Origin of the sequence: Brenneria izadpanahii (assembly GCF_017569925.1) — a bacterium.
In the GTDB taxonomy this organism is placed as follows: Bacteria; Pseudomonadota; Gammaproteobacteria; order Enterobacterales; family Enterobacteriaceae; genus Brenneria; species Brenneria izadpanahii.
On sequence record NZ_CP050854.1, the window covers coordinates 3858554 to 3916224 of the forward strand.

A 57671-nucleotide genomic window follows, 5' to 3' on the forward strand; every position below is an offset into this window, starting at 1 on the left:
CTCTTTGGCCACTCCAAGCGCACCGCATTAACCATTTCGGCCAGTCTGGCGCAAATTGGGGAATTCGCCTTTATTCTCGCCGGGCTGGGCATCGCGCTGGGGTTACTGTCCGAAGAAGGGCGCAGCTTGGTATTAGCCGGCGCGATCCTTTCCATCATGATCAATCCGGTTCTCTTTACCCTGCTTGAACGCTATCTGGCTAAAAATGAAACCATCGAAGAACAGATCGTGGAAGAAGCGATAGAAGAAGAGAAACAGATCCCCGTGGATTTGTGTAATCACGCGCTGTTAGTCGGCTACGGGCGGGTCGGCAGCCTGATCGGCGCCAAACTTCACCAGGCGGGTATTCCGGTGGTGGTAATAGAAAACTCTCGCGCGCGCGTCGACGCACTGCGTGAGCAAGGCATCAAGGCGGTGTTGGGTAATGCCGCCAAGCCGGAAATTATGGAAATCGCCCGGCTGGATTGCGCACGCTGGCTATTGCTGACGATTCCAAACGGCTATGAAGCAGGAGAAATCGTCGCGGCGGCGCGTGAAAAGCGAAGTGATTTGGAAATCATTGCTCGCGCTCATTATGATGATGAAGTCAGCTACATTACCGAGCACGGCGCCGATCAGGTGGTAATGGGAGAGCGGGAAATCGCCAACAGCATGATTACGCTACTCAAACTCGATGAAGCGGCGCCGGCGCCGCAGGAATGCCCCATCTGATGTCGGACGGGCGGGAAGGATCCCCGCCCGCCTATATATCCAATAGATTTCGAGCCGCAGGATAAACCTTGCCGTTCTGAACGCCGCTTGCGGCGGGCCCAAGGAAAGCCGAGTAATTTGGCCGCCAACGCACCTGCGATGTGAAAGATGCAGGCTACACTAGCGGATTGCCCACCACGCCAGCAGATGCAGGCTGGCGGAATAGTAATCCTCTTCCAACAGCAGCCGATCGCCGACCAGGTTATCCTGCCCCAGAGTAATATCGCGAATCGCCATCATCCCGCCGGTAAGCGGATATTCCGCCTGTTCGCCGGTGGCGACGTTAATCCACGCCGGCGTCTTTTCGCGCGTGAAGCGCTGCCAGTAAAGGCGAAACGGCGTCAGCGCGCGCTCGTCGGCCCGCGCCCAACGCAGATAGAGCGGAATGCGCACCGCATCAAAGCTAAAACGGGGCGGCCAGTCGGCGGCCGGCATCATCTTTCCATCGGCGCTCAGCGTCACCCAGTCGGTGGGCAGGCGCGGCTGACCGAAAGTCATCCGGCCCAGCAGGCGCAACGCATCCCGCTGTAGGTCAGACCACACTTTCAGATGGCTGTCTCGATAGAAGGCCTGCCAGGCCGGAAACAGAAAATAGGACGGATTGAGAACGACTGAGCCGTCATGATTAAAGCCGTTCATGCCGGGCAGCATGATCTGATAGCCGGCGAAAGGGAGCACTGTGTGCTTGACCAGCGCCGCCTGAATCTGCCGCGATTCGGCGCGATACTCCGGCTCCTGCCATTTATCCGCGGCCAGCAGCAGCGCCCATGCAATAAGCGTATCGCCGTCGGAGGCGTTATTCTTATCGGTGACTTTCTCCTGCGCGGCCGGATCGTAGCGCCAACTGAACAGACCGGTTTCCGGCTGGTAAAGCGTGCTTTTGGTCCAGCGCCATAGACCGTCAAAGGTGGTCCGGTCATCATTGAATACCGCCAGCAACAGGGTAAACCCCTGCCCTTCAGTATGGCTGATGTTATGGTTGCCGGTATCCGCTACCCGGCCTTCCGGCAAAATGTAGCGCTGCTTGAATTGGCTCCAGCCGCTATCCTGCGCCAGCGCGACGCCGCACAGCAAACTCCATAGCAATAATATCGAAATGCCTTTTATCCGCTGTGACGACATTGCAGTTGCTCCTGGCGTTACAAACCGCCTTTATAAAGAAAAACTAAAGTATGTCCTGAAACGTTATCCGATTGCCAGCGCACCGCGACATGAGGATGACCGCCCTGGGACAGCAGCCATTCGCTGTAGACGCCTTCCAGCACGCAGGTGAAGGCCCGACGCCAGCTCTGCTCCTCATTTTGCTGTTGTTCGGACGGCAACAGCGCCGGCCACGCCTGATGCAGCAACGTTAATGCCTGCTCCGCCGGCTCCAGTCTGACAAACCCCCAGTCAAATTCGGCCAGCCGCTGATTGATGCGATCTTCCAGCTCGCCCAGCGTCAGGCTGGCGGCCAGGGGATAACGGCGGGCAAAATGCTTGCCGGTCAGCCGCAGAAAGGCGCAGGCGTCGGCTTCATCCGCATCGGCAAAAATGCCGGAAAAAACGACCTGTAACAGATCCTGCCAGCCAGGCTTTTGCTGCCTGTACTGATAATACTCAAGCTGCTGCGCCACCGGGTCATACGCTTGCATAGTTATTTTCCATCCAGTAAGTACCTGAAATAGACTAAAGCCGTACTTTCGGAGTAATCCCCGAAGGTATCGTAGCCGGCCTGCCCGCCTATTATCATGTTTTTATTGAGTTTATAGTTTCCCTCGGCTTTCAAGTTATAGCCGATTCCGCTCTGGCTTTGACCGGGATACCAGGCTTCCGAGCCATAGCCTGCGGCCACCAGTCCTTCCAGTTCGGACTGCAGCGCCGGATTATTGGGGAAATACGCGCTCTCTTTCTGAGAGTATGATTGATAACCGACAGCTCCGCTGAGTTTATAACTCCAGTTATCATACTGCTGGCTGTATTCCACCGGGAACGACACGCTGACGTAATCCTGCGGGCTGAAGTAACCGCCCTGACCGTAGCTGAAGTAGCTCAGGTTTTTGGAGAAGTCCATATAGCTGACGTTGACGCCCAGCTTGAGTTCGCGATCGTCGTAGCGGTAAGGGCGGATATACACTCCTGATGAGGTGGTCAGCCCTTTGTTGCTGGCGACGTTATCGCCGAGGTAGCTGTAATAGCCCAATCCGGTGTAGAACCCGGCGTCGCCGTTGTCATAGCCGAGGTTGACGCTGCCGCCGTTGCGCGTGACGGCGCCCCATTTTTTCCCGCTGAACCTGTCACGCGCGCCGACATACGACAGCAGGCTATCGGTCACCGGACGCCGCTCGGCGTTCAGGGTGAGCGTGGTATAGTCGCTCAGCTTCGGCGACCACTGCGCGCCGCCCACCAGCGAGCTCATATCCTGGCCCAGCGGCGTGGTGCCGATATCCGCTTTATAGCTGTCGCCGGCCAACGCCAGATTCAACTCAACGCCGTTAGCCCTTTGCGCGCCGGGCGATGCGGCGTTGAAATCGTTGGGTCCGAACGTTTGCGCCGTGGTGACGTTACTGTCAGCCAGCTGTTTAGCTATATAGGCCTCGCTCGCCGCGCTTGTCGCCGCCAGACACTCAGAGGAGGTGGAACTGACCGCGCAAACCGTATCCTGGTTGCTCTTTAGCGTCTGGTAGTTGGTATCCGCGGTTACGGCGGCCTGAGCGGATTCCGTCGCCGCCTGCGCAGAAGCCGCGGTTGCCGCCTCCGCCAACTGCGCTTGCTGCAACGCGCCGGTTCCGAAGCGGTTGCTGGTGGTGCCGGTCGGCGTACCGGCATTCAACGTCAGCGGCGTAACGGTAAAACTCAGGCGCGAGGTATCGAAGGGCACGCCGGACAGACTAAGCGGCGCTTTGGCCTCGGTCAGTTTGCTCAGGCCGCTCTCCCCGTCGCGTCCGCGCACGCTGACGTTGCCCTGCGCCCAGCTGGCCTCGCGTCCCTGCACTTCGTCCAACAGGCGATCGACTTCGCGCAGCGTTGAACTCTCCGTGCCGGCCGCCGCGGTCTGCGCCGCGCCGGTCGTCAGATCGTAGCGGTTTTCCGCCTGACGCGGCGACAGCTGCCAGGGAAGAACCTGACCGTAAGCCGATGGACTGCGGCTGGTACGAGTCTGCTGGTTGATAAACGGGTTGTCGGTGATGGGCAAACCGGCGATGGTCGCGTTGCTGTCGGCGCCCTCCAGGCCGATCATCTTCCCTTTGGCCGAACGCAGCAGCGCCAACGCCTGCTGACGATCGCCTTCCGCCTGCGCCACCCTCGCCGCCAGCAACAGACGTTCCGGCGTGCGCGGTCCGCTCATGCCGGCCATCAGCGTTTTCGCCCGCGCCACATCGCCAGTGGCCAGCGCGACATTCACCGCGCCTTCGCGCGCCTGCTGATTCTGCCCGTCGCGCCGCAGCAGGTAGTCGTATACCTGACCGGCCTCCCGATTCATTTTGCCGGACTGATACAGGCGGCCCATTGCCAGCATCAGATCATCGTTCTGGGGATCCTGCTGCAGGGCCACAATCAGTTTATCGTACGCAACGGCGTATTGCCCTTGCTCGCGCAGCCTGTCCGCTTCGTTAATGACGGAGCCGGTGCGCAGCCGGCTGATATCCACCGGCGAGCTGCGGCTCTGGATGGCGGGATCGTTCAGCCAGGCGTCGGCTTCCGCCGTCAGGCCCGCCTGATTCAGCACGTTAAGCTGGGCGGCATAATCGCCGGCGTTGCCCTGCACGCCGCGCTGCATATTTTGCCGCACCAGCCGCACCGCGCCGGCGCTGTCGCCGGCCTGCTGCAACGCCAGCGCCAGATTGCCGAGATCCGCCGGCGCGGCGGGCGGCGTTTCGGCCAATTGATGCAACAGCGCGGCGGCGGCCGGCCGGTTGCCCTGCTGCAAGTAACGGCGGGCCTGCTCCATCTGCTGGTTGAATTCCACCCGCCGGGCCAACGACGCCATTTCTCTGGAGCGCCGGGCCGGCGCGATACGCGCCATCAGCGCGCCGGCTTCCGCCCAGCGTTCATTATCGGCGGCGAACAAGGCGGCCACATACAGATTTTCGCTGGAGGCGCCCGGCTGCGCGAGCGGCGCCACGGTCGACTGAGCCTGCGCATCGTTGCCCTTCTGCTGCAGAATACGGGCGATATCCAGCCGCACCCAGGGATTGGCGGGCTGCCTTTGCTGCGCCTGTTGCAGCAGCGTCAGCGCGCGTTCGGCGTTGCCGGCCTGAAGCGCCAGCGCGGCGTCGCGGCGCAGAGGCTCGACGCTGGCGACGCCCGAAGAGCTTTGCGGCCGCAAACCGGCAGGCAGGCTTTGCAGCACCTGCTGCGCTTCCGCCGTTTTCTTCTGCTCCTGCAGGCTATAGTACAAACCGAGGCGCGCATCGTTGTTATCCGACGCGCCGGCGAGGATATTGCGGTATGCCTGCTCCGCCGCGGCCGCATCCCCTTTGCGCCGCAGCAGATCGGCTCGAAACAGCTGGGCGGCGAGGCCTCGTTCGCCGCTTTGCTGGCTGAGCGGCGCGCTAAGAGCCAGCGCTTCATCCAACGCGCCGCCGGCCGCGGTCTGTTTCGCCCGGTTGAGATCGGCATAAAAGCGCGCGTCCTGCGCCAGCGCCACCCAACGTTCACGATTCGCTCCGCCGATGTTTATCGCCTGGTTAAGATAGTTCTCCGCCCCGATGAAATCTTCGTTGCGCAGCGCGATAAAGCCCAGCCCGGCCAGCGCGTCGGCATCCTGCGGCTTCTGCGCCAGCAGCGCTTCGAACTGGCTTTTCGCCGCGCTCAGATCGCCGCGCTGCAGCGCATCGTATCCTTGACCGAGGCCGGCCCCCGCTAAATTACTTTCATAATGGGCCAGAACTTCCGTATCGCCGGGATTACGCTGCTGATAGCCGCGATAGAGCGATTCGTCGCCGGCCTGCGGCGTCATCCACAGCAGAGCCTGCTTCAAGGCGGGATCGGCCCCGCTGACGTTCTGCGCCGCCAGCGCGGCTAAACGGTTGACCCCGTCGCGCCGGGTCGTTTCGTCATAGGTCAGAATACGCGCCAACGCGAGCTGGGCCGATCTGTCGTCGGGATGCGCGGCCAGCCGGCGCTGCAAACCGCTGATGGCCTCAGGGCGCGAAGCGGGAAGACCGGCCATCGTCTGATAATATTCGACCGCCAGACTATCAAGCGGCTGATCCCCTTTAAACAGAGCGCGATAGCTATCGAGAGCGCTGGCGAGATTGCCCTGGACCGCCAGTTGTCGGGCTCTGGCCAGTTGCGCGGGGGTATCGACGTCAGGGCGCGCGCTTTATCCAAATCGTCCAACCGGCTGTCGCCCGGCGACAAGGCGGCTAGTTTCTGACGCCAGGACTGCGCGGCGGCGCTATCGTTGTTTTGCTGGGCATACAGCGCCAGCAGGTACAGCGCATCAACGTTGTTCGGCTCGACTTCCAGAACCTTATGTAAAGCCTCATTGGCCAGATCGCTATGGGTCTTTTCATGCCAATATGCGGCCTGATCCAGCAGCGCTTTGATCGCCGGACTGTTCTGCGCGGCCACGGTCATGACCGGCAGCATGATCATGCCTGCCATCATCAGATAACGCGTTTTCCACCTCATTTTCTGCTTCGCTTTCATCATTGCTGGTACCTGCGCGTAGGCTGATTAAACAGGCCGATCGGGCGTATTGTTTTGATTTGATCGGGACAGGCGCTGTTGCGCATGGCGGCTCAGCAGCCGGTACAGCGGAAGACCTATCAATACGGAGATCAGTACGGCAAGCAGCGACAGGAGCACCACGTGCTGGTTGGCATACCAGATAACCATCAGATACCAGGGCATTTGTCCGCTGGGGTACTGCGGGCTGACGCTGAAACTCTTCACGTTGCCATCAGACGTGATCACCGCCATATCTCCGCGGATAGCGGCGTTGATTCTCTTCGAATTCAGATCGCTATCTATCTGTCCGAGTTGCTCATCGTTGCTGCCGGTGGCCACCACCACCAGGCGATTCCGTCCCCATGGCGACGGAAAGCTGAGAAAACCGCGCCAAGCGCCGATCGAGGAGAGATAACGGTCGGCGGCCAGATATTGCTGGGTCCACTGGCCGGATAGATAGCGCAAGAGCTTGTCCTGGATAGACGGCGTTTTCAGAGAAAGGCGCGCGTCGTCAAAATCATAAGGAGAGCGGCTCAGTAGCTGACGCATCAGCGCGCGCTGGGTTAATGGCGCGACGACCAGCACATCGCTGTCGGCCAGCGCGGAGATATGCTCCGGCAGCCCCAGGTTCACCTGCACATGGCCGATCGCCACGCCGGTTGCGCTGCCGGCGCGCGCGACAAGATTGAGCAGCGCCCCGATCTCCGTCGCGCCCGGCTCTCCGGCCAACACGATCCGCGTTTGAGAAAAGTCGGCCATTTTACTAAACGGGAAAGCCGCCCCGACGTAGTACGACAGGTTGGGCAGCATGGAAAAGTGGTGGGAACCGCTCAGGTCTATCGAAGAGTTGCCGTCTATCGAGCTTTTAATGTTGTCGCTGCTCAGCATCTCGCACGGCGTGCCGGGCTTTGGCTTGATGTTGTGGTATAGAGCCATCTGGTTGTCGCCGTAAATCAGGTACGGCGCCAATTCCAGCTTATAGCTTTCCTGACGGGTATCGCCGCCCAGCCGGCGCCAGGCCGACTCCAGCAGACCGATTTTATTGACCGACAGGTTGCGTAAAAAGGTGCCGTTCAGCGAAACGTTCAGCAGTGACGCATCTTCATCGATCCAGCTTCCGGTCGGGAAACGGTAATTGATGCGCGCCGGAATATTTTGCCCGTCCCACATGAACAGATCGGGCGCGGCGCGAAAATTGATGTGGATACTGTCGTGGTATATCCCCTCGGCGATCAGATCGCTCGGCTGGCTGACCAACTCGCGAAAGGTAACCGGCCGTTCGGTATTGATCCAGCGCGGCGCGTCGTAAGGCTGGCGCGACGGGATGCTCTGATTCTGCACCAGCAGACGATCCTGACCGGAAGGCAACTGCGCGCTAGTCAGCCGGTAAGCCGCCTGCCGCAACTCTTCCCCGTCGCGGCCGGTAACCAACAGCAGTTTATAAATCGGATTAATCGGGTTATCGATAACCTGGAGCGACGGCCCTTCGCTGGCCGGGATGTTCAGACCGGCGACGTTTTCCCCCGGCATGGCGAAGATAATGGCGTTATTTTCCGGCAGCGTGTCCTGATAAACCGGGAAGTAAATATCGCGATAGTTGGCGCGGATGCCGAAGAAAGAAGCGACGATCGTCGCGGCGGTAATGGTCTGCGAGGAGGGACGGCTGCCGAACACCACCGGAATAGCGCTTTTGCCCATGACCATCGGATCGAAGAACGGGCGCGGGAAATAGCCCAGATCTTTACCGGCATTCAGCAACTGGTTGGTCATCTCAATGCGGGTTTCCGGCAGGATACTGACCTGACGGCGGCTTACGTCGCCGGTTTCGCACAGCAAATCGGCATGATTATGAATGCTGAAATTGAGATTGTTATTGCTGACCACCAGCGCCGCCGGAATATCCAGTTCGTAGGCGTTCGGCGCGGATGAGGATTTGGCCAGCGGGACGCTGCCCAACGGCTGGCCGTTGAGCATCAGGGACAGTTGATTCCCCTCATCCGCTAATGAAGAGTCGGCTTTGAACACCAGATAGAGTTTGGCCTGCGTCACCACCTGGCCGTGGGGCAAGGTGAAGCGGATGCCGGACTGCATCTGCCCGCCGCTTAAGGTGAGCCCGTCTCTTTGGCCCATATCGGCAATGCTAATCGTATAGCTATCGATCTGGCTTAGCCGTTCCGCGCTTGCGCCGTCGTTGCTCGTCGAGGCCGGGGCAGGCAGGATCGTCGGCACGGCTGGATCGGCGTTCTGCGGCAAACCGTCCGGCTGCGATGGCGTTTGCGGGTTCGTCGGCGGGCTGTTAAACGGAGGCAGCGCCGGAAAATCAGGCGGCAAGGTCGGCGCGGTCGCCGAGGTTAACGCGGGCAACAGCATTGCGGCGAACAGACCGCCCACGGTCAGCAGCGCGCGGCGGCGCGATGGCCGCAGTCCGGCGCGCGGTAGTCGATACCCCATCATGCCGCGTCCCCCTGTACATCGCTTTTCTCCGCCGGGCTGGACGGAGCTTTAGGGTGTTTGTTGCCGCGAATGGCGTACCAAAACAGTTCCAACACGCAGCGAATAATCCCCAGCAGCGATTTGAGCGGGTTATCCTGCGGATAAGGAGGATTGAGCCAGGCGTCGGCACGGGTCAGCACGACGCGCACCAGTTCACGCCGTTTCGACAGCGGCATATCCTCGAACTCCAGCCGCAGGATCTCGTCAGTGGCGTCGATAACCTGCACCGGTATACAGACGGCGCCGGACTGCAACAGCAGTTCCACCTCTTCGATAGTGTCGGTCTTATAGCGTTCGTCGGGCGTAACCAGCTGAACGCCGCCCATGGAAAGGTTCAGCGTGCGCGTGCGCAGCGAGATGCCGCTGGCGAAATGGATAATGGCCGGGATTTCGACATCGAGCCGAATGGTCTGCCGCACCTGACGGGTTTCGCGCGCAACGGCGATAGCGGCCAGCAGGATCAGCACATTGAAGCTGGCCCAGAACACGTTGAGGAAAATAACCTGCGGATTCATGCCGATATAGTGATCCATCAGGGTACGCGCGCTCCCCCAGATAATCCCCAGAATCAGCAGAATGGTGACGATAATGTGCGGCCGCACGATATTGAAATCGAAGTAGCCCTCTTCCAGCAGCCGCCCTTTATCGGTGACGTTGAATTTGCCGCGTTTGGGGGAAAACAGCGTAACCAGCGTCGGAATAATGATATGGAACATGATCACCGTGTCGTATATTTCGCCCCAGAACGAGTAGCGATGGCGTCCGTTGATACGCGAGTTGGCGTAGATCGACAGCGCCAGATGCGGCAGAACATAGGCGAAAATCATGGATGCGGATGAGGCGATGATATTCTGGTTAAACAGCAGATAGGCCAAAGGGGCGGTAACGAATACCAGGCGCGGCAACCCATACTGAAAATAGAGCATGGAGTTGAGATAACAGATACGCTGCTGCCATTTCAGTCCCCGGCCCAGCAGCGGGTTATCCACCCGGAAGATCTGCGTCATGCCTCGCGCCCAACGGGTGCGTTGAATGATATGCAGCGCCAGGCGTTCCGTCGCCAGCCCGGCGGCGAGCGGAATGGCCAGGAACGCGGCGTGCCAGCCGCGGCGCTGCAGCTTGAGCGAAGTGTGGGCGTCTTCGGTGACCGTTTCGACCGCGAATCCGCCTATTTCTTCCAGCGCGCTGCGGCGAATGACCGCGCACGAGCCGCTGAACGAAGTGGCGTCCCAGTTATCGTTGCCCTGCTGAATCGGGCCATAGAACAGGTCGTTTTCGCCGGGGATGTGGCGGGCGACGGACAAATTGCGTTCAAATGGATCCGGCGAGTAGAAATAGTGCGGCGTCTGAATCAACGCCAGCTTCGGATCGGCCAGAAACGCGCCCACCGTGGCCTGCAAAAACGCACGGGTCGCAACGTGGTCGCAGTCGAAAATGCAGATCAGTTCGCCCTGAGTCAGCGTCATGGCGTGATTCAGGTTACCCGCTTTGGCGTGTTTATTGTCGTTACGGGTAATGTAGCCAACGCCCGCGTCGGCGGCGAACACCGCGAACTCGCTGCGTTTGCCGTCGTCCAGCAGATAGACCTTGATTTTATCTCTTGGGTAATCAATACATTGCGCCGCCAACACCGTATCGCGCACCACGCTCAGGCTTTCATTGTAGGTGGGAATATACACGTCGACCGTCGGCCACAGGCTGGTGTCCGCCGGCAGCGGTTCGATGGTGCGCTGTAAAGGCCAGCTGGTTTGCACATAGCTAAACAACATCATGACCCAGGCATACAGCTCGGCAAGAAATAGCCCGATGCCCAGTACCGTTTCGATCATGGAGTTAAAATGCAGCGTTTCGGTGGCGCGCCAATACAGATAACGCGCGGACATTAAAAAACACATCACCATGATCATGATGGTGGTTTTACGGCTGCGCGTGCGTCCGAGCAAAACGACGGCGACGATAGAGATAAGACCGAAAAAAAACTGTTTATCGCTATTCATCGGGGTGATGATGATAACCAGAATGAGCGGCGACAAAAGCAGCAACAGCAATGAAAAAAGGAACTTATTCATTTTTACTTGCCTGACGAAGTAATTATTAATAAAGGCTGTGTTTCGGCGCAGAATAAAATTCCCCACCACCTACATTAACGTCCAGGATGGCCGCGACTTTTTTGCTAATCAGATCAATATCAAAGGCGGCGGCGGACACGGGACTAAATTGGTGAATGGACTGCTGTGACGCATTGGCTTCCGGTACGCACTCATCGCGGTGGATGGTGCCAAGCAGTTTGTCGCCCAGCCGCTGTTCGAAAAACAGGGTGACGTCGCGGTTGAGCGGGCGACGCATATCGCTCTGGTTTACGATGTAATATTCCCGGCCCTGGCTATTGAGGGGCGAGCCGAGAAACTTATGGTTTTCCATCTGCGGCAGCAAAGAGAGCGAGGCGGTATCCGCCAGCATAACCACGATGTGCATATCGGCCAGCTCGCGGATCGCTTTCAGCGCCGGCGCCGGGCCGGGAGGAAAATCGGCGATCACCACCATATCGGGATAGTTCAGCACGCTGTTTAAACCGCGCTGGATAAAATGTTCGTCGCTGCCGATCGCCTGATCGAAAGCCCCCCGCTGTTCCTGCGTGGTTTCTCCGTAAGGCAAAATGAATAAGTTGGAGTGCGCCTTAAGGATAAACTGCCCCCAGTCGGAAGCGGAGGTGGCCTGCGCCACATAGCCGCGCCCATCCGACATCGGCACGCCGAAATGCAAGCGCAAGGCGTTCTGTACGTCGAAATCGACAGCCAGCACTTTAAGCCCGCTACTGGCCAGCGTCCATGCCAGATTGGCTACAACAGTGGTTTTCCCTACGCCCCCTTTGGGAGAGCACACACAAACTAACGGCATAAGGCAATGGTCTCTAACAGTGGTTTCAGCGGCGTATTTCGGCGCTTGTCGTTCTCATCTACAGCAGCGCTTTTTTGCCTGAATAGATTACGAAAGCGCGGCTTATCATCGACGTTAAGGGCGGCATCGGCGGCGGCCGGCTCGGGCTGGCGCGGAGCCGCCGGAACCGGCGATCGTTCGATGGCAACGGCTGGCTGAACGGTTGATTCCTGACCGGCCGACAGTTGCTGACCGACCGCCTGTAGCAGGGATGCGGAGCGAAACTCCTCCTTGTTCACCGGAACCGGCCTGGCCGCCAGTCCCCCTTTTCCCAGGGGCGCCGCATTATCGGCGTCGGAGCCATTCTCGCCGGCGACCTGCCTTAAAATCGACCACTCTTGCGATGGTATATAGACATCGTTTTCCGATGTATCTTTATAATCAATCTGTTCCAGATTCAGCTTTTCTTTGAAATGCTTAATATCGTCATATTTATTCATATACCATCCAGATAAGCAGATGTAGATTATCATTAATGCCGTATGTAAGGAGGGGGGATGCCAATCCTTTATATTTTTCTAAAATTTTATTTTCTCGATCCTTACAGAAAGACATAAATTCATATAAATCAAAAGCCCCCCTGTCGGCCGACCGCATCTCGAAATCCATCGCATATAAGCATAGTCAATAACACGTTGTTTTGATCACAAAACTCGATCTTTACGTAACAGCTACGGGTAAAAACAGAGAGGGGACGGCGAGAGGCTTTGAATCCTCATCACCGTGCGGTTTTCTCATAAATGCGGGCGGCGATTTAAACGCCATTTGCGGCAATCGTTCAGAATGGAGAGAGTAAACTTAAGATTAAATGAATAGTATTCGCTTGTTTTCCGCTTATTCCGCCTTGGCGACTAATTGTTCCAGCAGGTCAATATGCGAAGGGTTATCATTTAACGCCGGAATATAGGTATATGCCGTTCCTCCCGCGTGTAGAAAGATCTCTTTATTTTGCTCCTGAATTTCCTCCAGCGTTTCCAGACAATCCGCGGCAAAACCGGGACACATGATCTGGATATGCTTCACCCCCTGCCCCGGCAGCGCTTGCAACGTTTCATCCGTATAGGGCGTCAGCCAAGGCTCACGTCCGAAACGCGACTGGAAAGTCACCAATACTTTCTCTTTCGGTAATCCCAAGGCGGCAATCAGCGCTCTTGCCGTCGCCATACAGCGCTGCGGATAATCATCCCCTTCGCTGGCGTAACGCACCGGAATGCCGTGAAAAGAGAGCACCAGGCGATCCGGCTCGCCGTGCGCGGCGAATGACTGCTCAACCTGGGATTTCAGCGCCGCGATATAGGCCGGATGTTCGGCATAATCACGGATAAAGCGGATTTCAGGCAACTGGCGGTACTTGCTCAGCGCCTTGGCCAGCCCATCCCAGACGGATGCCGTCGTCGAACAGGAATACTGCGGATACATCGGCAACACCACCAACGATGTCACCCCCTGGGCCAACAGTTTATCCAGCGCCGAAGCCAGGCTGGGAGAACCATAGCTCATCCCCAGTTCAACCGGAATGCCCGGCAGACGATGCGCCAACGCCTGTTGCTGCCGGCGGCTAATCACCAGCAACGGCGAGCCGCCGTCCATCCAGATCGACTGATAAAGCTTCGCCACTCGCGGCGCGCGACGAGGAAGGATAACGCCCCGCAACAGCGGCCACCATAGCAAGCGAGAGGTATCGACCACACGCCGGTCGCTCAGAAACTCCGTCAGATAGCGTTTCACCGCTCGCGGGGTTGGTGCGTCGGGCGTACCTAAATTCACCATCAGCACGCCATACTTCTCTTGCGTCATCACAGCTTTCCTCTTATGGATAAGTCGGTTATCCCGAACCAATCTGTACGATTAGGTTTTCTATTGTAGCGAAAAACGGCTTACAAAAATTGAAAGATAACAACATTGAAATCGATGTTATCGATAGGGGAAAGCTAAGACTAGGGCGAGAAGGTGGAGGATAATGTTGTAAATCAACGCATTGCGGGAGACATGGATCGGCGCGGTTTCCGTATGATGCAATAATCGGCAGCGAGTGTCGCCATACAGGTTCCGGCAACACTCGCAATCACGCTCAGCGGGGATTAACCCAGAATCGATTCCAGTTCAGCACGAACTTCCGCGACTTTGCGCGTCCCTTCTACTCTGAAGTAGCGGGTATTGCCGGCTTCGGCTTCCTTCTGATAGTAAGCCACCAGCGGAGCCGTCTGCTGATGGTATTCCACCAGACGTTTACGCACGGTCTCTTCCTGATCGTCCTTACGGGTTACCAGATCTTCACCGGTCACATCGTCTTTACCCTCCACCTGCGGCGGATTAAATTTCACATGGTAAACGCGGCCGGAAGCCGGATGCACACGGCGCCCAACGATGCGATCGACGATCAGATCATCGGGAACCGCAAACTCGATAACATAGTCCACGCTGATGCCGGCTTCTTTCATCGCGTCAGCCTGGGGAATCGTGCGCGGAAAGCCATCCAGCAGGAAACCGTTACGGCAATCATCCTGGGCGATACGCTCTTTTACCAGGGCAATAACCAGTTCATCCGTGACCAGCTTGCCGGCATCCATGATTTCTTTAGCCTGTTTTCCCAATTCAGTTCCGGCTTTTACCGCTGCACGCAGCATGTCACCCGTAGAAATCTGCGGGATACCATATTTTTCCATGATGAATTGAGCTTGAGTCCCCTTGCCTGCGCCCGGAGCGCCCAGCAGAATAATACGCATTGCGTAAATCCCCTTGCTTATGTATATAACCCTTCATTTTTCGAGCCGCAGACAGGTTGGTCGCTATTCTGCATCCCGAAATCTATTGGGCGGAGTATTTATAAAATAAATTTGAAAGCGCTAAACCATACCATTCCGGGCGTTTATCCTCAAGAAACGGGCTCGTTTCAGCCTGCCGGCGGTAGAAGAAAAAGTGATTTGCGGTAGTGACGCAACGGCATGAACGTTCAGTGTAGACGAATAATCGAGCAACAAGGGGATGGGATTAAGGAAAGCGCAAAGGGGAAATTAGCCCCGGCATAGCGCCGGGGCTGCGGCGCATCAGGCGCTCAATAACTGATTCATGCGACGGATAAACTGGTTGGGATCGTCCAGCGTGCCGCGCTCTGCCAGTAAGGCCTGATCCAGCAGCAGTTCAACCCACTCGGCGAACTGCGCATCGTCACTCACGTCGGACGCACGTTTAACCAGCGCATGTTCCGGGTTCAGTTCGAAAATATACTTCACTTCCGGCGCCTGCTGTCCGGCCGCGGCAAACAGTTTCGCCATCTGGGTGCTCATTTCATTGGCGTCGGTGGTCACAATCGCCGGCGTATCGGTCAAACGGTGCGTCAGACGCACTTCCTTCACCCGATCGCCCAGCAGGTTTTTAACGCGATCAACAAAGGGCTCCAGCGCTTTTTCCGCTTCTTTCTGGGCATCGCTTTCTTCATCCACCAGTTTGTCCAGCGACTCATCCGCTTTGCTGACGGACTGGAACGACTTACCGTCAAACTCCGTCAGGTAGCTCATCATCCATTCGTCAATGCGATCGGAAAGCAGCAGCACTTCAATGCCTTTCTTGCGGAACAGTTCCAGATGAGGGCTGCTTTTCGCGGCGGCATAGCTGTCAGCGGTGATGTAATAGATTTTCTCCTGCCCTTCCACCATGCGGCCGACATACTCTTCCAGCGATACGGTCTGCGCCGAGCTGTCATTATGCGTGCTGGCGAAACGCAGCAGCTTGGCAATCGCTTCACGGTTGGCGCTATCTTCGGCCGGGCCCTCTTTCAGCACCAGACCGAACTGTTGCCAGAATGTCTGATATTTTTCCGGCTCGTCTTTCGCCAGTTTTTCCAGCATCTGCAATACGCGTTTGGTCAGCGCGCTACGCAGACTCTGAGTCACGCGGCTGTCCTGCAGAATTTCACGGGAGACGTTCAGCGGAAGATCGTTGGAATCAATCAGGCCGCGCACGAAGCGCAGGTAGTTCGGCATAAACTGTTCGGCGTCGTCCATGATGAATACGCGCTGTACATACAGCTTCAGGCCATGTTTATGGTCGCGGTTCCACATATCCCACGGCGCCTGGGAAGGAATGTACAACAGACTGGTATATTCCTGTTTCCCTTCAACCCGGTTGTGGCTCCAGCATAGAGGATCGGTAAAGTCATGGGCGATGTGCTTATAGAATTCGGTATATTCCTCATCGCTGACTTCAGATTTGCTGCGCGTCCATAGCGCCTGGGCCTTGTTGATTTTCTCCCAGCTTACCGTGGCTTCGCCGCCTTCCTCTTCGCTTTCATGATGCGTTTCAATTTCTACCGGCAAGGCGATATGGTCAGAGTATTTACCGATGATGGAGCGTATCCGCCAGTCATCAAGAAACTCATCTTCGCCTTCACGCAGGTGCAGGGTAATTTCAGTACCGCGATCTTCTTTGGTGATATCCGCGACGGTGTAATCGCCTTCGCCGGCCGACTCCCAGAATACCCCTTGATCGGGTTCGGTCCCCGCGGCGCGGGTACGCACGGTGACTTTATCCGCGACGATAAACGCCGAGTAGAACCCTACGCCGAACTGGCCGATCAGTTGGCTGTCTTTTACCTGATCGGAACCCATCGACTCCAGAAAGGCTTTCGTCCCGGATTTGGCGATAGTACCGAGGTTATCGATCACCTCATCGCGAGTCATACCGATGCCGTTGTCGGAAATCGTTAGAGTACGTTTTTCTTTATCGGCGGAAACTCGCACGCGCAGTTCGCCATCGCCGGCATACAGTTCGGGAGCGGACAACGCGCGAAAACGTAATTTATCTGCCGCATCGGAAGCATTGGAGATCAATTCACGCAAAAAGATTTCTTTATTGGAATACAGTGAATGGATCATCAAATGCAGCAGTTGCTTTACTTCAGACTGGAATCCGCGGGTTTCTTGGCCTTTCATACTCATTATTGCTTACCTCAATCCTAATATTATTCAGGCTGATTAAACTGACGATAAGCTTCAAGTGGGGATAGAGAACGATAATTTCAAGGGGGAAAAGAAATCCTGACCGGAGAAAAAGCGCAAAGAAATGAAGCAATAGAAACCGCCGTCAGGCATAAAGCCCGACAGCGGGCGATTAAAACTTGAAAGGCTGACGCCCCGCCAGCGAATGGGACAGCGTCGTGCCATCGACCATTTCCAGCTCGCCGCCGACAGGCACGCCGTGGGCAATCCGGCTGGCCATGACGCCGTGCTGCGCGCACAGTTCGGCAATGTAGTTGGCCGTCGCCTCCCCTTCCACCGTCGGGTTGGTAGCCAGAATGACTTCGCTGATGGATTCGCTTTCCAAACGATCTTCCAGCCGTCCCAGACCGATATCATCCGGACCGATGCCGTCCAATGGCGACAGGTGTCCCATCAGGACGAAGTAACGCCCGGCGAACTGCCCGGTCTGCTCGATGGCGTGGATATCCGCGGGACTCTCCACCACACAGATTTGGCCATTTTGCTGACGCCGAGGATTCGCACAAATCGAACATACGTCCTGTTCGGTAAAGGTGCGGCAATCAGCGCAGTGACCGATTTCAGACATCGCGCGAGTCAGCGCCTGCGCCAGACGCATTCCCCCGCTGCGATCGCGCTGCAGCAGGTGAAAAACCATACGCTGAGCTGATTTCGGCCCAACGCCCGGCAAACAGCGCAGCGCCTCCATCAGCGATTCAAGAAGCGGACTGGTTTGCATCAGAACGGCATCTTAAAGCCCGGCGGCAGCTGCATACCGCTGGAAACCGACGCCATCTTTTCTTTCTGCGTTTCAGCAATACGACGGGCGGCGTCATTGAATGCGGCGGCGATCAGATCTTCCAGCATGTCTTTGTCGTCTTCCAACAGGCTGGGATCGATCTCCACCCGGCGGCAGTTATGCGCGCCGTTAATGGTGATTTTGACCAGCCCCGCGCCCGATTCTCCAGTGACTTCCAGATTTGCAATCTCTTCCTGCATCTGCTGCATTTTTTCCTGCATCTGCTGGGCTTGCTTCATCAGATTGCCTAATCCACCTTTACCAAACATAGTTTTCTCTCTATCACTTCGGGCTGCGCATTCGCAGCGGTTAAACAGGGCGGATACTTTCTTCGTCCAGTTCCGCATCAAAGAAACGCCGCAGCGTTTGAATAGTATTATCGGACATAATCGACTGGCGCGCCTGCGCCAGCTTTTCTTCATAAATAGCCTGACGCCACTCCAGCGGGGTCAGTACTGCCGGATTATCGTCTTCCGTCACCAACAGTTCGATAGGCTGGCCGTAATGCGCCGCTAAAGCTTCTGTCAGGGTTTTCTGCGCCGCCGGTGAATTGAGGTGGCGCTGGGAAGAACGCAGATGCAGGTGTATTTTACCGGCTTGCGGGCATTCCTTGAATGCATTTAACGCCAGTTGTTGTACCAGTTTTGGTAACGACAGGCGATTAATTTCCGCCGCCCACTCATCGCGCTCCAGCGACTCTTCCGCCAACCGGGCCGCCAGTTCGGGCGTTTTTTCATGCTCTAACGCCGAACGCAGCGCCTTTGGCGTGGCGACGTCGGCTTTGACATCCTCCACGACGTTCTGCGCCCGCCAGCGATAGGCTTCCGGTTTCTTTTTGGCCGCCGCGGAAACGCTGTCTTTCTCGTTTTTCCGCTGTAAACCGCGCTCAGTCACCGAGGCTAACCGTTCAAGCGCTGAGTTTCCCGGCCGCGCTTTATTCGACGCTGCCGGTTCAGCTTTTTTTGGCGGGGTTGCCCCCTGCTTTCGCAATAGCTGACTACGCGCTTGTAAAAGCTGCGACGTAGTATCCGAAAGTCCGCCATCCGCCTGCGGCGGCTCCGCGCTCTGTTCCGGCCCCGGTGGTTCAAAACCGTCGGATTCGTCGAATGACGCCGGCGGCTCAGTCGGATAAGGGGGAATATGTCCATGCCCGCCGGTACTGGATTGCCGCGGCGGCGGAACCGGTCTTGACGGCTGAGCCGAAGACGCCGGCGCAGACTGCGGCGCCGCATGCGAAGGCGCCGGAGGCTGGCTGGATGCGTGCGACACCGGCGCTTCAATAATCTGCTTAGGATGGAAAGCCAGCGCGCGCAATAACGTCATCTCTACCCCCATCCGGCGATCCGGCGCATAAGCCAGCTCTTTACGGCCTATCAGCAGCGTCTGGTAATAAAGCTGCACATCCGCAGGCGGTAAGAGCCGCGCCAGATCCCGTAAACGGGACTCTACCGCCGCATAGTCATTACTTAGCGCCGTGGGCAATAGCTGAACCATCGCGATGCGGTGCAACAACGTCAGGGTTTCAACCAGCAGCGACTCCCAGTCAATGCCGCGCGCCGCAGCTTGATCGAGCAAGGCCATAACGCGCGCGCCGTCGGCTTTCACCAACGCTTCGATGATCGCCAGCGGTTGTTCGTCATCCAGCGTTCCCAACATCTGGCTGACCGATTCCGTCGTCACCTGTCCCTGCCCCATGGCGATGGCCTGGTCGGCGAGGCTCAAGGCATCGCGCAGGCTGCCGTCGGCGGCGCGGGCCAGCAGTTGCAGCGCCCGAGGCTCGCTCGCCAGATGCTCCGCCTGCAACACCTTCTCTAAGTGCGCCCGGATCTGCTCGACATCCAGCGCCTTAAGATGGAATTGCAGACAGCGCGACAGAATCGTCACCGGCAGCTTTTGCGGATCGGTGGTCGCCAGCAGGAATTTTACGTGCGGCGGCGGCTCTTCCAGCGTTTTCAGCAGCGCATTAAAGCTGTGACGCGACAACATGTGCACTTCATCGATCAGGTACACTTTGAAACGCCCGCGCGCCGGGGCGTACTGAACGTTATCCAGCAGGTCGCGCGTATCCTCAACTTTGGTACGGGAAGCCGCATCAATTTCAATCAAATCAACAAAACGGCCTTGCTCAATTTCACGGCAGTTATCGCACTGTCCGCAGGGCGTTGCCGTCACGCCCTGTTCACAGTTGAGGCCTTTTGCCAGCAAACGGGCGATGGTGGTTTTCCCTACGCCGCGCGTACCGGAAAACAAATAGGCGTGATGGATTCTGCCTAGAGAAAGGCCATTGGCTAATGCGGTCAGTACATGTTCCTGACCAACCACATCAGCAAAGGTTTGGGGACGCCACTTACGGGCAAGAACCTGATAGCTCATCAATACCGCAACAGTCGAGTTATTGAGGAGGTCATGCTAACACAGCCGCGCGGGTATCCGCGAGGCCGTTATAATTAATGTCCGGGGAAGTCAACCAGGCTATAGCAGGTCACGCCCATGGCTTCCAGCCGCTGCACGCCTCCCAGATCGAACAGATTGATCACAAACGCGGCATCGGTTACCGTCCCGCCTAAACGACGAATCAGTTTTATCGTGGCTTCAACCGTCCCGCCGGTCGCCAGCAGATCGTCTATCACCAGAACGTTGTCATTCGCGCCGATTCCATCCTTGTGAATTTCCAGAGAATCCGTGCCATATTCCAGTTCATAGCTTTCGCTGATGGTCGGACGCGGTAGTTTTCCCGGTTTACGAACCGGCACAAATCCGACGCCCAACGCCAACGCGACCGGCGCACCGAACAGAAAGCCGCGGGCTTCAGTCCCTACGACTTTGCTGATCCCGCGATTGCGATAACGGTTTGCCAGCATCTCAATACTGGCGGCATAAGCCGTCGGGTTTTCCAGCAGGCCTGTAACATCACGGAACAGTATGCCCGGCTTCGGATAATCGGGAATGCTTTTGATACTGTTTTTAATCAATTCTGACTGCTGCGCAGTTGAGGTCATCATATCTGTGCCTGATAAAACGTTCTGATCCATACCAATGCCGGCCGCTACCAACCCACACCCAGCATTACCTTGATGAAATACTGACTTTTACATAGGAAAGCGGCGATCCGCGCACGAAAGCGCTCAAATCTAGTCAAACTGGCCAACAAATGCAACAGTCCCGCGATCCCTGCGCGTTTTATGCCGGCTTTCTATAGCCCGCCGCCCTGCGCTGAAACGGCGAACCGCATTGATGCGCGCGTCATCAATTTTTTCTGGAAATTTTTTGTTGCTCCGAATCGACAACCGGCAGACGAAGCATAAAGGTCAGTAAGATCGCCATAATCACCAACAATAGCACCCTTACCCAACCAATCTTAACCAGCCAGAGCGAAAGCGCAAACGTCAGCAAAATAACGACAACCGCTTTCCATTTTGCTCCCGGAGGCAACGCCCGATGTTGCTGCCAGTGACGTAAATATCCCCCAAACCAGGAGCGGTATAGCAGCCAGTGGTGGAAACGCGGCGACGAACGGGCAAAACACCAGGCCGCCAATAATAAAAACGGCGTGGTCGGCAACAAAGGCAACACTACGCCTAACGTTGCCAGAACGACGGCCACCCACCCCATTACAATCAGCAACGCGCGATACATATTCACCTTCAGTCAATCCACCGTTAATGGGTAAGTAAAGCGCAACCCGGCGCAGTTACTTTATCATCAACATCGCGCGCTTGTTAATGGCCGCAATCATGGCAACCAGGAAAGCGAAATCTCCATGAGCCGGTTACAGCAGATGCTATATTCGCAAAGGAGAAGAAAAGGGATAATGTTTCGGCATAAAGTTCGTTTCAATCCCAAAGATAAATTTGCTGCATTCATCGGTATAAGGAACAGAGTGAATACTCACAAATTGCTGCTCGCGCTTGAACAACAAATTGATTCGCTGGCAAAAGAGATCGAACCGTTGGCGGATAAATCCGTTCCGCAGTCGCGTTTCGATCGGCAACTGTTTAGCTGCTATGGCACGCGCCTAAAAGATTATTTCAATGAAGTGACCCTGAATTTCCAGTCCATCAGGCAGTTGGTAGCCGAGCAGCGCACTGAGCGCGTCGCATTCATGGCTGAAAAGCTGGTAAGGCAAATCACGGCGCTACAGCGTGAACTGGCGACCCAATCCTTACGGCGACAGGAGAGCCCGGCGCAAAAACCGCCGCAGGATCTGTATCATAAGCTGGCCGAGCATCAGGATTATGAAAGACGCCTGCTGTCGATGATCCATGACCGGGAAAGCCTGCTGGGCAGCCAAACGCAATTCAGCGAGCAACAACGCCTGCAAAAAGAATTAGCGGCCCTTGAAGGACGGTTAATGCGCTGTCGTCAGGCATTAACGAGACTGGAACGGCTCATTGAACGCAAGGAACAAGGGCTGTAGCTTCTAGCGGTATTCCTTAACTTTCTGCTATATGTGAAAAACAGATGACGAACTATAAAAGGTGAAGATAAATGTCCCTGGAAAATGCGCCGCCTGAAATCAAACTGGCGGTCGATCTCATTATGTTGCTGGAAGATAACCAGATAGAACCGCAGGTCGTGTTGGCCGCGCTGGAAATTGTGCGCCAGGATTTTCAGAAAAAAGCGCAGGAAGAACCCTCAGGAGAGAAGAAATAGCCTCGCCGACCTACAACAAAATCAGCCGGCGTAACATAGATGGCGCAGTCGTCTGAAACATACGCGGTAAATAGATGCGCAAATGCGGCCATTCGCTATCCCGGCAGCGATGGCGCCCGGAAAATTCCCGTAGTTAGTCCGGCTGACGTAATGTGTTGCTAAAACGCAGCATATCAATAAAAGAATCAACCAATTCAGGGGCATCCTGATTAAGATCGAAACTTTCCGGCATAAATAGCCAATTTTCCATCAGGCCGGAAAAATAGGCGCGCAACGCAATGGCCGCCCGGCGGGGCTGAATATCCTCTGGCAGCAATCCCATGCGAATACAGCGTATTAAATAAGCTTCGATATCGGAATAACAATCGAGGTAAAACGCTTTACGGACGTTAAAAGATGGCAACATTTCGCCAACAAACTCGCATTTATGAAAGACGATTTCCATCATCGAACGCCACTGACAGTCACTTACTGTTAAACGCAGCATATAAATCAATATTTCACGCATAACATGGAGTGGATTATCAGGAAATTTTGTCTGATACTCTATTTCAAACTTATTGAGCTTTAACTCAGCCTGAGCCCATATTTCGTTAAATAGTTCAGCTTTGTTTTTAAAATGCCAGTAAATAGCGCCGCGGGTCACCCCTGCGGTCATGGCGATATCAGCCAGCGATGTAGCGGACACGCCATGCTCTGAGAAGACTCTCAATGCTGCATCCAGTATCTGTTGCCGGGTTTCCTGAGCTTGTTGTTTGGTTTTTCGTGCCATATCGCTGTATTTGAAAGAAAGTATGATTTACATACATTCGAGTATGTATGTAACATAGCACGAACATAAAATTATCGCAGCAATGGGTTTTAAAGCGCGTGATCCATTGGTCAATTTCAAATCGGATACTTGAGGTTTATCTATGAACAAAAACAGAGGGCTAACGCCTCTGGCGGCAGTTCTGATGCTTTCTGGCGGCTTAATTCTCGCGGGATGTGATAATAAAGAAGCACAACAGGCTGGAGCACAGCAATCAGCACCCGAAGTCGGCATTGTTACGTTGAAAACCCAGGAGCTAAATGTAACGACAGACCTGCCGGGCCGTACCAATGCCTATCGCATTGCGGAAGTCCGTCCTCAGGTTGGCGGCATTATTCTGAAGCGTAATTTTGTTGAAGGCAGCGATATTCAAGCCGGTTCATCGCTGTATCAAATTGATCCCGCGCCCTATCAGGCTGCTTACAATAGCGCTAAAGGCTCATTGGCCCAGGCTCAGGCAAGCGCTGAAATCGCCCATCTGACGCTTAACCGCTACAAACCATTGCTAGGCACCAACTACATCAGCAAACAGGAATACGATCAGACGGTCGCCACATCCCGACAGGCCGATGCCAGCGTACAGGCGGCCCAGGCTACGGTAGATAATGCGCAAATCAACCTTGCTTACACCAAAGTCAATTCGCCGATTACAGGACGGGTAGGTAAATCAACGGTGACGGAAGGCGCGCTGGTTTCCTCCGGTCAAACCGTCGCATTAACCACCGTGCAGCAACTCGATCCGATTTATGTCGATGTCACCCAATCAAGCAATGATTTTCTGCGTCTGAAAAAAGACCTGGAAAACGGCACGCTGAAGCAGAGCGAAGGCAAAGCGAATGTCCGCCTGCTGCTGGAAGACGGCTCTGAGTATTCACACCCCGGCACGTTGGAATTTTCCGATGTCACCGTGGATGAAACCACCGGTTCCATCACCCTGAGAGCTATTTTCCCTAACCCGGATCACGACCTTTTACCCGGAATGTTCGTTCGCGCGCGTCTGGATGCCGGTGTGCAAAATAACGCGCTGCTGGTTCCGCAGATGGGGATTACCCGCACCCCCAGAGGTGAAGCGACAGCGATGGTCGTAGGCGAAGGCGATAAGGTCGAAGTCCGCAGCGTGACCACATCCAAGGCAATTGGCAATAAATGGCTGGTTACCGATGGTTTAAAAGAAGGTGACCGCGTTATTGTGACCGGCCTGCAAAAAATCCAACCCGGCATACAGGTGACAGGAAAAGAAGTCGCTCAAGATAATGAACAGCCGCAGCAGTCGCAGGCTGAATCCGCGAAGTCTTAACAGGAGCCGGTAATTCATGGCTAAGTTTTTTATAGATCGACCCATTTTTGCATGGGTAATCGCCATCGTGGTGATGTTGGCCGGCGCGCTGGCGATTGTGAGGCTACCAATAGCTCAATACCCAACTATCGCACCCCCGGCAATCGAAATTACAGCAAACTATCCGGGCGCTGACGCATCAACGCTGCAAGACTCCGTAACACAGGTTATCGAACAGAACATGAACGGTATCGATAACCTGATGTACATGTCTTCCAGCAGCGATTCATCGGGCACGGTGCAGATTACGCTGACCTTTGATGCAAGCACCGACCCTGATATCGCTCAGGTTCAGGTACAGAACAAACTTCAGTTGGCAATGCCTTTACTGCCGCAGGAAGTTCAACAACAAGGGGTTAATGTTCAGAAATCAAGCAGCAGCTTCCTGATGGTCGCCGCCTTCATCAGCAATGATGGCGAAATGACGCAGCAGGATATTGCTGACTACGTGGCGGCCAACGTCCAGGATCCCATTAGCCGTACCAATGGCGTCGGTGATGTGCAGCTATTCGGCGCACAATACGCCATGCGGATCTGGCTCGACCCAAACAAGCTGAATAAGTACCAGTTGACGACCGGCGACGTCACGACGGCCATTACGGTGCAAAACAACCAAATCGCCGCCGGCCAGCTCGGCGGAACGCCGCCGGTGGCGGGCCAGCAGTTGAATGCCTCGATCATCGCGCAAACAAGACTGAAATCGCCCGAAGAGTTTTCCAACATTTTACTGAAGGTCAATACGGACGGCTCCCAGGTACGCCTGAAAGACGTGGCGCGCGTTGAACTCGGCGCGGAAGGTTATGACATTATAGCCAGGTACAACGGGCAGCCCGCCGCCGGTATCGGGATCAAACTCGCCACCGGCGCCAACGCGCTGGATACGGCTTCCGCGGTTAAATCCGAATTATCCCGGCTGCAGGAATTTTTCCCGAGCGGATTAAATGTGGTTTATCCCTACGACACGACGCCTTTCGTTAAAATCTCCATTAACGAAGTGGTGAAAACGCTGGTGGAAGCCATCGTGTTGGTATTCCTGGTAATGTATCTGTTTTTGCAGAACTTCCGAGCGACGTTGATTCCGACCATCGCCGTCCCCGTTGTGTTGTTGGGCACATTCGCTATCATTTCGGCGTTTGGCTACTCCATCAACACCCTTACCATGTTTGGGATGGTGCTCGCCATCGGCCTGCTGGTGGATGATGCCATCGTGGTGGTGGAAAACGTTGAACGCGTGATGGCGGAGGAAGGATTGCCGCCGAAAGAAGCCACCAAAAAATCGATGGAGCAGATACAGGGCGCCCTGGTCGGGATTGCGCTGGTCCTCTCCGCGGTATTTGTTCCGATGGCCTTTACCGGCGGTTCAACCGGCGCCATCTACCGTCAGTTTTCCATCACTATTGTTTCCGCGATGGTGCTCTCGGTACTGGTTGCATTGATTTTAACCCCGGCGCTCTGCGCCACGCTGCTAAAACCCATAGCCAAAGGCGACCACGGCGAGAAAACAGGATTTTTCGGCTGGTTTAACAGGCTGTTCGAAAAGAGTACGCACCACTACACCGATAGCATTGCCAACATTCTGCGCAGCACCGGTCGATATCTGGTGGTTTATCTGCTGATTGTCGTGGGGCTGGCGCTTCTGTTCTTACGTCTGCCAAGCTCCTTCCTGCCCGAAGAAGATCAGGGGGTGCTGCTTAACATTGTGCAACTTCCCGCCGGTTCGACGCAGGAAAACACTCAAAAAGTGATGGACCGGTTGACCAATTACTATCTGGAAAACGAGAAAAATACCGTGAGATCGGTCTTTACGGTCAGCGGTTTCGGTTTCTCCGGACGTGGGCAGAACGCGGGTCTGGCGTTTGCCAGCCTGAAAGACTGGAGCGAGCGTGACGGCGCGGAAAATAAAGTCGCGGCTATCGCAGGCCGGGCCAACGCCGCATTCAGCCAAATCAAAGAAGGGATTGTGATTGCAACCAACGTCCCCGCGATTGTAGAGCTGGGAACGGCGACAGGCTTTGACTTCCAGTTGGTCGATCAGGCTAACCTGGGGCATGAACAGCTTACTCAGGCGCGTAACCAACTGCTCGGCATGGCCGCGCAGCGACCGGATATGCTGGTTCAGGTCCGCCCGAACGGCATGGAAGATACGCCGCAGTTCCGGCTTGATATCGATCATGAAAAAGCACAGGCGTTAGGCGTCTCCCTATCGGATATTAACGCTACGCTGGCGACGGCGCTGGGCGGAAGTTATGTGAATGACTTTATCGATCGCGGCCGGGTGAAGAAAGTGTATGTTCAGGGCGACGCGCCTTTCCGTATGCTGCCGGATGACATTAAAAATTGGTATGTGCGCGGCAGCGACGGACAGATGGTTCCTTTTTCCGCATTTTCGCAAAGTCACTGGGAATACGGCTCTCCACGCCTGGAACGCTATAACGGTCAGCCGTCCATGCAAATACAGGGTGAAGCCGCGCCGGGTAAAAGTACCGGTGAAGCAATGGCGCTGATGGAAGAGTTCGTCGCCAAGCTGCCTAAAGGCGTTGGATACGAGTGGACGGGCATGTCCTATCAGGAACTCTTGTCCGGCAGTCAGGCGCCGGCGCTGTATACCATATCCCTGATAGTGGTCTTCCTCTGTCTGGCTGCATTGTATGAAAGCTGGTCGATTCCGTTCTCGGTTATGCTGGTCGTGCCCTTGGGGGTTCTGGGCGCCGTGGTGGCGGCATCCATGCGCGGTCTTGAAAACGATGTCTACTTTAAGGTAGGTCTGCTGACGACAATTGGGCTATCGGCGAAGAACGCCATATTGATCGTCGAATTTGCTAAAGACCTAATGGAAAAAGAAGGCAAAGGTTTGATTGAGGCGACGCTGGATGCGGTACGTATGCGTCTACGCCCGATCCTGATGACCTCCCTCGCCTTTATCCTCGGGGTTGTACCGCTGGTTATCAGCTCAGGCGCAGGTTCCGGCGCGCAGAATGCGGTTGGTACCGGCGTAATGGGCGGGATGATTACCGCTACCGTACTCGCTATTTTCTTCGTTCCCGTATTCTTTGTGGTGGTCCGCCGCCGCTTTGGCAAAAAGAATGAGGATATAGAGTCCCAACATCGGTAATTTAAACACCGTCAACACATTAGCATTCTCCAAAGGCCGCAGTTGCGGCCTTTTTTATATCCCCTCTCCCGCTGTTTCATCATTCCATACACCGTAAACGCCATACGCGGGCGGCAATATCCATACAAATCGCATGGTTGAATCGCGCAATAAAAAAGCGCAACATATGTATATGTTATAACATAACAATAGAGGTTATATGAAGAAAGGCATTCATCCTGACTATCGGACCGTGGTATTTCATGATACCAGCGCCGATATGTATTACAGAATCGGTTCAACCATCAAAACTGAACGCACTATCGAACTGGACGGAGACAGCTACCCTTACGTCACGATTGATGTTTCCTCTGCCTCTCACCCATACTACACCGGGAAGCAGAAAGAATACGCGAAGGAAGGTAGTACCGCGCGATTCCAACAACGTTTTGGCAACTTTTTCAAATAATCCAGATCACCCAGGCAGAGAAACTAATTGAACTTAAGGCGCTTAAACAACTCGGCAAACGGTACATTCGCCTAAAGCCGATTCTAACGCTTGCAGGCAGCCCCGGAGAGGAAGCGTCCCAAAGGGAAGCCTGAGGAGTTTGATAAAGCCGACCATACGGTCATCGCCTGGATGATGATGAAAATATAACGAGGAACATTCAAATGCAGGTGCTTAGCTCCCTACGCTCGGCGAAAAACCGTCATAAAGACTGCGTCGTAGTACGCCGCCGCGGACGTATCTATGTGATATGTAAAAGCAACCCCCGCTTTAAAGCCGTTCAAGGTAGAAAGAAGAAAAAAAGCTGATCCTATTTCCGTAACAATTTTCTACAGCTCTGTTATGTATGTAACAGAGCTTTTTTATATTTTTGATAAAAACTGTAAAAACAATAGGATAAAAAACAGCCTAACGCTACATATCTTTACATTAGAGGAATAGCTATTGTCTTTCTCAGGTTATGACGTTGTCCCATACACCAATTAAATTAATAGGCTGATATTATGGTTATTCCAAAACTATTCCGTCTTTGGAAAATTCTGTGATTTAATCCTGATAAATAGCATTAAAAACCATATCTAATGCCCGCGAATCTTACTGACTCTTTTGCTATAGTTATATACAGAACGACCCGATATGTATCAAAATGGCACAGCGTAAGTGTCTCTTGTTTTCATTAAATTGAAAAGATACTCTGTCGGCATCGGGAGGCGTAAAACCATTGTGGGCTAAATTGTGGTTGTCTAAATCCCAGACGTTGAACTCTTGCATGTAGGCATCATGATTGTAGAAACATGGTTGAGGCTATTCTCTTATGAGTTTTGTCAGTCTGCCTGTTTACCAGGTGTTAACTGCTGTAACACTGAATAACGGCTTAACGGAGGGATTGATATGGATGAGTACACACCCAAACATTATGATATTGCCCAACTCAAATTCTTATGTGAGTATCTATGCGACGAAAGCATTGCAACGTTAGGCGATAGCAGTCACGGCTGGGTCAATGACCCGACATCTGCGATCAATCTTCAATTAAATGAACTTATTGAGCATATCGCTACATTTATTCTCACATTTAAAATAAAATATCCTGACGAAGGCGAGCTTTCTCAGCGGGTTGAAAAGTATTTAGATGATACCTATGTACTGTTTAGCAACTATGGCATCAATGATGCTGAATTGCGCGGATGGAAGAAATCTAAAGAAAGATTATTCGGAATGTTCTCAGAAGGGGACATCTGTACGCCTGCTAAAACTTAAGCAATAATTTATCTTATATTTATTAACCACCAGGTACTGTTAGCATAAAGGCCAACATGAAAAAAATCGATTATTTGATGCGTTTACGTAAATGCACCACCATAGATACATTGGAACGCGTTATTGAGAAAAACAAGTATGAGCTCTCCAACGATGAACTGGAGATGTTCTATTCTGCGGCGGATCATCGTCTAGCCGAACTGACGATGAACAAACTTTACGACAAAGTCCCCACTGCTGTATGGAAATACGTCCGTTAATTCCCCCGACGCCCAAAAGCACATTGATAGTGAGATAAAATTAATACATCGCGCCGATGTCATTATCGGCCTTTGTTTTTATTGTTTTTTTTCACACCTTAATAGAATAAGAGTTGTAACAAAGTGTATTTTATATAATAAAAATAATTAGAATACTGCGTTTTACAACTCGCTCAATCCGCTATAACTGATACCTTTCTCACAATACAATTGATAAACCCATTTCAATAATCCAGATTATTCCGCATCGATTCGACAGGCATATTGCGCTCAACAAATCGCCGGAAAGAATTTACATACCAACCAGGCGCAAGAACGAAATTTTCGTATCTAAATTTATTTACGCTCATTAATACAAAACAAATCGCTCCCGGTTATCTGAGTAAACCAAACAGACGGATAAGATCAGAGAAACAACTATCGCCGCATAAAAGATAAAAAAATCTGAACTCAGGCAGACAGCCAGCGAAGTATAAGCCGGCATAACGGAATCGCTTTTAGCTGCTTTGGATTTTTTGCAAGAGAATGGATATAGAAAGGGAAATGGTGGAGGCCCTGCCAGCTACATCCCGGCACACACGTCTCCTGCTGCGGCTGCTTCCTTCCGGACCTGACCGAATCCACAGGTTAGTGTTGCGGGAGAACCGACAGGGCCCCCATTGACAGCTCTAACTAAATATTCATTACTATAGAGCGGTGGGCATTATGGGTGATGGGCAGTTCAATTGCAAGCTAACGCATACCAATCGTTGCTTTCTTACCCAGCACGCCATACTGCTATGTGTTCTTCTACCGATTGAAAAGCAAGGTTTTGTTGATGACAGGAGAAATGGACACGTTTCAACAACGTGTTTTCCAAATTGTCGCCGCGATCCCATATGGGAAAATAGCGACCTATGGTGATGTGGCCCTGATGGCGGGATCGCCGCGAGCCTCCCGCCAAGTTGGCGGCGTACTGAAGCGTTTACCCAAAGAAAGTAAACTCCCCTGGCACCGGGTGATAAACCGAAAAGGAGAAATATCGCTCACCGGAGACGATCGCCAACGTCAAAAATCAGCCTTACAAGCGGAGGGAGTCCTCTTTAACAAGCAGGGCAAAATCGACCTCGCTACGTTCCGTTGGCAGTCCGTGCCATAACATCATGGCACGGCCCCGCCTTAGGCTGTTTTTACCAAACAGATTGAACTGGTTGCGATGACGGCAACATTTTTGATGGCGCAGGCGAAGAAGGTTCAGCGCCTTGCACCGGCAAAGGTACGGACGTTACGGGCACCATAACCAGATCGGCATTATTTACGCCATTGGTGATCACCGGCAAGACATTTTCCGTCACCATCGACACCCTGTTATTTATCGCGATAGCCGCGCTGAGTAAAATACGGGCATGGGGTTGAATGTCAGCCGGATTATACGGTAACGCAAATGTGAAAGGAGCCTGTTTCCCCTCGGTGCGGGTTACATGCTGGCTGATCACTTTTGAAGGCGCATCGGACAATGATGCATCGGACACCGTAACCGTCAATACCGCATCGGCCGGTAAGGCAATACGCTGGCGAATATTCACCGTCCCGGTAACGGAAGGCATTGATACCGCTGGATGTTGGGTAGAAGCAGCGGTTACGGATGCCCCGGTTTCAGGCGACACGCCATAATCATTCCTGTCGGCGCAGGCTGCCAAAGTCATTGATAACGTGATACTGCCTAAGATATGCCATAATTTCATTTCGGTCAGTCTCCTTTGTTATTGTCAGACTGCCGGCATCAGAAAAACCGGCGTTCACTTATTTCGATAGATGCCAAAGAGCGGAAAGTCAATTACAGCGACTTGAAAAATGATGAATATAAGTAGTATGAATCACGCAATAGCACAATTGATAGTGCAATATTCTGATATTCCTCTGATAAATAATTTAAATTACTGAATTCAACTCGTTAGCTGCTTAATTTAGAGACGTTCAACCAATGAGAACAACACTATGAGCCAGGCACTACAAAACCTCCTCGATCTGCTCAATTTGGAAAAAATCGAGGAAGGGTTATTTCGGGGAAACAGCGATGACTTGGGGCTGCGACAGGTGTTTGGCGGACAGGTAGTGAGTCAGGCGATGTCGGCGGCTAAACAAACCGTGCCGGCAGACCGTAAAATCCATTCATTCCATAGCTATTTCCTGCTACCTGGAGATAGTCAGAAACCTATTATTTACGATGTGGAAAACCTGCGTGACGGCAATAGTTTCAGCGCTCGCCGGGTCAACGCCATTCAGAATGGTAAACCGATATTTTATATGATGGCCTCGTTTCAAAGCCACGAGGCTGGGTTTGAACATCAGAATGTAATGCCTGTTGTTATTCCCCCTGAAGAACTCAAGTCAGAGCAGGAAATCGCGCAAAGTCTCGCGCATTTACTGCCGCTACAATTCCGTGAAAAATTTACCAGACCCAGGCCCATTGAATTTCGCCCGGTAAAGTTTCACAACCCATTAAAAGGGAAAGTGGAGGAGCCAGTACGACATGTCTGGTGCCGTGCCAATGGCCCGTTGCCTGACGATGAAAGAATTCATCAGTACCTGCTTGGCTACACGTCCGACTGTAATTTTCTGTTAACCGCATTACAACCGCATGGCGTTGGTTTTCTGGAGCCAGGCATGCAGGTCGCCACTATCGATCACTCAATGTGGTTCCATCGTGATTTCCGGCTGGATGATTGGTTGTTATACGCGGTAGAAAGCACCTCGGCTTCGGGCGCCAGAGGGTTTGTACGTGGGCAATTCTATACCAGAGAAGGCGTGCTGGTTGCTTCCAGCGTGCAGGAGGGAGTGATACGCCATCACCGCCATTAAAGCCTTAAAAACGCGATTGACGGAGCCAGGAAGCAGGATAAAGAAACAGGGCGTGGATATTATCCGACGCCCTGCTTATCAATGAAGATTCACATTACTTACTGGTTGTAAGCATTCTCGCCATGGCTGTTGACGTCCAGGCCTTCGCGTTCCTGTTCTTCCGGTACGCGCAGACCAACGACCATATCGGCCACTTTGAAAGCGATAAAGGAAACAACGCCAGTCCATACGAAGCAGACAATAACGCTGAACAGCTGAACCCAAACCTGGTGAGCCATGGTTACGCCTTCCGCATAACCCACACCGCCCAGAGAAGCCGAGGTGAAAACGCCCGTCAGGATACAACCTACGATACCGCAAACGCCATGGACGCCGAACACATCACACGGGTCATCAACGCGCAGCCATCTTTTCAAGACGGTCACACCCCACAGACCAGCGATACCAGCGGCGATGCCGATGATCAGGCCGCCGCCGACGCCAACTGTACCTGCCGCCGGCGTAATCGCAACCAACCCGGCGATACAACCGGAACATGCACCCAACAAAGAAGGCTTGCCACGCGCCATCCACTCACCGACAACCCATGCCAGGATCGCAGCGGCAGTAGCGACGACGGTATTGAGGAAAGCCAGACCGGCAATTTCGTTAGCGGCCCCGGCAGAACCGGCGTTAAAACCAAACCAGCCGATGTAGAGAATCGCCGTACCAATAAATACCATTGGCAGATTATGCGGCTTAAGCGCTTCTTTACCGAAACCGGCGCGTTTGCCCAGCAGGTAAGCGCCGACCAAACCAGCGACAGCGGCGTTAATATGCACCACCGTACCACCGGCAAAATCCAGCGCGCCATCAGCAGCCAGATAACCGCCGCCCCATACCATGTGAGTCATCGGCAGGTAAGAGAAAGTCAGCCACAGCGCAACGAAAATCAGCACGGCGGAGAAACGCACGCGTTCAGCGATGGCGCCCACAATCAGCCCTACGGTAATACATGCGAAAGAGGCCTGATAAGCGACGTGAATGTACTGGTAGAAAGTACCGGTAATCGAATCAATGGCGATGCCCTTCAGCATGAAGTTGGAAAAACCGCCGAAGAACGAATTGCCTTCGCTAAAGGCCAGGCTATAGCCATACACAACCCATAAAATACAAACCAGCGCAAAAGAGACAATCACCTGCGACAACATGGAAAGTACGTTTTTAGAACGAATCAAACCGCCATAAAACAGCGCAATCCCAGGTATAGTCATAAAAAGTACCAAAGCGGTACAAATCATAATAAAAGCATTATCTGCTTTATCGATCGTGGGTGCTGCAGCCATAGCCCAGGACGGGAGCAAAGCAGCCACACCAAGACCCAATGAGGAGACAAGTTTTTTCATTTTCATCCATCCCTATTAACGAATCTAAGTCAGGTGTTAAAGTGCGGCTTCGTCAGTTTCGCCGGTACGAATACGAATAACCCTTTGTAATTCAGCGACAAAAATTTTGCCGTCACCAATTTTTCCGGTATAGGCCGCTTTACTAATCACATCAATGACTTCATCGAGCTGATCATCAGCTATTGCGATGTCAATTTTCACTTTTGGTAAAAAGTTAACGCTGTACTCCGCGCCGCGATACAGTTCCGCATGCCCTTTCTGGCGTCCAAAACCTTTCACTTCAGTGACCGTTAGTCCCTGAATGCCAACGGAAGATAATGCTTCACGCACATCTTCCAGTTTGAATGGTTTTATTACCACAGTAACCAGTTTCATTCATCATCCCCCTAACCGTTAAGTTCAGACTTGCGCCCGCTGCTATCTCGGATTTCCATCATTTCGAATTATCTTCACGCAATGATAAAGCAAAGGATGTGCCATAAATGATTTATCTGGCAGATATCAGGTAGGAGAACGCGGGCAAGGTCTATTAACGGCAGGATGCATGCCGCCGTAAAAAGAAAAACTTATAAAAGAGGGGCAGACAATGCACCAATGTAGTGCACTGAGAGTAATCTTAGTGCATTGGGGCTAAAAACAGAATGAATATGCTTAGTGATGGTGCGAAGCAAACATTAACCATCCATTACCGTCGGTATTTGAACGCGCGCCGGCTTACGATACGGTAACGGACTCATGAATCGCTGCAGCCGCCAGCTCTTCCCCAGCCAACTGCAACTGATACATCTGGTAATAACGCCCCTTCCGGGCCAACAACTGCTGATGCGTACCCTGTTCGACGGCCTGTCCATGATGGAGCACCATAATGGTGTCGGCCTCGACAATTGTCGATAAACGATGAGCAATAACAATCAGCGTCGTTTGGGCCCGAATAATATTCAACGCCTTTTGCACCGCCTGCTCAGTGCCGGAGTCAATATTCGCCGTCGCCTCATCCAATATCAGGATTTTGGGCGTCTGTACCAATACCCGGGCTATCGCCAGCAGTTGTTTCTGTCCCGTTGACAGATTGTTGCCCTGCTCTCCAATCGGAGTATGCAATCCATCAGGGAACGAATGCACCAACTCGGACAGCTGTACAATGTCCAGCACTCGCCATACTTCATCTTCAGCGATATCGCGCCCCAGCGTAACGTTCATATACATAGATTCGGCCAGCACCACCGGATCCTGCTGCACCATCGCCACATTACGGCGTAAAACCTGATGCGATAACGTTTGCAGCGGGCGTCCGTCCAGGCGGATCTCGCCTTCATCGGGCGGGTAATATCCCATCAACAGATTAGCCAACGTACTCTTACCGCTGCCGGTATGACCGACCAGCGCCACAAATCCCCGTTCAGGAATGGTCAGCGAGATATGCCGCAAAACCTTTTTCCCCGAACCATAAGAGAAAGAAACATCATCAATCTCAACACGTCCGTGAGAAAGTGTCCGCATATCATCGCCATAGCCTTGCTTCACGCCGTCCATCAGTTCGAAGATCCGTTCACCGGCGACCACCGCCTGCTGCAACATCGACTGTTGAGTCGTCATCTCAATCAGCGGCTCATTCAGGCGACCAAGATAGTTAATAAACGCATACAGAACACCGACGCCGACCGAACCTACGGAGTTGAAGCCAAATTGCATCAACAGCCCGCACAATACCATTGCCGAAAACAGGCTAAGCAACGGGCGCAGCAGAAAGCCATCAAGGCGCAACGTTTGCATACGCGCCCGATAATGCGCCCAACTGGTATCGCTCAGCCGCTCGCCAAACCGGGCCTGCTGGCGGAATTGCTGAATAACGCCCATGCCGTTGATAATTTCATTAAAGCCGTCATTGATATCCGCCAGATAACTGCGAACCCGACGAACAATAGGCGTGCTGTAACGTTGATAAATCAGCATGACAGTCAACACGGCCGGGAAGATCGTCAGCGCAACCAGCGCCATCCGCCAATCCAAGCTGAACATAGCCACCAGCATGGCGCCGATCAGCGCCGCGCTGCGTAATGCGGTTGACACCACCATGACATACAGATCTTTCACCACCTCCGTATCGTTCGTTACACGGGATATCAATTGCCCTACCGGCTGGGTGTCAAAAGTGCTAAGAGGCTGGCGCAGCGCCGCATCCATGACATCAATGCGCAGCTGTTGCACCACCCCGACCGCTATCCGATTAAATAACAGCGCCTGAAAATATTGCAGCGCCGCGGCTAAAATCTGTAACAGAAGATAGGCGCAGGCCAATCCCGCAGCCAATGCGAGCGGAAACTCGCCTTTTGCAACCAGATTATCAATGAAATAGCTCACCAGTACCGGGCCGGAAACCTCGGCGGCGGCGGCAATCCATAGCATCAGCATCGCCAGCGCCAACGGCTTTCGCCACGGCGAACCATAAGCCAGCAGCCGCTTTAAGGTAGGCCAAAGCTGTTTAGGGCTATTCATTGGTTTCCCCTTCCGCCAGCGGCACATCATCCAGCGCGGCCTCTAATTGTTGATAGCGATACATATCCCGATACCAGCCAAATTGCGCGACAAGTTCGCGGTGGTTACCCCGTTGGACCGCCTGTCCACGCTGCAGTACCAAAATTTCATTTGCTTCCGTCAAGGCAGAGAGGCGGTGGGCACTGATGATCACTGTGCGTTGCTCTCCCCATTGTTTGAGATTCCGCAGGATCTGGTGCTCCGTGCGCCCATCAACGGCGGATAGCGCATCATCCAGAATCAGGATTTCAGCTTCCAGCAATAATGCGCGGGCAATGGCGATCCGTTGTTTCTGACCGCCGGACAGCATAACGCCGCGCTCCCCCACTTCGGTATCATATCCTTGAGGAAGCCGCAGAATGTCCTCATGCACGCTCGCAAGGCGGGCCGCTCGCTCAATCTGCTGCTTGGTTGCATCCGGCCGTCCCAGAGAAATATTGTTGGCAACAGTGTCAGAAAACAGAAAAGGCATTTGTCCTACAACGGCGAAACGGTGACGTAATTCATCCAGACGAATGTCTGACAAAGAGAGGTTGTGGTAGCGAATCTCACCAGACTGAATATCAAAATGGCGAAGGATAAGCGCCAACAGCGTGCTTTTACCTGACCCCGTAGGGCCACATAATCCCAGCACTTGACCGGGCTTCAGCGTAAAACTGACTTTTTTCAGCGCGCAACGATCGCTTTGCGGGTAATGAAACTCATGAATATTCGCCTCCAGCGCGCCGCGCCCATCGGGCAGAGATTGCGTACCGTCCATAACGACAGGTTCTTCAGACAAGAGCCGGCGAATCCGGCTATATGCCGCACTTCCGCGTTCAACGATATTGAACATCCATGCCAGCGCCAACATCGGCCATATCATCAGGCCGAGATACATGACAAAACTGGTTAACATGCCCAACGTCAGAGAGCCATGGATCACCATCCAACTGCCACCGCCGATAGCCAGCAGATGCGACAACCCGATGGCGATATAAATTGTGGGATTAAACCGCGCGTCAACCCGTGCGACATACATGTTTTTGGCGCCGGCATCCGCGGCGACCTGAGCAAAACGCGCCGACTGATAATCCTCCAACCCAAACGATTTAATCATTCGAATGCTGGTCAAACTTTCCTGAGCCTGATCGTTAAGCGAGGAGAATGCCGCCTGCGCCAATTTAAAACGCTGGTGCAATTGAGTGCCGTAATGTTTAATAATCAGCGCCATGATCGGCATCGGCAGCAGCGCCAGCAACGTCAATTGCCAGCTAATCTGGGTGCACATAATAAACAGCACCGCGCATCCCATGACCATGGAATCGACCAGCGTCAGCACCCCTTCCCCGGCGGCAAACACCACGCGGTCAACATCATTGGTGGCAAGAGCCATCAAATCACCGGTACGATAGCGCAAATAAAAAGCAGGATGCTGCCGGCTAAGCTGGCGGTAGAAATCCTCCCGCAGCTCAACCGCCAACTGATAAGACGCCCCGAACAGCAGCACGCGCCAGACACAGCGCAGCAGATAAACCATCACGGCGGTAATCAGCATTATGCCGATCCACTGCATGACCTTGCCAGTTGTCATATTGTGTTGCGTAACGCCATCAACCACCACCCCGACCAGCTTGGGGGCAACAATTGCAGGATGGCAATAACAATGAGCAATACCACCGCGCCTACATAGCGCCGCCATTCTCGGCGAAAATACCAGCTTAGTTGAGCAAACAGTCTCACGCAGTTTTGATTCCGATATCCAGAGGAGTCATTATAAACTCAGAAAAATGACACAGTACGCTTATTAAAAATGATTAATCATAGCGTTAATGGCAGCGCGGTCGTGTACTTGATACGTTCCATGGCGAAACTGGATGTCACATCAACCAGACCGGGAATGCCATTCACCAATCGCTTATAAAAGTCATCATAGCTTTTCATATCAGCGACCTGTACCTGCATCAGGTAATCATACTCTCCGGCCATCCGATAGAAAGACAATACTTCGGGCATTTCCGATACAACGCTGGTGAATGTTTGATACCAGACGCTATTGTGTTGCTGCGTCTTCAACAACACAAAAGCCGTTAACCCAAGGCCCAGGCGTTCATTATCCAGTAGCGCGACACGCGCCCGGATATACCCCTCTTCTTCCAGCCGCTTTAGCCTTTTCCAGCAGGGCGTCGACGTCAGATTCACCGATTCAGCCAGCGTTTGTAGTGAAAGCGTGCAGTCCTGTTGCAGCAAGCTTAACAAAGTACGATCTGTTTTATCTAACATAGCGTCATTCCGTAGGAAAATTTTCTTCAATTTCCCGCATTCAAAGATAAAAAGGCAACCATTTGGCGAAAAAAATCACTTTATCACTTACAACCTGAACGAACGACAGATATACCGGGGACAAGCGGCCTCCTCATGATAAAAACAAACGCCCAACGTTCATCTACTCCCCCGCGTGTCGCCGCCAACGTGACGGCAATCCAGCGGTACAACGTGCGGAAAGAGGCTGCGTAATTGAAGCAATGCCGCACATCTGCGATGAGCCAGATAACGGGAGCCGCTGAACGATCGTCATTTTTCAGGTAACATACTGGTTTTACGCCTCAACGTATTCTGTTCCGCGTTGAGTCCCAATTGCAGCAGGGTGAATGAAAAATGAAGCGCGCGGTTGTCGTTTTTAGCGGTGGACAAGACTCCACAACCTGCCTTATTCAGGCTCTAAAACACTATGATGAAGTTCACTGTATTACCTTTGATTACGGCCAACGCCACCGAGCAGAAATCGATATAGCCAGAGACCTCGCGCTGCAACTCGGGGCAACCGCGCATAAAGTTCTGGATGTCGGCTTACTGAATGAACTAGCCACCAGCAGCCTGACGCGCGAAAACATTCCTGTCCCGGACTACGGCAGCGACGCTCAAGGGCTTCCCAGTACATTTGTTCCGGGGCGGAACATTCTGTTCCTGACTCTGGCGTCGATCTATGCCTATCAGGTCGGAGCCGAAACCGTTATCACCGGCGTATGCGAAACGGATTTCTCCGGTTACCCCGACTGTCGCGATGAATTCGTCAAAGCGTTGAATCAGGCCATCGTGCTGGGTATTGCACGCGATATTCGCTTTGTCACGCCGCTAATGTGGCTCAATAAAGCAGAGACCTGGGCGTTGGCAGACTATTACCAACAGCTGGATACTATCCGTCACCACACTTTAACCTGTTATAACGGCATTAAAGGTGATGGATGCGGTCATTGCGCCGCCTGTCATCTACGGGCCAACGGACTGCAAGAATACCAGCGCGATCCCGCCGGGGTGATGGCGGCAATGAAGCAGAAAACCGGTCTGCAATAACGCTCGGTATTAAAAAACAGGCAAGGCCGAACCTCGCTCACCTCCTTGCCTGTCATATGATTTCAATTATTCCGCGCTTATAGCTTCCCCTGGCAGGCGGACGTGCAACAGTTCGCCACCGGCGGTATTTCTCCGGTCGCGGAACTCATCACAGTTTTAAACGCGACAGATTGCGCTCAACCAAAGCGGCGCCGATCCCCGGAACTTCCCGCAATTGTTCTATCTGCGTAAAAGGGCCATTTTGTTCGCGATAATTAACGATCGCCTCGGCTTTTTTAAGACCGACGCCGTTCATTACCTGCGCCAGCTCTTCCGCTGTTCCCGTGTTAATGCTTACTTCATCCTCATCGGCAACGGGAAGCGATACTTTTTCCATCTTTTGAGAGACGGGCTCGGATGTCACCGCGCCTCCGGCATTTTCAGTCTTTGACGACGCCTGAGCTAATAGCGGCAACCCGGACAAACTCATTCCAACGATTAGGCAAAGCGCCTTTACTCCTGACTTTTTCATGCTGTTTCCTCCATGTGTTTGACAGCATGGCTACCTTGCCGTAGCGCCCATCGCATCGCAAATGGCTTTGTCCGGATGTGGAAAAGGCCGCGAAAGCGGCCTTTTCTTATTGCAACGGTTTGCAAATTTATGCGGAGCTTATTGCTGCTCCTGCGCCGCTGCGCCCAGCTTAATTTTGGCTTCACTACGCAGGCTTATCAGCAGAGCATCGAATAATGAGCCCATCGAAGTTTGCTGTATCTGACTGGCGAACTGTTCCTTTTGTTGATCGGTCAATTGATGCGGAGTCACGCTATCAACAGCCACCAACACCACATTACCAGCCTGATCCTGGGTAATCCCATAAGACGGATTGTCTTTGGTCGGATGGGGTAGAGCGAAAACAGATTCGGCCATGACATCTCCCTGCGAGAGGGAAGACAGAGTTTTAGGCTCGCCAAAGCTCAGTTTCGCCGCTTTCAGCGCATCATCCTTACCCTGCTTCAGCTCAGCCAGGATTTTTTCAGCATCTACCCGGGCCGACTGCTCCGCCTTTTGACGCTTAACCGTCTGAATCACCTGCTCGCGCACCTGATCCAACGGCTGCGTACTTTCCGCTTTATGCCCGGTAATACGGATGACGAAGGCGCGATCGCCATCGACATTAATGACGTCGGAGTTACTTCCCTGGCTACCGTTCTCGCCGACCAATCCGCCGCCGAAAATAGCCTGGGTGACAGGCTGGAAATTCAAGGCAGCGGGAACCTGTTCACGGGTAAACCAGTCGGTTTCCGCCGATTTCACACCGGCAGCCTCTTCGGCGGAGGCTAAAGATTCGTTGTCGTTACTGGCAGCCTCGCTGACTTTCTGCTGCAACGCGAAATACTCATCAAGCGCTTTTTCGTGCTTAACTTTGGCGGCAATCTCGTCGCGCACTTCGCTCAGCGGCTTAACCTGCGGCGGCTGAATATCATCAAGACGGACAATCAAATACCCTACGGAGGACTTGATCGCCGAAGAGAGCTGCCCTTTTTCCGTCAGATTAGCCTGCTTAAGTTCGTCGACGGTGGAATTCTCATCCATCCATCCCAAATCGCCGCCATTGCGGCGAGAGATCGGATCTGTCGATTTTTCTTTCGCCAGCGCCGCAAAATCAGAACCCTGTTTGAGTTCATCAAGAACAGACTGCGCATCAGCTTCGGTTTTTACCTGAATAACGCTGAATTTCTTGCGCTCAGGCTGCGTATAGTCGTTTTTATTTTTTTCATAGAAATCGGCGATGGCGGCGTCGTCAACCGCGATCTTGTCCATCAGGCTCGCGGCGTCCAGCGTGATATAACTGACTTTGAACGACTCAGGCGCGATGAAACGACTCTTGTTCTGGTCGTAATAGCTTTGGATTTCTTCATCGGAAGCGGTTTGCGTTTTTGCGCTGGCATCAATATCAATGGTCGCCAGACGAATAACCCGATCCTGCGCGGCGAGCTTGACCAGATTGTCGATTTCCTGCGGCAGGATGAACGCCGTATCGCCAAACCCGCGAATAAGCTGCTGAGAGGTCAATTGCTTACGCAGCAATTCAGCATATCTATCCGGGGTTAAGCCCAGACGGCGAACCTGATCCAGATATTTTTCATTATCAAAACGGTTGTTAGTCTGGAATGCCGGAACATCAAAAATCGCCTGTTTTATTTGTTCATCGCTGATGTTCAATCCCAGCTTATTGGCATATTGGTCCAGCAGAACTTCATCAATCAGCTGTGAGAGCGCCTGCTTGCGCAGTTGCTGCATATAACCCTCATTTCCGGCCAGAAGGGAAAAGTTTTCACCCAATGCGCTCTGCTGGCGGTTGCGTTCGTTCTGTACGGCCTGCTCAAGTTGAGCGCGGGAAATTTCCTGCCCGTTAACCTTCGCGGCGTAATTCCCAGAACCACTGATAAGATAATCACCAACGCCGGTTAAAACGAACGATGCAATGATCAAGGCAAGAATAATTTTGAGCACGACGTTATTAGCGGCCGCGCGTAAATTGTCCATCATAATGTGACAACACTCCGCTGTAGAATGAATAACGCTCCCTGCGCTGGCAAAACCATGCATCCTCCACGAACAAGGCCAGGGCGCGTTTAATCTTTGTCTGACAATAGTAACCTGAATTACCAGCTAAAAAACATCAGGAATGTTCTTTAACGTTGCACAGCAATGGTCCGTATGGCGATCCGGCAAAGATAGCCCGACATGAAAAATCGCCGGGAGCGACTTTCAACGTCGCTTGCGACGGTCCAAAAGGCGGCGGCAGGATAACCCGTCATAATAAAAGGCACATCATAAAAATGATGCGCCTTGTATTTTACCTTACCAATAATCCTGCGTCAGGTAATGTTTGACAACACAAGGTGTTGTCCGCCAAACCTGTGACGCAGTAATCAGTTAACGGCGTCTTTCAACGTCTTACCGGCACGGAAGCCAGGTACTCTCGCTGCGGGAATACTGATTTCTTTACCTGTTTGTGGGTTACGACCGGTACGAGCAGCGCGTTCACGCACGGAGAAAGTACCAAAACCAACCAGAGCAACATCATCCCCATCCTTCAGAGATTCGGTTACGGAACCAATAATCGCATCCAACACACGCCCTGCCGCTGCTTTGGAAATGTCAGCATCCGCAGCAATTTTATCGATCAATTGTGACTTGTTCACTCTATCATCCCCTTTGGAATTCTATGGTCGCGCTGAAATTCCCAAAACACGACGCCAAATTTATATCAATCCTGTCAGACCTTAGCAAGTTACAGCTAAAACCAACAGTGCTCTAACTTAGCGGTACAAAAAAAAGCTGGCAAGCACGATTTCACTTACCAGCTCTGATTTTCTCAAGGGTTTTTGCGATATGTCACTATTTGGCCTTGGCCGTAGAGGTAACGACCTGCATACCATATGGCGAATTCTGCAACGCCAGCGACAACACTTCCTCGATTCGTTTCACCGGATGGATATCCAGGTCGGCAATCACGTTTTGTGGAATGTCTTCAAGATCGCGCTTGTTATCATCCGGGATCAATACCGTTTTGATGCCGCCGCGATGAGCGGCCAGCAGCTTCTCTTTCAGACCGCCGATTGGCAGCACCAAACCACGCAGTGTAATTTCCCCCGTCATCGCGACGTCCGCGCGAACTGGATTTCCGGTCAGACAGGACACCAGCGCGGTACACATCGCGATCCCGGCGCTCGGTCCGTCTTTGGGCGTCGCGCCTTCGGGAACGTGAACGTGGATATCGCGTTTCTCATAGAAATCCGCATTAATACCCAGTTTCTCGGCTCTGGCGCGCACCACGGTGAGCGCAGCCTGGATCGACTCCTGCATGACCTCGCCCAATGACCCGGTATATGTCAGCTTGCCTTTACCAGGAACACAGGCGGTTTCAATGGTCAACAGATCGCCGCCCACTTCCGTCCACGCCAATCCGGTAACCTGACCGACACGGTTTTCATCATCCGCCCGGCCATAGTCGAAACGTTGTACGCCGAGGAAATCCTTGAGGTTATCGCCCGTGATCTGAATATGCTTAACCGATTTATCCATCAACAGCGTTTTCACCGCTTTCCGGCACAGTTTGGAAATTTCACGCTCCAGACTACGCACGCCGGCTTCACGGGTGTAGTAACGGATAATGCCGACAATCGCGCTATCCTCAACCGACAGCTCGCCTTTTTTCAGAGCATTGCGTTCAATCTGCTTCGGCAGAAGGTGCTGTTTGGCGATGTTTAGCTTTTCGTCTTCGGTATAACCGGAAAGACGGATCACCTCCATACGATCGAGCAAAGGCGCCGGGATGTTCATTGAGTTAGACGTTGCGACGAACATCACATCCGACAGATCGTAATCCACTTCCAGATAGTGGTCGTTAAATGCCACGTTCTGTTCCGGATCCAGCACTTCCAGCAATGCGGAGGCGGGATCGCCGCGCATATCGGAGGACATTTTGTCGATCTCATCCAACAGGAACAGCGGGTTTTTCACCCCGACTTTCGCCATCTTCTGGATCAGTTTACCCGGCATGGAACCGATATAGGTACGGCGGTGCCCGCGGATTTCCGCTTCATCACGCACCCCGCCCAACGCCATACGCACATACTGGCGTCCGGTTGCCTTGGCGATAGACTGTCCCAGAGAGGTTTTACCCACCCCTGGAGGCCCAACCAGACACAGGATCGGCCCTTTTATCTTGCTGACGCGACTCTGAACCGCCAGATATTCCAGAATGCGCTCTTTGACGCGTTCAAGGCCATAATGGTCGGTATCCAGCATTTCCTGCGCCTTGCGCAAATCTTTCTTAACTTTGCTGCGGGCATTCCAGGGAACCTGCACCATCCAGTCGATATAGCCGCGTACGACGGTCGCTTCAGCCGACATCGGAGACATCATCTTCAGCTTTTGCAGCTCCGCTTCGGTTTTTTCGCGCGCTTCCTTCGGCATTTTCGCCGCTTCAATCTTGCGCTTCAGCGCTTCATGCTCGTCCGGCGCATCATCCATTTCACCAAGTTCTTTCTGAATGGCTTTCATTTGCTCGTTCAGATAATACTCGCGCTGGCTCTTCTCCATCTGTTTTTTGACGCGACTGCGGATCCGCTTTTCAACCTGCAATAAGTCGATTTCGGATTCCATCATCGCCATCAGGTACTCCAAACGTTCCGTAATATCGGACATTTCAAGTACAGACTGCTTATCCGCCAATTTCAGCGGCATATGGGCGGCGATGGTATCAGCCAGACGCGCCGCATCATCAATACTGTTCAATGATGTCAGCACTTCCGGCGGGATCTTTTTATTCAGCTTGATATATCCCTCAAACTGATTGATTGCCGTGCGCATCAATACTTCCTGCTCACGCTCATCAATCGCCGGAGAATCAAGATATTCCGCCTGCGCAGTGAAGTGTTCGCCGCTGTCAGACAGTGTCGTAATACGCGCACGCTGCAACCCTTCAACCAGCACTTTAACCGTACCGTCCGGCAGTTTCAGCATTTGAAGAATTGAGGCTACCGTCCCTACCGAGAAAAGATCGTTAATACTTGGCTCATCCGTTGAGGCCTCTTTCTGCGCCACCAGCATGATCTTTTTGTCGTGATCCATTGCGGCTTCAAGGCACCGAATTGACTTCTCCCGACCAACAAACAACGGAATCACCATGTGCGGATAAACCACCACATCGCGCAACGGCAATACGGGGATTTCTATGCGTTCGGAACGCTCAGGGTTCATAGAGCTCTCTCTTAGTTTCGTTTCCGCCAGGTTAAGGGAATCTCGTGAAACACGATCTTCACGGGTTTCACCAAATAGGTAATTGAGTATATGGGGATAAATATCTTACATTCAACGGTCAGAATACGCGTAAAAGCGAATGGGGGATAAAATCCCCCATTTTTGCCTTTCATTACGGTTTTTTGGTTAACTATTCGCCGGATGCCTGCTGAGCTTCGTGCTTACCGTAGATCAACAAAGGCTCGGACTGACCAGCGATGACCGACTCGTCAATCACCACTTTATCAACGCTTTCCAATGATGGCAGATCGTACATCGTATCCAGCAACGCGGCTTCCACGATCGAGCGTAAGCCACGGGCGCCGGTCTTACGAGCCATCGCTTTCTTAGCGATCGCCGTCAGAGCTTCATCACGGAATTCCAGTTCAACGCCTTCCAGATTGAACAATGCCTGATACTGCTTGGTCAGGGCGTTTTTCGGCTCGCGCAGAATCTGAATCAGCGCCTCTTCGCTCAGCTCTTTCAGCGTCGCGACCACCGGCAGACGGCCAATGAATTCAGGAATCAAACCAAATTTGATTAAATCGCCTGGTTCAACCTGGCCTAACAGTTCGCCTTCCGTCGATTTTTCCGATTTTCCTTTTACCGACGCGCCGAAACCGATGCCGCGCCCGGTGTCGGTACGCTGTTCGATAACCTTATCCAGCCCGGCAAACGCGCCGCCGCAGATAAAGAGGATCTTGGAAGTATCCACCTGCAAAAACTCTTGCTGCGGATGCTTACGGCCGCCCTGCGGCGGAACGGCGGCGATAGTCCCTTCGATCAGTTTCAGCAGCGCCTGCTGAACCCCCTCGCCGGAGACGTCGCGCGTGATCGACGGATTGTCTGATTTACGTGAAATTTTATCAATTTCATCAATATAGACAATGCCGCGCTGCGCTTTCTGCACATCATAGTCGCATTTTTGCAGCAGCTTCTGGATTATGTTCTCCACGTCTTCACCCACGTAACCCGCCTCGGTCAATGTGGTGGCATCAGCCATGGTGAACGGTACGTCGAGAAAGCGCGCCAGGGTTTCAGCCAGCAGCGTTTTACCGCTACCAGTCGGACCGATCAGCAAAATATTACTTTTGCCCAGCTCGATGCCGTTATTACTGTCGCCGTTGCGTAACCGCTTATAGTGGTTATATACCGCGACAGCCAGCACCTTCTTGGCCTGTTCCTGACCGATAACGTAATCGTCAAGATGGCGGCGAATTTCATGCGGCGTCGGCAGCGCACTGCGCTCACGATGCGGAGACACTTCTTTAATTTCTTCGCGAATAATGTCGTTACACAAGTCAACACATTCATCGCAGATATACACTGACGGCCCGGCAATCAGCTTGCGTACTTCATGCTGGCTTTTGCCGCAGAAAGAGCAGTACAGCAACTTTCCTGAACCGTCTTTGCGCTTATCTGTCATCAGTAAACCTCTTCTTAGTCTTTTGCCCGCAGGCCAACCACAGCGATATCGCTACAGCGAACGCCGACACTCATAGCCAATACGCGCAAGAATACACCGCACTACAGACCCCCGGTCGAACACTGATTTTCCTGCTTATATTGCAGAACATCATTGACGATTAGTGAATACAGAATCTACCAGGCCGTAGTCTACCGCCTCGCTGGCAGAGAGGAAACGATCCCGCTCCGTGTCTCTCTCTATCACTTCAAGAGGCTGACCCGTATGTTTAGCCATCAGTTCATTCATTCTGGCTTTTACTTTCAATATTTCTTTGGCATGGATTTCGATATCCGTAGCCTGCCCCTGGAACCCGCCCAGCGGCTGGTGAATCATAACCCGTGAATTGGGCAGGCAGATACGTTTGCCTTTTGCGCCGGCGGCCAACAGGAAAGATCCCATGGAACAAGCCTGTCCCATACAGATCGTGCTCACGTCCGGCTTGATGAACTGCATGGTATCGTAAATAGACATGCCGGCGGTAATAACGCCCCCGGGGGAGTTAATATACAGAAAGATGTCCTTTTCCGGATTTTCAGCTTCCAGAAACAGCATCTGGGCTACGATCAGGTTCGCCATATGATCTTCGACCTGACCGGTCAGGAAGATGATCCTTTCTTTAAGCAGACGGGAATAAATATCGTAAGAACGTTCCCCACGAGAGGTTTGCTCAACCACCATCGGCACCAAAGCCATATGAGGTGCTTGTTTTTCTTGTTCGCCACTGTATGACATTCACGTCTCCTAGATAAAATACATCCGGCATCATTATTGCCCGATTCTACTTTAGATAAATGATGATGACCATGCCGACGCATTCGGTTCACTCATCCAAGGGGCAAAACGCAAACAATAAACCGGAGATCCCTAACGATGCCCTCTTTCCTGCAATATTTGGGGTATCGGCATCGTTTTTCAAGCTTACACCACCAATTGCCTTAGATTAAAGCGTTATCGGCCCGGCTTGACGCCCTCTATTCATAGTAGTGCAATTTAACTCATCTCGTTTAAGAACAAACCGATAATTAGAGCAATCACTTAAATAGAAAAAAACCCGCGCCATAAGGCTACGGGCTTTTTTTGACAGGGAAAAACTCCCTGGCACAGCAACAACAAAATGATGCTTACGCAGCCGTCGTCTGATTCATCAGTTCATTAAAGCTAACGGATTTCTCAACCACTTTTGCCTTGCTAAGCAGCGTTTCAACCGCCTGTTCTTCCAGAGCGACGTTACGCATGTTGTTCATCAGTTCTTTGTTTTTGCTGTAGAACTCGACAACTTCCTGCGGATCTTCATACGCGGAAGCCATTTCGTCGATCAACGCCTTAACGCGTTCTTCGTCCGCTTTCAGCTCATTGGCGCTGATGACTTCACCCAGCAACAGGCCGATAACGACGCGACGCTTGGCTTGTTCTTCGAACAATTCGCGCGGCAATTCCAGCGCCTGCTTTTCGTTGCCGCCGAAACGTTGTGCGGCCTGGCGGCGCAGAACGTCGATTTCGCCGTCAATCAGCGCGGCGGGAACATCAATTTCATTCGCTTTGATCAGGCCGTCTAGAACCTGGGTTTTCACACGGTTACGCACCGCGCCTTTCAACTCACGTTCCATATTTTTGCGAACTTCAGCACGCAGACCTTCCTGAGAACCATCTTCCACGCCGAAACGTTTAATGAATTCTTCAGTCAATTCAGGTAATTCGCGCTCTTCGACTTTTTTCAGCACGATAGCGAACTTAGCGGCTTTACCTTTCAGATTTTCTGCGTGGTAATCTTCCGGGAAGTTCACGTCGATAGTGAACTCTTCACCCGCTTTGTGGCCGACAACGCCATCTTCAAAACCTGGGATCATACGGCCTTGACCCATAGCCAGTACGAAATCGGAAGCTTTGCCGCCTTCGAATTCTTCACCATCGATAGAACCGGTGAAGTCGATGGTAACGCGATCTTCGGCAGTCGCGGCGCCATCGGTTTCTTTCCAGGTCGCCTGCTGTTTACGCAACGTTTCCAGCATAGTATCGACATCGGCTTCCGTTACTTCGACAACCGGTTTTTCGACTTCGATTGATTCCAGATCTTTCAATTCCACTTCCGGATACACTTCGAATTCAACGGAGTAGGTGAAGTCGCCGCCCACTTGATATTCACCCGGAACATAGTTCGGCGCACCAACTGGGTTAATCTTTTCTTTGATGATGGCATCAACGAAATTACGCTGCATCAAATCGCCCAGCACGTCCTGACGCACGGATGCACCATAACGCTGAGCAACAATATTCATCGGCACTTTGCCTTTGCGAAAGCCGTCAATACGTACTTTTTTGGCCACGTTGACCAGCTCGCTCTTAACCGCACTCTCAATGCTGTCAGCAGCAACGGTAATCGTTACACGGCGCCCAAGGCCTTGAGTGGTTTCAACAGAAACTTGCATCTTGTTACCTCAAAAAATCACAGTGCTCGGTCAACCCCAAAACTATTCTCACAACAGCAAAGCTCAATTTCAAACAAGCGCCGTCGGCGCTTAACAGAAAAAAGCCTTACAGAACCGGGACGGCCACCATGTTGTTACCAGACCCTGTTCCCTGTAGTCAGAAGCGTCCCGAATACATTCCGGAAAAATAGACGCGGCATTATAGCGGTATAGATAGGATGAGTCGAGGACGGCGGACAGACTATTCGATAGGACATGCACACTTTTATAAATAACCCGTCCGAAAACGGGTCGTCGGCGACAATCTATGACATGATGCCCGCGCCGCCGCAGGGCGGTGATGACGGAACGGCGTTTTGCAGGCTATCCCATTCTTTGGTCGTGTAGGTATGCAGCGCCAACGCATGCACCGAACTCGCCAATTCCGCCGCCAGCGCCGCATAAATAGCCCGATGACGGCCTAACACCCGTTCCCCCGTAAAGCGATCGCTGACTATCACCACCTTGAAATGACTTTCAGATCCGGCTGGTACGTTATGACGATAGCTTTCATCAATCACTTCCAGGTGAAACGGTTCGAATTCCACACGCAATTTTTCTTCTATTACTTCACGCATCATACGACTACCCTTTCGACGTTGGAAAAGTTCGGTATCAGCTTGGAACTTCCGTCATGGACAGACTTCCCGCTCACTTCAATCTTAGCTGTTTTTCAAGCCGTTATGATCCCCCGCCACGCCTTTGCGGAAAAATAAACGAGTGGCGATTTGATGGCCTGTTTTCGTCACTATTTCAGCATTGATGCGGGCGGCCCAATAGATTTCAAGAGCGGCCGGCACACCCGCGGCTTGAAAGATGGCGGGTATAAAAACGATTTTGCCTGGATGAGGGTGAAGAAAAGATAAATTTCAGAAGAATTCCCCGAACTCTGCTCTTTCCACTGCCCGCGGCAATGATATGATACCAACAAATTTTGTCAGCTAACCACCCTAAACATTACCGAGAAAATACGAATGTTAAAAAAATTATTTTTCCCGCTTTTGGCCGTGCTGATGCTTGCCGGCTGTGCCAGCAAAAGCAACACGCTCAATGTAATGCCCAAAATCAGCCTTCCCCCGCAGGATCCGACGCTAATGGGCATTACAATCAGCATCAACGGCGCCGATCAGCGCGCCGATCAGGCCCTGGCAAAAGTAAACCGCGACGGACAATTGATTACCTTGACTCCATCGCGCGATCTACGTTTCCTGTTGCAGGAAGCGCTGGAGAAACAGATGGCGGCACGGGGTTATATGATCGGCACCGGCGGACCGGTTGCTTTGCAGATCGTGGTTAATAATCTGTACGCGGACGTTGCCGAAGGCAACCTGCGCTACAACATCACCACTAAAGCCGATATCTCCATCCTCTCCCAGGCCGCCAACGGCAACAAACAGGTCAAGAACTATCGTTCGACCTATAATGTTCAGGGCGCATTCACTGCGACCAATGATAAAATTACCGATGCGGTCAATACGGTGTTAGGCGATGTCATCAACGACATGGCGCAAGACACCAGCGTTAGCGCCTTTATTAAAGAAAACGCCCGTTAATCTTTTCATTCCGATTCCTTTGCTCCGCGATTTCTCCTGCGGAGCAAGGGAAAGGACGCTTCATGCTTAGTCGTATCATCAATCTATTCAGCCAGCGTAATTCGCTTTTCCTGCTGTTGCTGGGTTTTGCTTCCGGTTTACCGCTGGCACTAACCTCCGGCACGCTGCAAGCCTGGATGACCGTGGAAAATGTTGATTTAAAAACCATCGGTTTTTTTTCTTTGGTCGGTCAGGCGTATGTATTCAAGTTTCTGTGGTCCCCCCTGATGGACCGCTACACCCCGCCGTTCCTTGGCCGGCGCCGGGGGTGGTTGCTGCTCAGTCAACTCTCATTGGTCGCCGCGATCGTATGCATGGGATTTATGAATCCGGCCCATGACCTCTGGTGGCTGGCCGCCCTGGCCGTATTGGTCGCTTTTTGCTCCGCCTCGCAGGATATCGTGTTCGACGCCTACAAAACGGATCTGCTCCAACCGGAAGAACGCGGAACCGGGGCGGCGGTATCCGTATTGGGTTATCGCTTAGCCATGTTGGTTTCGGGCGGGCTTGCGCTATGGATTGCCGACAGGTTATTGGGTTGGCAGGCGACTTACTGGCTGATGGCCGGCTTAATGCTCATCGGCGTACTCTCCACCCTGCTGGCGCCCGAGCCCAATAACAGCCAGCCCGCCCCGCGCACAATCGAACAGGCCATAGTTTCCCCGCTGCGTAACTTTTTCGGGCGGAACAATGCCTGGCTGATTTTGCTGTTAATCGTGCTGTACAAATTAGGGGATGCTTTCGCTATCAGCCTGACCACCACATTCCTTATTCGCGGCGTCGGCTTCAATGCCGGCGATGTCGGCCTGATCAACAAAACGCTGGGGTTATTTGCCACCATCGTCGGCGCGGTTTATGGCGGCCTGCTGATGCAGCGGCTTACTCTGTTCAGGGCGTTGATGCTGTTTGGCATCCTGCAAGCGGTTTCCAACGCCGGCTACTGGCTGTTGGCCGTCACCGATAAAAACATGATCACCATGGCCAGCGCCGTTTTTCTGGAAAATCTGTGCGGGGGAATGGGCACCTCCGCATTTGTCGCGTTATTGATGACGCTGTGCCACAAATCGTTCTCCGCTACGCAGTTTGCCCTGCTTTCCGCCCTTTCCGCCGTAGGACGAGTCTATGTTGGCCCGATTGCCGGCTGGTTTGTTGAAGCGCACGGTTGGGCATGGTTTTATCTTTTCTCGATCGCCGCGGCCTTGCCGGGGCTAATTCTCTTGATGGCATGCCGGGATACGTTGGAGTACACGCAAAAAACGGGCGATTTCCTGCCGCGCGCCACATTTCCCGGCTATTACGCCGGGGCGTTGCGCGCACTCGCGCTGGGCTCCTGCCTGTTGGGATTATGGTTAATCCTGCTGATAACCAATGCGCTGGGGTGGACTGTTCATCCCAGGCTGGCCGATTATCTGCTGACGGCCGGCGGTGGATTAGCCCTGCTGGGGATTGTATTGGGCAGCGCGTTGGATTACCTGTCGCTGCGCTCGCCAGCGAATCATTCCAATTGATCATGACTAAAGGGACAAAAACGCGTTATTCTACGGTTTTATCCCTTTATTAAATTATTTTTCTCAATTATCTCGCCAAGAAAAAAATTTATTTCATAACGGTAACATTTCGTCTGAACTAATTTTGTTTTTTGACGATAAAAGTTTCTGAACCCAACATTTTTACCCGCTCGAAAATAAACGTCACTATTAGTTGTAATTTTGTATTATCAAACCATACTTTTTGCTAGGCAAAACGTTAATTGCCTGTTTTTAAAAATCATTTTTATTGACCGCTGTCTTTGTGACAATACGTGCAAAAAGCAGCAACAATTGGCTGACATAACCTTAATCATGTTTACAGTAAAGTAACCTTCCCGTAAAATGCCCGCTCGCGTGAAATGACAATAGAGCCCTTGTAATTGAGGTCGCTAGATGAGACTCAGGAAATACAATAAAATTTTTGGGATGTTGTCTTTATTTGCAGCCACAGCAGTGCTCAGCGGCTGCGATATGGCACTGATGAATCCCAAAGGACAAATCGGGTTAGAGCAAAGATCGTTAATACTGACTGCCATCGGGCTGATGTTGATCGTTGTTGTTCCCGTCATCATTATGACGATCGCTTTCGCCTGGAAGTTCCGAGCTTCCAATGAGAAAGCAAAGTACACCCCCAACTGGTCGCACTCCAACAAGATTGAAGCCGTTGTCTGGACTGTGCCGATTATCATTGTCGCGATCCTTGCCACCATCACCTGGAAAACGACCCACTCGCTTGATCCTTATAAACCTTTGGAATCAGATATTAAGCCGATTAATGTCGAAGTGGTTTCCCTTGACTGGAAATGGCTGTTCGTTTATCCGGATCTGGGCATCGCCAGCGTTAATGAACTAGCGTTCCCGGCAAACGTCCCCGTCGCATTCAAAATCACCTCCGACTCGGTAATGAACTCGTTCTTCATTCCTCGTCTCGGCGGCCAAATCTATGCCATGGCCGGTATGCAGACTCAGCTTCATCTGATTGCCAATGAACCGGGTAAATATGACGGCATCTCCGGCGGTTACAGCGGAAAGGGTTTTTCCGGGATGAAATTCACCGCCATCGCTACCCCCACTCAGCAGGAATTTGAACAATGGGTAGCGAACGTCCGTGCGTCGTCCAAAACGCTCAACAGCATGGATGAGTTCAATAAACTGGCTCAGCCAAGTGAATACCATCCGGTAGAGTACTTCTCCAGCGTTCAACCGGATTTGTTCAGGAATATTATTCTCAAATTCACAGGCAACGACATGAACATGCAACATCACGGCGAAGGCATGAAGCACGATGAAAACATGCACATGCAGCACGATGAGAGTATGAACATGGGCGAGCATGCCTCGCACCAAGGAGCCGAGGGATAATAAGATGTTCGGAAAACTTACACTCGATGCAATTCCGTATCATGAACCCATTATCATGGTCACCGTGGCGGGGATCATCGTCGGCGGTCTGGCGCTGCTGGCGGCGATAACCTATTTCGGTAAGTGGAAATGGCTATGGACGGAATGGTTCACCTCCGTCGACCATAAAAAGATCGGCATCATGTATGTCATCGTCGCGCTGGTGATGATGCTGCGCGGCTTTGCCGACGCCATTATGATGCGTGGTCAACAGGTACTGGCCTCCGCCGGCGAAGCGGGCTTCCTTAACCCGCATCACTACGATCAAATCTTTACCGCCCACGGCGTCATCATGATTTTCTTCGTGGCGACGCCTTTTGTGGTGGGTTTGATGAACCTGGCGGTTCCGTTGCAAATCGGCGCCCGCGACGTTGCCTTCCCTTTCCTGAACTCTCTGAGTTTTTGGCTGTTTGTGGCCGGCGTCATCCTGATCAATATCTCGCTGGGGGTAGGCGAGTTTGCTCAGACCGGCTGGGTGGCTTATCCGCCGCTATCCGGTAAGGAATACAGTCCCGGCGTCGGGGTCGATTACTGGATATGGAGTCTACAGATATCCGGTTTAGGCACCACGCTGACCGGGGTGAACTTCTTCGCCACCATTATGAAGATGCGCGCGCCCGGCATGTCGCTGATGAAAATGCCGGTATTCACCTGGACGGCGCTATGCACCAACGTGCTGATTATCGCCGCCTTCCCGATACTGACCGTAACCATCGCGTTGCTGACGCTGGACCGCTACCTCGGCACCCATTTCTTTACCAACGATATGGGCGGCAACATGATGATGTACATCAACCTGATTTGGGCATGGGGTCATCCTGAGGTTTACATTCTGGTTCTGCCGGTGTTCGGCATCTACTCCGAAGTGGTGGCCACGTTCTGTAAAAAACGGCTGTTTGGCTACACCTCTCTGGTGTGGGCGACCATCGCGATAACCATATTGTCGTTCATCGTCTGGCTGCACCACTTCTTCACTATGGGGTCCGGCGCCAACGTCAACGCCTTCTTCGGTATCGCCACGATGATTATTTCGATCCCGACCGGGGTGAAAATATTCAACTGGCTGTTCACCATGTACCAGGGCCGCATTCAGCCTCATTCCGCCATGCTGTGGACGACCGGCTTCATCATCACCTTCTCCATCGGCGGGATGACGGGCGTACTGCTGGCGGTTCCCGGCGCCAACTTCGTGCTGCACAACAGCCTGTTCCTGATCGCTCACTTCCACAACGTGATCATCGGCGGCGTGGTGTTCGGTTGCTTTGCCGGCATCACATACTGGTTCCCGAAAGCATTCGGCTTCACCCTGAACGAAACCTGGGGCAAACGCGCTTTCTGGTTCTGGATCACCGGTTTCTTCGTTGCCTTTATGCCGCTGTACGCGCTGGGCTTTATGGGAATGACCCGCCGGTTAAGCCAGCAAATCAACCCGGAATTCCACCCGTTGCTGGTCGTGGCTTCCCTCGGCGTGGTGCTGATCGGTCTCGGCGTGCTGTGCCAGTTGATGCAGTTCTACGTCAGTATCCGCGATCGCCACCAGAACCGCGACCTGACAGGCGACCCATGGGATGGCCGCACGCTGGAATGGTCGACTTCGTCTCCGGCGCCTTTCTATAACTTTGCTACCGTTCCGCACGTTCACGATCGCGATGCGTTCTGGGAAGCCAAAGAAAAAGGCGAAGCCTACAAAAAACCTGCTGGTTATGAAGCGATTCACATGCCGAAAAATACCGGCGCGGGCGTCATTATTTCAGCGTTCAGTCTGGTGTTCGGTTTTGCCATGATCTGGCATATCTGGTGGCTGGCGATTATCGGCTTCGCCGGAATGATCGTGACCTGGATCGTGCATAGCTTTAATCAGGATGTCGACTACTACGTTCCGGTTAAAGAAATCGAGCAGATCGAGAATCAGAATTTTGAGCAAATCAGCAAAGCAGGTCTGAAACATGTCAACTGAAACTCTGACTAACCATAGCGCAGCCCATGCCGAGCATGGGCATCACGATGCGGGGGCCACCAAGGTATTCGGCTTCTGGATCTACCTGATGAGCGACTGCATTCTGTTTGCGTCTCTATTCGCAACTTATGCGGTGCTGGTTAACGGCACCGCGGGCGGTCCGACGGGGAAGGACATTTTCGAACTGCCCTTCGTTCTGGTGGAAACCTTCGCCCTGCTGTTCAGCAGTATTACCTACGGCATGGCGATGATCGCCATGAACAAAGGCAATAAATCACAGGTCAACGCCTGGCTGGGATTGACGTTCCTATTCGGCCTGGCGTTTATCGCGATGGAGATCTACGAATTCCATCACCTGATTGCCGAGGGTTTCGGTCCGGATCGCAGCGCTTTTCTATCGGCCTTCTTCGCGCTGGTAGGCACGCACGGTATCCACGTCACCTCCGGTCTGATCTGGATCATCATCATGATGGTGCTGATTTCCAGCCGCGGCCTGACCGCCGTCAATAAAACCCGTCTGATGTGCCTGAGTCTGTTCTGGCACTTCCTTGATGTGGTTTGGATTTGTGTCTTCACCGTTGTTTATCTGATGGGGGCGATGTAATGAGTCATTCAACAACCGATCATGCAGGCGCCAGCCACGGCAGCGTCAAATCCTATCTGATAGGTTTTGTGCTGTCCGTTATCCTGACCGTCATTCCTTTTGCGATGGTCATGGCCGGCTCAGCCTCACAGCACGCCATCATTCTGACCGTGGTGGGATGCGCCGTTGTCCAGATTCTGGTCCATCTGGTGTATTTCCTGCACCTGAGTACCGCCTCTGAAGAGCGCTGGAACGTGGTGGCCCTTGTGTTTACCGTCCTGATTATCGCGATTGTCGTTGCGGGTTCCATATGGATTATGTGGAATACGCACGCCAACATGATGATCCAGTAACCGAGCCGTAAAAGATGATTAAATACCTGCAAGTCACTAAACCAGGAATTATTTTCGGTAACCTGATTTCTGTTATCGGCGGATTTCTCCTTGCCGCTCAAGGCAGTATTGATTACGTCCTGTTTCTCTCCACCCTGTTTGGCGTATCGCTGGTCGTTGCGTCGGGTTGCGTGTTTAACAATGTCATCGACCGCGATATCGACAAAAAAATGGAGAGAACCAAAAATCGAGTTTTGGTTAAGGGACTGATTTCACTGAAGGTAACTCTGGTTTACGCTTCTCTGTTGGGTATTGCCGGCTTTGCGTTGCTGTACATCGCGGCCAATCCGCTGGCCATGTGGCTGGCAGTGATGGGCTTCGTGGTCTATGTCGGCGTTTACAGTCTGTATATGAAGCGCCATTCGGTTTACGGCACGCTGATCGGCAGCCTGTCCGGCGCCGCGCCGCCGGTGATCGGTTATTGCGCCGTCAGCGGCCAGTTCGACGCCGGCGCGCTGATTTTGCTGCTGATTTTCAGCCTGTGGCAGATGCCGCACTCCTACGCGATCGCCATCTTTCGCCTGAAAGACTACCAGGCCGCCAATATTCCGGTATTGCCGGTAGTAAAAGGCATTTCCGTGGCGAAAAACCATATCACGCTCTACATTCTGGCATTCATGATCGCCACGCTGATGCTCTCTTTGGGCGGTTATGCCGGTTACAAATACCTGGTCGTCGCCGCCGCCGTCAGCGTATGGTGGCTGGGCATGGCGTTATCAGGCTATAAAAATGCCAATGATGACCGGGTCTGGGCCAAAAAACTGTTTATCTTTTCCATCGTCGCCATTACTTCGCTGAGCGTGATGATGTCCGTTGACTCCATCGCACCGGCGCAGGAAGCGCTGTTAACCTATTTGCGTTAACGCC

49 protein-coding genes, 1 other RNA gene, 1 pseudogene and 1 other annotated feature (1 of these 52 cut by a window edge) are annotated in these 57671 nt (G+C 53.0%); of the genes and pseudogenes, 19 read left to right on the top strand and 32 right to left on the bottom strand.

Annotation, left to right across the window (positions count from 1 at the left end; genetic code table 11):
* Positions 1 to 711: the end of a YbaL family putative K(+) efflux transporter gene (ybaL, locus tag HC231_RS17230; RefSeq protein WP_208227961.1), read on the top strand. 975 nt of this gene lie to the left of the window's left edge; 711 of the gene's 1686 nt are visible here — the last part of the coding sequence; its start codon lies beyond the left edge, outside the window; its stop codon occupies positions 709 to 711.
* A gap of 159 nt (positions 712 to 870) precedes the next feature.
* Here the strand turns inward: ybaL and HC231_RS17235 are convergent, their stop codons facing one another.
* The 16 genes from HC231_RS17235 to HC231_RS17310 all read right to left on the bottom strand — a co-directional run bounded on the left by HC231_RS17235 (position 871) and on the right by HC231_RS17310 (position 21249).
* Positions 871 to 1872 carry a family 8 glycosyl hydrolase gene (locus tag HC231_RS17235; RefSeq protein WP_208227962.1) on the bottom strand — a complete coding sequence of 334 codons (1002 nt, stop codon included), beginning with the start codon at positions 1870 to 1872 and terminating at the stop codon, positions 871 to 873.
* Between the two features lie 17 nt (positions 1873 to 1889).
* On the bottom strand, positions 1890 to 2384 hold the full coding sequence (gene bcsD / locus HC231_RS17240; protein WP_208227963.1) for a cellulose biosynthesis protein BcsD: 495 nt from the start codon (positions 2382 to 2384) through the stop codon (positions 1890 to 1892).
* Between the two features lie 2 nt (positions 2385 to 2386).
* Positions 2387 to 5905 carry a cellulose biosynthesis protein BcsC gene (locus tag HC231_RS17245; RefSeq protein ID WP_208227964.1) on the bottom strand — a complete coding sequence of 1173 codons (3519 nt, stop codon included), beginning with the start codon at positions 5903 to 5905 and terminating at the stop codon, positions 2387 to 2389.
* On the bottom strand, positions 5797 to 6390 hold the full coding sequence (locus tag HC231_RS24240) for a tetratricopeptide repeat protein (RefSeq protein ID WP_208227965.1): 594 nt from the start codon (positions 6388 to 6390) through the stop codon (positions 5797 to 5799). Before HC231_RS24240 ends, HC231_RS17245 begins: the two co-directional genes overlap by 109 nt.
* 24 nt (positions 6391 to 6414) lie before the next feature.
* Positions 6415 to 8862 (bottom strand): cellulose biosynthesis cyclic di-GMP-binding regulatory protein BcsB, encoded by a 2448-nt coding sequence (gene bcsB, locus HC231_RS17255; RefSeq protein ID WP_208227966.1) that lies wholly within the window; start codon positions 8860 to 8862, stop codon positions 6415 to 6417.
* On the bottom strand, positions 8859 to 10970 hold the full coding sequence (gene bcsA, locus HC231_RS17260; protein WP_208227967.1) for a UDP-forming cellulose synthase catalytic subunit: 2112 nt from the start codon (positions 10968 to 10970) through the stop codon (positions 8859 to 8861). The genes bcsB and bcsA overlap by 4 nt, the downstream gene beginning before the upstream one ends.
* A 25-nt stretch (positions 10971 to 10995) precedes the next feature.
* Entirely contained in the window at positions 10996 to 11799 is an 804-nt protein-coding gene (gene bcsQ / locus HC231_RS17265) for a cellulose biosynthesis protein BcsQ (RefSeq protein ID WP_208227968.1), read from the bottom strand.
* Complete coding sequence (locus tag HC231_RS17270) at positions 11790 to 12278, bottom strand: cellulose biosynthesis protein BcsO (protein ID WP_208227969.1); 489 nt, start codon at positions 12276 to 12278, stop codon at positions 11790 to 11792. The genes bcsQ and HC231_RS17270 overlap by 10 nt, the downstream gene beginning before the upstream one ends.
* 394 nt (positions 12279 to 12672) lie before the next feature.
* On the bottom strand, positions 12673 to 13635 hold the full coding sequence (hemH, locus tag HC231_RS17275) for a ferrochelatase (protein WP_208227970.1): 963 nt from the start codon (positions 13633 to 13635) through the stop codon (positions 12673 to 12675).
* Positions 13636 to 13919: 284 nt separating this feature from the next.
* Positions 13920 to 14564: an adenylate kinase gene (adk, locus tag HC231_RS17280; protein ID WP_208227971.1), complete on the bottom strand. Its 645-nt coding sequence runs from the start codon at positions 14562 to 14564 to the stop codon at positions 13920 to 13922.
* 321 nt (positions 14565 to 14885) lie between these two features.
* A complete protein-coding gene (gene htpG, locus HC231_RS17285) occupies positions 14886 to 16769 on the bottom strand; it encodes a molecular chaperone HtpG (protein ID WP_208231387.1) in 1884 nt (627 codons plus the stop codon).
* A 178-nt stretch (positions 16770 to 16947) separates the two neighbouring features.
* Positions 16948 to 17553 carry a recombination mediator RecR gene (recR, locus tag HC231_RS17290; protein ID WP_208227972.1) on the bottom strand — a complete coding sequence of 202 codons (606 nt, stop codon included), beginning with the start codon at positions 17551 to 17553 and terminating at the stop codon, positions 16948 to 16950.
* Positions 17553 to 17882: a YbaB/EbfC family nucleoid-associated protein gene (locus HC231_RS17295; RefSeq protein ID WP_208227973.1), complete on the bottom strand. Its 330-nt coding sequence runs from the start codon at positions 17880 to 17882 to the stop codon at positions 17553 to 17555. The genes recR and HC231_RS17295 overlap by 1 nt, the downstream gene beginning before the upstream one ends.
* 40 nt (positions 17883 to 17922) lie before the next feature.
* On the bottom strand, positions 17923 to 19986 hold the full coding sequence (gene dnaX, locus HC231_RS17300) for a DNA polymerase III subunit gamma/tau (RefSeq protein WP_208227974.1): 2064 nt from the start codon (positions 19984 to 19986) through the stop codon (positions 17923 to 17925).
* Positions 18532 to 18596: a sequence feature (DnaX frameshifting element), on the bottom strand. It overlaps the preceding gene by 65 nt.
* A 74-nt stretch (positions 19987 to 20060) precedes the next feature.
* Positions 20061 to 20612 carry an adenine phosphoribosyltransferase gene (gene apt, locus HC231_RS17305; RefSeq protein ID WP_208231388.1) on the bottom strand — a complete coding sequence of 184 codons (552 nt, stop codon included), beginning with the start codon at positions 20610 to 20612 and terminating at the stop codon, positions 20061 to 20063.
* 247 nt (positions 20613 to 20859) lie between these two features.
* A complete protein-coding gene (locus tag HC231_RS17310; RefSeq protein ID WP_208231389.1) occupies positions 20860 to 21249 on the bottom strand; it encodes a DUF454 family protein in 390 nt (129 codons plus the stop codon).
* A 244-nt stretch (positions 21250 to 21493) separates the two neighbouring features.
* Here HC231_RS17310 and priC point away from each other — a divergent pair, with 244 nt between their 5' ends.
* Entirely contained in the window at positions 21494 to 22030 is a 537-nt protein-coding gene (gene priC / locus HC231_RS17315; protein ID WP_208227975.1) for a primosomal replication protein PriC, read from the top strand.
* 71 nt (positions 22031 to 22101) lie between these two features.
* Positions 22102 to 22266 (top strand): pleiotropic regulatory protein RsmS, encoded by a 165-nt coding sequence (gene rsmS, locus HC231_RS17320; RefSeq protein WP_208227976.1) that lies wholly within the window; start codon positions 22102 to 22104, stop codon positions 22264 to 22266.
* Positions 22267 to 22399: 133 nt separating this feature from the next.
* Here the strand turns inward: rsmS and acrR are convergent, their stop codons facing one another.
* Positions 22400 to 23038: a multidrug efflux transporter transcriptional repressor AcrR gene (acrR, locus tag HC231_RS17325; RefSeq protein WP_208227977.1), complete on the bottom strand. Its 639-nt coding sequence runs from the start codon at positions 23036 to 23038 to the stop codon at positions 22400 to 22402.
* 142 nt (positions 23039 to 23180) lie between these two features.
* On the opposite strand from acrR, the gene HC231_RS17330 reads away from it, so the two are divergent.
* The 6 genes from HC231_RS17330 to HC231_RS17355 all read left to right on the top strand — a co-directional run bounded on the left by HC231_RS17330 (position 23181) and on the right by HC231_RS17355 (position 29532).
* Positions 23181 to 24374: an efflux RND transporter periplasmic adaptor subunit gene (locus HC231_RS17330; protein ID WP_208227978.1), complete on the top strand. Its 1194-nt coding sequence runs from the start codon at positions 23181 to 23183 to the stop codon at positions 24372 to 24374.
* Between the two features lie 16 nt (positions 24375 to 24390).
* Entirely contained in the window at positions 24391 to 27525 is a 3135-nt protein-coding gene (locus HC231_RS17335; protein ID WP_208227979.1) for an efflux RND transporter permease subunit, read from the top strand.
* A 199-nt stretch (positions 27526 to 27724) separates the two neighbouring features.
* Entirely contained in the window at positions 27725 to 27973 is a 249-nt protein-coding gene (locus HC231_RS17340; protein WP_048635794.1) for a type B 50S ribosomal protein L31, read from the top strand.
* A gap of 203 nt (positions 27974 to 28176) precedes the next feature.
* Positions 28177 to 28320 carry a type B 50S ribosomal protein L36 gene (ykgO, locus tag HC231_RS17345; protein WP_208227980.1) on the top strand — a complete coding sequence of 48 codons (144 nt, stop codon included), beginning with the start codon at positions 28177 to 28179 and terminating at the stop codon, positions 28318 to 28320.
* 583 nt (positions 28321 to 28903) lie between these two features.
* Complete coding sequence (gene tomB / locus HC231_RS17350; protein WP_208227981.1) at positions 28904 to 29272, top strand: Hha toxicity modulator TomB; 369 nt, start codon at positions 28904 to 28906, stop codon at positions 29270 to 29272.
* 56 nt (positions 29273 to 29328) lie between these two features.
* Positions 29329 to 29532, top strand: coding sequence for an HHA domain-containing protein (locus HC231_RS17355; RefSeq protein ID WP_009114000.1), 204 nt, complete (start codon positions 29329 to 29331; stop codon positions 29530 to 29532).
* Between the two features lie 553 nt (positions 29533 to 30085).
* Here the strand turns inward: HC231_RS17355 and ffs are convergent.
* An RNA gene (ffs, locus tag HC231_RS17360) (signal recognition particle sRNA small type) lies at positions 30086 to 30182 on the bottom strand.
* Between the two features lie 167 nt (positions 30183 to 30349).
* Between ffs and HC231_RS17365 the strand changes: the two genes are divergently transcribed.
* On the top strand, positions 30350 to 30670 hold the full coding sequence (locus HC231_RS17365; protein ID WP_208227982.1) for an MGMT family protein: 321 nt from the start codon (positions 30350 to 30352) through the stop codon (positions 30668 to 30670).
* Between the two features lie 31 nt (positions 30671 to 30701).
* On the opposite strand, the gene HC231_RS17370 is transcribed toward HC231_RS17365, so the two are convergent.
* On the bottom strand, positions 30702 to 31256 hold the full coding sequence (locus HC231_RS17370; protein ID WP_208227983.1) for a YbaY family lipoprotein: 555 nt from the start codon (positions 31254 to 31256) through the stop codon (positions 30702 to 30704).
* Positions 31257 to 31509: 253 nt separating this feature from the next.
* On the opposite strand from HC231_RS17370, the gene tesB reads away from it, so the two are divergent.
* Positions 31510 to 32373, top strand: a complete 864-nt coding sequence (gene tesB / locus HC231_RS17375) for an acyl-CoA thioesterase II (protein ID WP_208227984.1) — start codon at positions 31510 to 31512, stop codon at positions 32371 to 32373.
* A 98-nt stretch (positions 32374 to 32471) separates the two neighbouring features.
* On the opposite strand, the gene amtB is transcribed toward tesB, so the two are convergent.
* The 5 genes and pseudogenes from amtB to HC231_RS17400 all read right to left on the bottom strand — a co-directional run bounded on the left by amtB (position 32472) and on the right by HC231_RS17400 (position 38555).
* On the bottom strand, positions 32472 to 33758 hold the full coding sequence (amtB, locus tag HC231_RS17380) for an ammonium transporter AmtB (RefSeq protein WP_208227985.1): 1287 nt from the start codon (positions 33756 to 33758) through the stop codon (positions 32472 to 32474).
* Between the two features lie 36 nt (positions 33759 to 33794).
* The gene (gene glnK, locus HC231_RS17385) at positions 33795 to 34133 is read right to left on the bottom strand and encodes a P-II family nitrogen regulator (protein ID WP_002208627.1); all 339 of its coding nucleotides are present in this window, start codon (positions 34131 to 34133) and stop codon (positions 33795 to 33797) included.
* Between the two features lie 339 nt (positions 34134 to 34472).
* On the bottom strand, positions 34473 to 36254 hold the full coding sequence (locus HC231_RS17390; RefSeq protein WP_208227986.1) for a SmdB family multidrug efflux ABC transporter permease/ATP-binding protein: 1782 nt from the start codon (positions 36252 to 36254) through the stop codon (positions 34473 to 34475).
* Positions 36247 to 38015, bottom strand: a pseudogene (locus HC231_RS17395) (SmdA family multidrug ABC transporter permease/ATP-binding protein). Before HC231_RS17395 ends, HC231_RS17390 begins: the two are co-directional and overlap by 8 nt.
* Before the next feature lie 78 nt (positions 38016 to 38093).
* A complete protein-coding gene (locus tag HC231_RS17400) occupies positions 38094 to 38555 on the bottom strand; it encodes an Lrp/AsnC family transcriptional regulator (protein ID WP_208227987.1) in 462 nt (153 codons plus the stop codon).
* A 375-nt stretch (positions 38556 to 38930) separates the two neighbouring features.
* Between HC231_RS17400 and queC the strand changes: the two genes are divergently transcribed.
* The gene (gene queC / locus HC231_RS17405; protein WP_208227988.1) at positions 38931 to 39626 is read left to right on the top strand and encodes a 7-cyano-7-deazaguanine synthase QueC; all 696 of its coding nucleotides are present in this window, start codon (positions 38931 to 38933) and stop codon (positions 39624 to 39626) included.
* A gap of 148 nt (positions 39627 to 39774) precedes the next feature.
* Here queC and HC231_RS17410 read toward each other — a convergent pair whose 3' ends face one another.
* From HC231_RS17410 to bolA, 8 genes are all read right to left on the bottom strand, one after another.
* Positions 39775 to 40137, bottom strand: coding sequence for a ComEA family DNA-binding protein (locus HC231_RS17410; protein WP_208227989.1), 363 nt, complete (start codon positions 40135 to 40137; stop codon positions 39775 to 39777).
* 138 nt (positions 40138 to 40275) lie between these two features.
* Positions 40276 to 42156 (bottom strand): peptidylprolyl isomerase, encoded by a 1881-nt coding sequence (gene ppiD, locus HC231_RS17415; protein WP_208227990.1) that lies wholly within the window; start codon positions 42154 to 42156, stop codon positions 40276 to 40278.
* Positions 42157 to 42542: 386 nt separating this feature from the next.
* Complete coding sequence (gene hupB / locus HC231_RS17420; protein WP_208227991.1) at positions 42543 to 42815, bottom strand: nucleoid-associated protein HU-beta; 273 nt, start codon at positions 42813 to 42815, stop codon at positions 42543 to 42545.
* Between the two features lie 196 nt (positions 42816 to 43011).
* The gene (lon, locus tag HC231_RS17425) at positions 43012 to 45378 is read right to left on the bottom strand and encodes an endopeptidase La (RefSeq protein ID WP_208227992.1); all 2367 of its coding nucleotides are present in this window, start codon (positions 45376 to 45378) and stop codon (positions 43012 to 43014) included.
* A gap of 190 nt (positions 45379 to 45568) precedes the next feature.
* Positions 45569 to 46843 carry an ATP-dependent protease ATP-binding subunit ClpX gene (clpX, locus tag HC231_RS17430; RefSeq protein WP_208227993.1) on the bottom strand — a complete coding sequence of 425 codons (1275 nt, stop codon included), beginning with the start codon at positions 46841 to 46843 and terminating at the stop codon, positions 45569 to 45571.
* Positions 46844 to 46993: 150 nt separating this feature from the next.
* Positions 46994 to 47617: an ATP-dependent Clp endopeptidase proteolytic subunit ClpP gene (gene clpP / locus HC231_RS17435; RefSeq protein WP_208227994.1), complete on the bottom strand. Its 624-nt coding sequence runs from the start codon at positions 47615 to 47617 to the stop codon at positions 46994 to 46996.
* 389 nt (positions 47618 to 48006) lie between these two features.
* Positions 48007 to 49311: a trigger factor gene (gene tig / locus HC231_RS17440; protein ID WP_208227995.1), complete on the bottom strand. Its 1305-nt coding sequence runs from the start codon at positions 49309 to 49311 to the stop codon at positions 48007 to 48009.
* Positions 49312 to 49616: 305 nt separating this feature from the next.
* On the bottom strand, positions 49617 to 49931 hold the full coding sequence (bolA, locus tag HC231_RS17445; protein WP_208227996.1) for a transcriptional regulator BolA: 315 nt from the start codon (positions 49929 to 49931) through the stop codon (positions 49617 to 49619).
* Positions 49932 to 50324: 393 nt separating this feature from the next.
* Here bolA and HC231_RS17450 point away from each other — a divergent pair, with 393 nt between their 5' ends.
* The 7 genes from HC231_RS17450 to cyoE all read left to right on the top strand — a co-directional run bounded on the left by HC231_RS17450 (position 50325) and on the right by cyoE (position 57667).
* Entirely contained in the window at positions 50325 to 50903 is a 579-nt protein-coding gene (locus HC231_RS17450) for a lipoprotein (RefSeq protein ID WP_208227997.1), read from the top strand.
* Between the two features lie 62 nt (positions 50904 to 50965).
* A complete protein-coding gene (ampG, locus tag HC231_RS17455) occupies positions 50966 to 52450 on the top strand; it encodes a muropeptide MFS transporter AmpG (protein WP_208227998.1) in 1485 nt (494 codons plus the stop codon).
* Between the two features lie 414 nt (positions 52451 to 52864).
* Positions 52865 to 53833 (top strand): cytochrome o ubiquinol oxidase subunit II, encoded by a 969-nt coding sequence (gene cyoA, locus HC231_RS17460; RefSeq protein ID WP_208227999.1) that lies wholly within the window; start codon positions 52865 to 52867, stop codon positions 53831 to 53833.
* A 4-nt stretch (positions 53834 to 53837) separates the two neighbouring features.
* A complete protein-coding gene (cyoB, locus tag HC231_RS17465; RefSeq protein WP_208228000.1) occupies positions 53838 to 55829 on the top strand; it encodes a cytochrome o ubiquinol oxidase subunit I in 1992 nt (663 codons plus the stop codon).
* Positions 55819 to 56433: a cytochrome o ubiquinol oxidase subunit III gene (locus HC231_RS17470; protein WP_208228001.1), complete on the top strand. Its 615-nt coding sequence runs from the start codon at positions 55819 to 55821 to the stop codon at positions 56431 to 56433. Before cyoB ends, HC231_RS17470 begins: the two co-directional genes overlap by 11 nt.
* Positions 56433 to 56765, top strand: a complete 333-nt coding sequence (locus HC231_RS17475; RefSeq protein WP_208228002.1) for a cytochrome o ubiquinol oxidase subunit IV — start codon at positions 56433 to 56435, stop codon at positions 56763 to 56765. The genes HC231_RS17470 and HC231_RS17475 overlap by 1 nt, the downstream gene beginning before the upstream one ends.
* Positions 56766 to 56779: 14 nt before the next feature.
* The gene (gene cyoE, locus HC231_RS17480) at positions 56780 to 57667 is read left to right on the top strand and encodes a heme o synthase (protein ID WP_208228003.1); all 888 of its coding nucleotides are present in this window, start codon (positions 56780 to 56782) and stop codon (positions 57665 to 57667) included.
* The last annotated feature ends 4 nt before the right edge of the window (positions 57668 to 57671 follow it).

Bases quoted from the DNA above. Each gene is read 5' to 3' on its own strand.
- HC231_RS17270 (WP_208227969.1), bottom strand. From the start codon at position 12,278: ATGAATAAATATGACGATATTAAGCATTTCAAAGAAAAGCTGAATCTG.
- HC231_RS17310 (WP_208231389.1), bottom strand. From the start codon at position 21,249: ATGTATCGCGCGTTGCTGATTGTAATGGGGTGGGTGGCCGTCGTTCTG.
- cyoE (WP_208228003.1), top strand. From the start codon at position 56,780: ATGATTAAATACCTGCAAGTCACTAAACCAGGAATTATTTTCGGTAAC.
- HC231_RS17410 (WP_208227989.1), bottom strand. From the start codon at position 40,137: ATGAAAAAGTCAGGAGTAAAGGCGCTTTGCCTAATCGTTGGAATGAGT.
- HC231_RS17400 (WP_208227987.1), bottom strand. From the start codon at position 38,555: ATGTTAGATAAAACAGATCGTACTTTGTTAAGCTTGCTGCAACAGGAC.
- HC231_RS17335 (WP_208227979.1), top strand. From the start codon at position 24,391: ATGGCTAAGTTTTTTATAGATCGACCCATTTTTGCATGGGTAATCGCC.
- clpX (WP_208227993.1), bottom strand. From the start codon at position 46,843: ATGACAGATAAGCGCAAAGACGGTTCAGGAAAGTTGCTGTACTGCTCT.
- tomB (WP_208227981.1), top strand. From the start codon at position 28,904: ATGGATGAGTACACACCCAAACATTATGATATTGCCCAACTCAAATTC.
- bcsA (WP_208227967.1), bottom strand. From the start codon at position 10,970: ATGAATAAGTTCCTTTTTTCATTGCTGTTGCTGCTTTTGTCGCCGCTC.
- tig (WP_208227995.1), bottom strand. From the start codon at position 49,311: ATGCAAGTTTCTGTTGAAACCACTCAAGGCCTTGGGCGCCGTGTAACG.
- HC231_RS17370 (WP_208227983.1), bottom strand. From the start codon at position 31,256: ATGAAATTATGGCATATCTTAGGCAGTATCACGTTATCAATGACTTTG.
- HC231_RS17365 (WP_208227982.1), top strand. From the start codon at position 30,350: ATGACAGGAGAAATGGACACGTTTCAACAACGTGTTTTCCAAATTGTC.
- HC231_RS17450 (WP_208227997.1), top strand. From the start codon at position 50,325: ATGTTAAAAAAATTATTTTTCCCGCTTTTGGCCGTGCTGATGCTTGCC.
- lon (WP_208227992.1), bottom strand. From the start codon at position 45,378: ATGAACCCTGAGCGTTCCGAACGCATAGAAATCCCCGTATTGCCGTTG.
- htpG (WP_208231387.1), bottom strand. From the start codon at position 16,769: ATGAAAGGCCAAGAAACCCGCGGATTCCAGTCTGAAGTAAAGCAACTG.
- HC231_RS17295 (WP_208227973.1), bottom strand. From the start codon at position 17,882: ATGTTTGGTAAAGGTGGATTAGGCAATCTGATGAAGCAAGCCCAGCAG.
- bcsB (WP_208227966.1), bottom strand. From the start codon at position 8,862: ATGATGGGGTATCGACTACCGCGCGCCGGACTGCGGCCATCGCGCCGC.
- HC231_RS17355 (WP_009114000.1), top strand. From the start codon at position 29,329: ATGAAAAAAATCGATTATTTGATGCGTTTACGTAAATGCACCACCATA.
- hemH (WP_208227970.1), bottom strand. From the start codon at position 13,635: ATGACGCAAGAGAAGTATGGCGTGCTGATGGTGAATTTAGGTACGCCC.
- dnaX (WP_208227974.1), bottom strand. From the start codon at position 19,986: ATGAGCTATCAGGTTCTTGCCCGTAAGTGGCGTCCCCAAACCTTTGCT.
- tesB (WP_208227984.1), top strand. From the start codon at position 31,510: ATGAGCCAGGCACTACAAAACCTCCTCGATCTGCTCAATTTGGAAAAA.
- HC231_RS17330 (WP_208227978.1), top strand. From the start codon at position 23,181: ATGAACAAAAACAGAGGGCTAACGCCTCTGGCGGCAGTTCTGATGCTT.
- ykgO (WP_208227980.1), top strand. From the start codon at position 28,177: ATGCAGGTGCTTAGCTCCCTACGCTCGGCGAAAAACCGTCATAAAGAC.
- HC231_RS17245 (WP_208227964.1), bottom strand. From the start codon at position 5,905: ATGGCCGGTCTTCCCGCTTCGCGCCCTGAGGCCATCAGCGGTTTGCAG.
- HC231_RS17340 (WP_048635794.1), top strand. From the start codon at position 27,725: ATGAAGAAAGGCATTCATCCTGACTATCGGACCGTGGTATTTCATGAT.
- HC231_RS17475 (WP_208228002.1), top strand. From the start codon at position 56,433: ATGAGTCATTCAACAACCGATCATGCAGGCGCCAGCCACGGCAGCGTC.
- ppiD (WP_208227990.1), bottom strand. From the start codon at position 42,156: ATGATGGACAATTTACGCGCGGCCGCTAATAACGTCGTGCTCAAAATT.
- cyoB (WP_208228000.1), top strand. From the start codon at position 53,838: ATGTTCGGAAAACTTACACTCGATGCAATTCCGTATCATGAACCCATT.
- HC231_RS24240 (WP_208227965.1), bottom strand. From the start codon at position 6,390: ATGATGAAAGCGAAGCAGAAAATGAGGTGGAAAACGCGTTATCTGATG.
- rsmS (WP_208227976.1), top strand. From the start codon at position 22,102: ATGTCCCTGGAAAATGCGCCGCCTGAAATCAAACTGGCGGTCGATCTC.
- clpP (WP_208227994.1), bottom strand. From the start codon at position 47,617: ATGTCATACAGTGGCGAACAAGAAAAACAAGCACCTCATATGGCTTTG.
- adk (WP_208227971.1), bottom strand. From the start codon at position 14,564: ATGCGTATTATTCTGCTGGGCGCTCCGGGCGCAGGCAAGGGGACTCAA.
- queC (WP_208227988.1), top strand. From the start codon at position 38,931: ATGAAGCGCGCGGTTGTCGTTTTTAGCGGTGGACAAGACTCCACAACC.
- glnK (WP_002208627.1), bottom strand. From the start codon at position 34,133: ATGAAACTGGTTACTGTGGTAATAAAACCATTCAAACTGGAAGATGTG.
- HC231_RS17390 (WP_208227986.1), bottom strand. From the start codon at position 36,254: ATGAATAGCCCTAAACAGCTTTGGCCTACCTTAAAGCGGCTGCTGGCT.
- HC231_RS17470 (WP_208228001.1), top strand. From the start codon at position 55,819: ATGTCAACTGAAACTCTGACTAACCATAGCGCAGCCCATGCCGAGCAT.
- HC231_RS17235 (WP_208227962.1), bottom strand. From the start codon at position 1,872: ATGTCGTCACAGCGGATAAAAGGCATTTCGATATTATTGCTATGGAGT.
- ampG (WP_208227998.1), top strand. From the start codon at position 50,966: ATGCTTAGTCGTATCATCAATCTATTCAGCCAGCGTAATTCGCTTTTC.
- recR (WP_208227972.1), bottom strand. From the start codon at position 17,553: ATGCAAACCAGTCCGCTTCTTGAATCGCTGATGGAGGCGCTGCGCTGT.
- cyoA (WP_208227999.1), top strand. From the start codon at position 52,865: ATGAGACTCAGGAAATACAATAAAATTTTTGGGATGTTGTCTTTATTT.
- bolA (WP_208227996.1), bottom strand. From the start codon at position 49,931: ATGATGCGTGAAGTAATAGAAGAAAAATTGCGTGTGGAATTCGAACCG.
- bcsD (WP_208227963.1), bottom strand. From the start codon at position 2,384: ATGCAAGCGTATGACCCGGTGGCGCAGCAGCTTGAGTATTATCAGTAC.
- acrR (WP_208227977.1), bottom strand. From the start codon at position 23,038: ATGGCACGAAAAACCAAACAACAAGCTCAGGAAACCCGGCAACAGATA.
- apt (WP_208231388.1), bottom strand. From the start codon at position 20,612: ATGACCTCAACTGCGCAGCAGTCAGAATTGATTAAAAACAGTATCAAA.
- bcsQ (WP_208227968.1), bottom strand. From the start codon at position 11,799: ATGCCGTTAGTTTGTGTGTGCTCTCCCAAAGGGGGCGTAGGGAAAACC.
- amtB (WP_208227985.1), bottom strand. From the start codon at position 33,758: ATGAAAAAACTTGTCTCCTCATTGGGTCTTGGTGTGGCTGCTTTGCTC.